A 48,296-nucleotide genomic window follows, 5' to 3' on the forward strand; every position below is an offset into this window, starting at 1 on the left:
GTTGACGATGCTGCCGGGGAGCAGGTCGTGCAGGTCGTACAGCTCGGTGACGGTGCCGGACTGGCCGAACTCGTCCACGCCGAGGGGCACCGCCGGCGCGCCGACGGCGGAGCCGAGCCAGGCCATGGCGTGCGAGGCGGCGTCGTGCACGGTGACCACCGGCACCCGGTCGGCGAAGGCCGACCGCAGCGCGCCGGGCACGCTGGGCACGGTGGCGGTGCGTACGCCCTGACGCAGGGTGCGCTGCCAGGCCCGGTACAGGCGGTCCAGGCTGGTGACGTCGACCACGTGGGCGGCGACGCCCTCGTCGGCCAGTTCCGCCGCCGCGGCGAGCACCTCGGGCAGCACCGCGCCGGAGGCGGCCAGTTGCACCGTCGGAGCGTCGGCCAGGTGCGGGTACGCCTGGTGGGCGTCGACCAGCCGGTACGCCCCGGCGAGCACCTGCCGGCGCAGCACCGCGTCGCCGAGCCGGGCGCGGGCGGCCTCGAACGGCGCCTGGTCGACCGGTCGGGTGCTGAGCCGGAAGTAGTAGGCGCCGTCCTCGGCCGGTGCGGCGGTCGGCGTCGGCTGCGGTGCGCCGGCGATGTGCCCGAACGCGTCGCAGAGCAGCCAGTCCAGGCTGGTCGCGTACGCCGGCTCGACGAAGGTCACCCCGGGCAGTTCCAGGCCCACGCTGGCGGTGATGGTCGACTGGTGGGCGCCGCCCTCCGGGGCGAGAGTGATGCCGGACGGGGTGCCAGCCACCACGAACCGGGAGCCGGAGTAGGTGCCGTAGAGGAAGGCGTCCAGGCCGCGCAGCACGAACGGGTCGTACACGGTGCCGACCGGCAGCAACGGCTGCCCGGACAGGTCCCAGGACAGGCCGAGCTGACCGAGCAGCAGGAACAGGTTCATCTCGGAGATGCCCAGCTCGATGTGCTGCCCGTCGGGGCTCTCCGTCCAGCGCAGCATCCGGTCCTCCGACCAGGCCCGCTGGGCGGTCGGGGCGAACACGCCGGTCTTGTTGATGAACCCGGCCAGGTTGGTCGAGGTCGCCACGTCCGGCGCGGTGGTGACGAGGTACTTCCCGACCTGCGGGTCGCGGGCCAGGTCAACCAGCACCCGGCCGAACACCTCCTGGGTGGAGATCGGCTTGTTCGTGCGTACCCTCGTGGTCTGCGGGACGGTGACCCCGAGCGCCCGCTCACGCGGCGGTCGGGACAACGCCTCCCGGCGCTGCCCGGCCCGGATCCCGGCCGGCGACGCCGGGTCGAGGCGGTCCCACTCGGTGTCGCGGGTCAGCCCGTGCGCGGCCCGCAGCGCGGCGACCTGCTCGCCGGTGAGCAGCGCCGAGTGGTTACGCGGATTGCCGGCGATCGGCAAACCCCAACCCTTGACGGTGTACGCGAACACCACGCTCGGCCGGTCGGTCACCGCGTCGCACTGGGCGAACGCGTCGAGCAGCGCCGTGAGGTCGTGCCCGCCCAGGTCGGTGACCAGCGGGCCCAGCTCCTCGTCGGCGATGTCGGCGACGAACGCGGCCACCTCGGCCGGCGCCCCGTCCAGGAACTGCTTGCGCTGCGCCGGCCCGGTCAACCCGAACAGCGACTGGTACTGCTCGTTCGGCATCGCGTCGATCCAGTCGCGCAGCGCCTCACCGCCCGGCCGGGCGTACGCCTCGGCGAGCCGGCGGCCGTACTTCACCTCGACCACGTGCCAGCCGGCGGCCTCGAACTGGCCGCGCCACTGGTCGATCCGTACGCCGGGCACGACCCGGTCCAGCGACTGCCGGTTGAAGTCGACCACCCACATCACGTTGCCGAGCCCGGTGGTGGCCGGGTCGGCGACCGCCTCCCAGATGTTCCCCTCGTCCAACTCGGCGTCACCGATCAGCGCGACGAACCGGGAGTGCGGCCGGGCGCCGAAGTGGGCGTCGACGTAGCGGCGGGTCACCGCGGCGAACAGCGGCGCGGCGGCACCCAGGCCGACCGACCCGGTGGAGAAGTCGACCCCGTCCGGGTCCTTGGTCCGCGACGGGTACGACTGCAGACCGCCCCGCGCCCGCAGCCGGGTCAGGTACGACCGGTCCAGGTTGCCGAGCAGGTACTGGATGGCGTGGAACACCGGCGAGGCGTGCGGCTTCACCGCTACCCGGTCCTCGGCGTCCAGGTGGGCGAACCACAGTGCGGTCATCGCGGTGACCAGGGAGGCGCTGGACGCCTGGTGCCCGCCGACCTTGACCCCGTCGCCGGTGCTGCGGTCATGGTTGGCCGCGTCCACGATCCGGGTGGCGAGCCACAGCACCCGCCGCTGGATCTCGTCGAGGACATCGAGGTCGTGCTGGCTCACGGTGGACTCCATCCGGGCGTCGCCGTTGACGCCCTCACGAGGGGTGGTGCGGGTCGTGCCTGCTGCGCGCTGGCTGCCTCGGCTGTTAAGAAGGGGCCCTTCCTCTACTCCAGGCGTTTAAGAAGGGCCCTTCCTTGCACCTCAGGCGCCGAGGCGCGCCAGGATCAGCTCGCGGACCGTCTTGGCGTCGGCCTGGCCGCGGGTGGTCTTCATGACCGCGCCGACCAGCGCGCCCGCCGCGGCCACCTTGCCGCTGCGGATCTTGTCGGCGATCTCCGGGTTGGCGGCGATCGCCTCGTCGACGGCGGCGGTCAGCGCGCCGGTGTCGGAGACCACCTCCAGCCCCCGGTTGGTCATGATCTCGGTCGGCGAACCCTCGCCGGCGACCACGCCCTCCAGCACGGTGCGGGCCAGCTTGTCGTTGAGCTTGCCGGCGTCCACCAGGCTCTGCAGCTCGGCGACCTGCGTCGGGGTGGCCCCGATGTCGGCCAGCTCCACGCCCGTCTCGTTGGCCCGCCGGGACAGCTCGCCCAACCACCACTTGCGGGCGGCGGCCGGCGAGGTGCCGGCGGCGATCGTCTGCTCGATCAGCTCGACCGCACCGGCGTTGAGCACCGACTGCATGTCGAGATCGGACAGCCCCCACGCCTCCTGGAGACGCCGCCGGTGCAGCCGGGGCAGCTCCGGCAGGACGGCCTTCAGCTCGGCCACCCAGACCGGATCCGGCGCGAGGGGCACCAGGTCCGGCTCGGGGAAGTAGCGGTAGTCGGTGGCGGTCTCCTTGGACCGGCCCGGGGTGGTGTCCCCGGTGTCCTCGTGGAAGTGCCGGGTCTCCTGGGTGATCCGCCCACCCGCGTCGAGCACGGCGGCCTGGCGCAGCATCTCCGAGCGGACCGCCCGCTCGACCGACCGCAGCGAGTTGACGTTCTTGGTCTCGGTGCGGGTGCCCCACTCCTCGCCCGGCAGGTTCAGCGAGGTGTTGACGTCGCAGCGCAGCGAGCCCTCCTCCATGCGTACGTCGGAGACGCCGAGCGAGCGGAGCACGTCGCGCAGCTCGGTGACGTACGCGCGGGCCACCTCGGGGGCGAGCGCACCGATGCCGGGGATCGGCTTGGTGACGATCTCGACCAGCGGGATGCCGGCCCGGTTGTAGTCGACCAGCGACTCGGTGGCCCCGTGGATCCGGCCGGTGGCGCCGCCGACGTGCAGCGTCTTGCCGGTGTCCTCCTCCAGGTGCACCCGCTCGATGCCGATCCGCACCATCTCGCCGTTCACCTCGACGTCCAGGTAGCCGTCGACGCAGAGCGGCTCGTCGTACTGGCTGATCTGGAAGTTCTTCGGCATGTCCGGGTAGAAGTAGTTCTTCCGGGCGAACCGGCACCACTCCGCGATGGAGCAGTTCAGCGCGAGACCGATCCGGATGGTCGCCTCGATGGCCGCCTTGTTGGCCACCGGCAGCGAGCCGGGCAGGCCCAGGCAGACCGGGCAGACCCGGGTGTTCGGCTCGCCGCCGAAGTCGGTCGGGCAGCCGCAGAACATCTTCGTGTTCGTGCCCAGCTCGACGTGGGTCTCCAGGCCGATCACCGGCTCGTAGCGCGCGACGACCTCGTCGTACGCGGGCAGCGTCGTGGTCATGAGAACTCCAGCTTTCGGGCGGTAGCCGACCCACGGTGGTATCCGGACACAACGTCGCCAAGCCTAGCCGCTCGGCCTGCCCCGCCTCGGCCGGGCGTCACTCGGGTGTGGTGAACCGCCGACGGCGTTCGTAGGCCATCACGAACAGGATTCCGCCGACGCAGAACGCCACCACGGCCAGCAGCATCAGCACCAGGGTCGAGTTCGATCCGGTGACCGGCAGCCACGCCCCAGTCGTCTTCGAGGGCGACGGGGACGCCGGGGCCGGCGTGGTCGGCGTCGGCTCCGCCGAGTCCGTCGGCGTCGGCGCCGGATCGGTCGGCGTCACGGTCGGAGTCGGGGTCGGCTGGGTGGGCGTCGGCGACGGGGAGGACGGTGCGGCGCCCACGACCAGCGACACCTCGTCCGTGGCGCTGGTCGCCGTGCCGGCCGCCGTCACCGTGAAGGCGAAGGTGCCCGCGGTGCCGGGGGTGCCGCTGAGCTGGCCGTCCGGGGCGAGGGTCAGCCCCGGGGGCAGGTCCCCGGCGGTCACGCTGAACTTGATCTCGGAGTCGCCCTCGGCGGTGAACCGGAACGAGTACGCCTTGCCGACCGTGCCACGGGGCGGCTCGCCCGACGTGATGACGGTGGCCGGTGCGGCGATGACCACGGTGACGTCCTGGTCGACGTGGAAGCCGTTCTTGTCGCTCAGCCGGATGCCGAAGCTGTAGCTGCCCGGGGTGGTCGGCGTACCCGAGAAGGTCCCCGACGACGACAACGCCATGCCCACCGGCAACGAGCCCGACCGGAGCGAAAGGCTGTACGGAGCGGTGCCACCCGAGGCCGTGAACTTGTGCGTCGGGTACGGCTGCCCGGTGTACCAGGGCGAGGTCGGGGCGTCCGAGGTGACGGTGATGGTCGGCGCGACCACCACCACGGTGACGCTCTGATCGGCGAACTCCCCGCCCGCGTCCGTCATCCGGATGCCGAAGGTGTAGCTGCCCGGGGTGGTCGGCGTGCCCGAGAAGGTCCCCGACGACGACAACGCCATGCCCACCGGCAACGAGCCCGACCGGAGCGAAAGGCTGTACGGGGCGGTGCCACCCGAGGCGGTGAAGGTGTGCGTCGGGTACGACTCGTACGCGGTGACCGGCGAGTCCGGCGGACCGGAGGTGACGGTGACGGTGGCGGCAGCCGCCGGCTGTGCGCTGCCGAGTAGCAGCACCATGAGCACTGAGACAATCACGACCGGCCGCAGCGTCTTCATCGCACTTCCAGGACTGTGGTGGGGAGAACCGTCACTCGCATTCGCCAGCGGAATGAGACTTTATCCAACCAGGACCAGTGACGACGCGTAATGGCCCGATCGGTGACCGCGTGTCGTCGTACGGGAAACGGCGGTGACGGTGGCCCACTCCTGGGTTGGCCGAGAGACCCGTCGCGGGGCGGCTGAGGAGCCGCCCCGCGGACCGGTCACAGGGCCGGTGGGGTGAACGTGCCGACGGCGCTCTCCAGCGCGGCGGCGACCCGGTACATCCGGTCGTCGGCCATCGTCGGAGCCATCACCTGCAGGCCGACCGGCAGCCCGTCGGAGAGCCCGCACGGCACCGAGATGCCCGGCCCGCCGTACAGGTTGGTCGGGATGGTGAACAGGTCGGCCAGGTACATCTGGTACGGGTCGGAGGTGCGCGCGCCCAGCGGGAAGGCCACGAACGGGGTGGTCGGCGAGATCAGCGCGTCGACCCGTTCGAACGCGGCGGTGAAGTCGCGGGTGATCAGCGTACGGACCTTCTGCGCCTGCCCGTAGTACGCGTCGTAGTAGCCCGACGACAGCGCGTACGTGCCGATCATGATGCGCCGCTTGACCTCGGCACCGAACCCGGCCTCCCGGGTCAGCGACATGACCTCCTCCAGCGACCGGTTGCCGTCGTCGCCGACCCGTAGCCCGAACCGGACACCGTCGAACCGCGCCAGGTTGGAGGAGCACTCGCTCGGTGCGATCAGGTAGTACGCCGGCAGCGCGTACTTGAAGTGCGGGCAGGACACCTCGACGATTTCCGCACCCAGCTTGGTGAGCGTGTCGACGGCCTCGTTGAAGGCGGCCAGCACGCCCGGTTCGGCGCCCTCGCCAGCGAACTCGGTGACCACGCCGAGCCGCACCCCGGTCAGGTCGCCGGTGGCGCCGAGCTTCGCTGCGGCCACCACGTCCGGCACCGGGGCCGGGATGGAGGTGGAGTCGCGCGGGTCGTGCCCGCCGATCGCCTCGTGCAGCAGCGCGGCGTCGAGCACCGTACGCGCACACGGGCCGGGCGTGTCCAGCGAGGAGGAGAAGGCCACCAGGCCGTACCGGGAGGTGCCGCCGTACGTCGGCTTGGCGCCGACGGTGCCGGTGACCGCGCCCGGCTGGCGGATCGAACCGCCGGTGTCCGAGCCGATCGCCAGCGGCGCCTCGTAGGCGGCGAGCGCGGCGGCGCTGCCCCCGCCGGAGCCACCCGGGATCCGGTCGGTGTCCCACGGGTTGCGGGTCGGCCCGTACGCCGAATACTCCGTGGAGGAGCCCATCGCGAACTCGTCCATGTTGGTCTTGCCGAGCATCACCGTGCCGGCGGCGCGCAGCCGCTGCACGATCGTCGAGTCGTACGGCGGGCGCCAGCCCTCCAGGATCTTCGACCCGACGGTGGTCGGCACACCCTTGGTGGTCAGCACGTCCTTGACCGCGATCGGCACGCCGGCCAGCGGGCCCAGTGCCTCCCCGGCGGCCCGGCGGGCGTCGACCTGCTGGGCGGCGGCCAGCGCACCCTCGGTGTCGACGTGCAGGAACGCGTTGACCCGGTCGTCGACGGCGGCGATCCGGTCCAGGTGCGCCTGGGTGACCTCGACGGCAGAGGTCTCCCCGGCGGCGACCAGTCCGGCAATCTGGGTCGCGGTCATTCTGGTCAGGTCGGTCATGAGGCCACATCCTCGTCCAGGATCCGCGGTACGCGGAACCGCTGCTCCTCCGCGTCGGGCGCGCCCGACAGCGCTTCCTCGGGGGTCAGGCACGGCGTCACGACGTCGTCCCGGAGCACGTTGGTCAGCGGCACCGAGTGCGAGGTCGGCGGGATGTCCGCGGCGGTGACCTCGCCCACCTGGGCGACCGCCTGGAGGATCACGTCGAGCTGGCCGGCGAAGGTGTCCAACTCCTCCTCCGTCACGGCGAGCCGCGACAGTCGCGCCAGGTGCGCGACCTCCTCGCGGGAGATGGCGGCCATCGGTGCCCCCTTCGTGGCTGTCCTGCGTCTGCGTACCCCACCCGGGTCGGCGGAGCGCGACCCGCGGTGACGGCAGCGAGTCTATTGTTCCGCACCCGACCGGCCGCTCCCGGCTCCCCGGGCGCCGGGACCACCGGCCAGAGCGGCCGGCCGGATCACCGGCCGGGCCGGCGGGGGGTGTCCGCGTCGTCGTGGCCGCCGAGCGGGCGCAACGGGCGGTACCGAGCCAGCCAGGCGACCAGTTCCTCCGCCGGCATCGGCCGGGCGTAGAACCAGCCCTGGGCGACGTCGCAGCCGGCCGCGTGCAGCATCCGCCAGGTGCGCTCGTCCTCCACGCCCTCGGCCACCACCCGCAGCCCCAGCGCCTTGGACAGCTCGATCGTGGACCGGACGATCGCCGCGTCGTCGGTGTCGTCGGTCATGCCGAGGACGAACGACCGGTCGACCTTCACCTCCGACAGCGGCAGCCGGCGCAGGTGCTGCAGGGATGAGTACCCGGTGCCGAAGTCGTCCAGCGCGATGCCCACGCCGATCCGGTGCAGCCGGGTGATGGTGGTCAGCACCCGACGCGGGTCGGCCATCAACGCGCCCTCGGTGATCTCCAGTTGCAGCCGTTCCGGGGCCACGCCGTAGCGGGTGAGCCGGTCGGCGATCTGGTCGGCGATCTCGCCGGTGTGCAGGTCCCGCACGCTGACGTTGACCGCGGCGCGCAGGCTCAGGCCCGCCGCCGACCACTTGGCGAGCTGCTCCACCACGTCGTCGACGACCCGGCGGGTGAGCAGCCGCATCACCGCGCTCTGCTCGGCGACCCGGATCAGCTCCTCCGGGTCGACCATCCCCCGGCGCGGGTGCCGCCAGCGCAGCAGCGCCTCCACGCCGACCATCTCGCCGGTGGCGATGGCGATCTGCGGTTGGTAATACATCATGATCTCGCCCGCGTCCCCGGCCGGCTCGGCACCGCGCTCGGGGTCGGCGTCCGACGGCACCGGATCCGGCTGGCCGTCGAGCCGGGCCGGATCCGGCGGGCCGTCGAGCCGGGCCGGATCCGGCTGGACGGCGGCCCGGGCCGGGTCGGCCCACGGCTCGCCGGTGGGTGCCGCCGACGGGGCGGACCGGGCGGCGCGGCGCAGGATCGGGTCCGCGCCGGTGACGATCCGGGCGATCAGCTCGTCGTCGTGCGCCACCAGCGGGGGGCGGTGTCGCCGTCGACTCCACCACCGCGGGCCGGGGCGCTCGTCCACCGGTGGGGACGCGGGCAGCACCGCGCCGTCCCCGCCCCGCACCACGGGCGCGTCGACCGGCGCGTCACCGTCGACCGCCCGGCCCGTCGAGCCCACCTCCAGGACCCGGCGCAGGTCGGCCAGCAGGCCCAGCCGCTCGGCGGAGTTGTGGTCGGACTCGGCGGTGTAGACGGCGACCGTGTCGTTGCGATGCTTCGCGTCGTACATCGCCACGTCGGCGTGGCGCATCAGGGTGGCGAAGTCCTCGCCGTGCTCCGGGTACAGCGCGATGCCGATGGAGCCGCCGACGTCCAGCGGCAGCCCGTCCAGCGGGACCGGCTCGGCCAGCGCCCGCACCACCTGGTCGGCCAGCGCCCGAGCCTCGGTGACGTCGGTCAGCCCGGTCATCACGATCGCGAACTCGTCGCCGCCGAGCCGGGCGACCAGGTCCGGCGGCTCGACCACGTCGGTCAGCCGGGCGCTCACCTCGACCAGCAGCCGGTCGCCGACCGCGTGCCCGAGCGCGTCGTTGACGTTCTTGAACCGGTCCAGGTCGATCAGCAGCAGGGCCAGGCGGGCGTCCGGCTCGCCCCGCGCGCCCCGCGCGGCGTGCCGGTGCACCTGCTCGTTGACCTCGGCCAGCAGCGCCTTGCGGTTGGCCAGCCCGGTGAGCGGGTCGAGCGAGGCGAGTTGGTGCTGCTCGACGGTGAGCCGGGCCATCCGGTACACCGCGAACAGCGGCACCAGCACCAGCGGAACCAGGGCCGCGCTGGCCCGTGCGGCGGTGACGAGTACCGGCGCGAGCAGCAGCAGGGACCCGGTGGAGAGCAACTCGAACGGCAGGCCGTGCCACGCGTTGGGCCACCAGCGCTCGCCGAAACGCAGCCGTACGGCGGCCGTGACCAGGCCGTAGTTGACCAGGAACCAGGCGACCCCGGCGCCGCCGATCGCCGCGATGTCGGTCCACCCGAGTAGGCCGCCGGCGAAGAGGTCGCCGGGCCCCAGCCGGGTGACCGCGTACGCGGCGGCCAGCGAGCAGGCGTACTGGCCGGCGTTGAAAGCCGTCCGCCACGGGGCGTGCCGCATCCGGACCCCGGACACCAGCACGGCGACCGCCTGCACGGCGACCGCGGGGCCGAGCCCCCAGCCGAGCAGGATCGCGAAGGTGAAGCAGGTCGACGGGAATACCGCCGACGAGGACTGCCGCCGACCGGGCGGGAGGAACGGGCGCGCGTCGCAGGCCACGGCGAGCACCGCCATCGTCCAGAACGCCACCGGCAACTCGGGCAGCGTCGTGGCGAGCGACACTAGCGCGGGGGCCGAGACCAGCACGGCCACGGCCAGCACGCTGGCCACGAAGGCGGAGAACTGCGCCGTCCGTCCGGGCGGGACCAGGTTGCGCGGGTCGGGCGGCTCCATCACACCTCCCGGTACGGGGCCCGGCGCGTGGGTCCACGCACCGTGCCCCAATCAAACGCCCCTGGCCCCGGGTTTCCCGCCGCGACAGTCACGAATCGGTCGTAGTCGTAATTAAGTTGGTATCCGGACGAGTGCCCTCAAGATCGACAGGTCGGGGCTCACTCCTCGACGCGGGCCACCTCGCGGGCCGCGTCCGGCCCGGCGTCGAGCAGCAGCCGGAAACCGGCCTCGTCGAGCACCGGCACCTTCAGAGTGGCTGCCTTGTCCGCCTTGGAGCCGGGGTTGTCGCCGACCACCACGAAGCCGGTCTTCTTCGACACCGAGCCGCTGACCTTGCCGCCCCGGGACTGGATCGCCTCGGCGGCCTGGTCCCGCGAAAACCCGGCCAGGGTGCCGGTGACCACCACGCTGACCCCCTCCAGCGGACGCGGCCCCTCCTCCACCGCCTCCTCGGCCATCCGGACGCCCGCCTCGGCCCACTTGCGCACCACCTCGCGGTGCCAGTCGACGGCGAACCACTCCCCGATGCTGGCGGCGATGGTCGGCCCGACGCCGTCGACGGAGGAGAGTTCCTCCTCGGTGGCCCCCTCGATCGCCTCGATCGAACGGAAGTGCCGGGCGAGGGCCTGCGCGGCGGTCGGCCCGACGTGCCGGATGGACAGCGCCACCAGCACCCGCCACAGGTCACGCTCCTTGGCCACGGCGAGGTTGTCGAGCAGCTTGACGGCGTTGCTGCCGAGGCTGCCGTCCTTGTTGACGAAGAACGGCGAGCCGGCCAACTGCTCCGCGTCGAGCGCGAACAGGTCGCCCTCGTCGGTGATGATCTGCGCGTCGAGCAGCGCGGCGGCGCTCTTGTAGCCGAGTGCCTCGATGTCGAACACGTTGCGCCCGGCCAGGTGGAACACCCGCTCCCGCAGCTGCGCCGGGCAGCTGCGCGAGTTGGGGCAGCGGATGTCGACGTCGCCCTCCTTGGCCGGGGCCAGCGGCGTGCCGCAGGCCGGGCAGGTGGTGGGCATGACGAACGGCCGGGCGTCCGGCGGGCGCAGGTCGACCACCGGGCCGAGCACCTCGGGGATCACGTCACCGGCCTTGCGGATCACCACCGTGTCGCCGATCAGCACCCCCTTGCGCTCGACCTCGCGGGCGTTGTGCAGGGTCGCGTACGTGACGGTGGAGCCGGCCACCTTCACCGGCTGGAGCACGGCCCGCGGGGTGACCCGCCCGGTGCGCCCGACCTCGACCTCGATGTCGAGCAGCTTGGTGTTGACCTCCTCCGGCGGATATTTGAAGGCGATCGCCCAGCGCGGCGCCCGACTGGTCGAGCCGAGCCGGCCCTGGATGGGCACCGGGTCGACCTTCACCACCACACCGTCGATCTCGTGTTCGACGTCGTGCCGGTGGGTGGCGTAGTGCGCGACGAATTCCCGGACGCCGGTCAGGTCGGGCACCACCCGCCAGCGGTCGCTGGTGGGCAGCCCCCACGCCTTCAGCGCGCTGTACGACTCGGACTGGGTGGCCGGCTGGTAGCCGCGCCGCGCGCCGATGCCGTGCACCACCAGGCGCAGCGGCCGGGACGCGGTGATCCGCGGATCCTTCTGCCGCAGGCTGCCCGCGGCGGCGTTGCGCGGGTTGGCGAACGGCGCCTTGCCCTGCTCGACCAGGCCGGCGTTGAGGTCGGCGAAGCCCGCGACCGGGAAGTAGATCTCCCCGCGCACCTCGATGAACTCGGGGACCGGACCGAACTCCGCCGAGTCGGTGAGCCGGCTGGGCACGTCCCGGATGCTGCGCACGTTGGCGGTGACGTCCTCGCCGGTGCGGCCGTCGCCCCGGGTCGCCGCCCGGACCAGCCGGCCCCCCTCGTAGGTGAGGTTGATCGCCAGCCCGTCGACCTTCAGCTCGCACAGGTAGGACACCGGGCCGCCGGCGTCACGCTCGACCCGCTCGGCCCAGGCCGCCAGCTCCTCGTCGGCGAAGGCATTGTCCAGCGACATCATCCGCTCGGCGTGGGCGACCGGGGTGAAGTCGGTGGAGAAGGTGCCGCCGACCCGTTGGGTCGGCGAATCGGGGGTGCGCAGCGCCGGGAACTCCGCCTCCAGCGCCTCCAGCTCGCGCAGCTGCCGGTCGAAATCGGCATCGGAGACGGTCGGTGCGTCGAGCACGTAGTAGCGATACTGGTGCTCGGTCAGCTCCTGGCTCAGCGTGGCGTGCCGCTCCCGCGCCTGCGGCGTCGGCTCGGCGCCGGCCGCCGCCTCCTGCGCCGCACTGACCTGCTGGGGAATCGCTTCCTCGGACACCCTGCCGCCTTCGGACACCGCTTCGGACCTCCCGTGATCGTGCTACCCCCGCACGGTAGCTCCCGGGTGGGACATCCGTGCCGTCACCCGGCCCGACCAGGCCCGCTGACGAGTCACGGTGGGCGGATCGCTCGGAAGCCCGGTCAGTCGTGCCGCGCGGACAGGGCGGCGAGCTGGTCGGCGTACTCGATTCGGCCGGCCCACTCCGCGGGCCAGGCGGCCATGCCGTGGGCCGCACCGACGAAGGCGCCGGCGAGCGCGGCGATGGAGTCGGAGTCGCCGGCGGTGGCGGCGCCCCGGGCCAGCGCCCCGACCGGGTCGTCGGCGTGCCGGACGGCGCAGTAGAGGGCGGTGACCAGGGCTTCCTCGGCGATCCAACCCTCACCGGTGAGCCGGCACGGGTCACCCCCGTCGTCGGGGCCGGCCAGGGCCGCGTCCAGCCGGCGCAGTGCGCGCAGACACTCGTCCCAGCCCCGGGCGATGAACTCCTCCGGCGCCCGCTCGTCAGCCCGCTGCCACAGGTCACCCAGCCAGTCGGCCCGGTAGACGGTGCGCTGCTCGTGGGCCCGCCCGGTGAGCAGGCCGGGCAGCTCGGCCAGGGCGGCGCCGTCGCACAGCAGCCGGACGGCGTACGCGGTCAGCTCGCTGGCCGCCAGGCCGGTCGGGTGGCCGTGGGTCAGGCCGGCCTGGAGTTGGGCCAGCCCGGCGAGAATGTCCAGGTCGACGTCGAGCAGCCCGACCGGGGTGACCCGCATGTTCGCGCCGCAGCCCTTCGAGCCGGCCTGGGTGGCCTGTTGCCAGGGCAGCCCACGGGACAGCTCGGCGCAGGCGCGCAGGCAGGTCATCCCCGGTGCGCGGTTGTTGTCCGGGCTGGCCGCCCAGTCGAGGAAGCGCTGCCGCAGCAGCGGCTCGACCACCTCCGCCGTGTAGCCGGGCGCGTCGTGCAGCGCCCAGCCCACCGCGAGGGCCATCTGGGTGTCGTCGGTGACCAGCGCCGGGTCGCCCACCAGTTGCCGAGGACCGGCGGGACCGTACCGCCGCTCGATCTCGGCGACGCTGAGAAACTCGGTGGGTTTGCCCAGGGCGTCACCGTAGGCGAGACCGAAGAGCGAGCCGGCGGCTCGCTGGAGCGTGGGGCTGATCATGAAGGTGATGATGCCCACCGCCCGCAAGCCCGCCCGCGATCAGTCCCAGCAGAGGCAGAACGGGTGGCCGGCCGGGTCGGCGTAGACCCGCCAGCCCTCGCCCTCACCGGGCAGCCGGCGGGCACCCAGGGCCAGCACCGCCTTCTCGGCGGTCTCGACGTCGTCGACCGTCACGTCGAGATGGAACTGTTGCGGCCGCTCCGGATCGGGCCAGACCGGCGCACGCAGGTCGAGCGCCTGCTGGAAGGCGAGCCGCGGCCGGTGCCCCGGCGGGCCACCGAGCACCACCCACTCGTCGTCGGAGTCCTCCTCGATAACGGGCAGACCGAGCAGCTCCGAGTAGAAGCCGGCCAGCGCGCGAGGATCGGGGCAGTCGATCACCGTGGAACGCAGCTGTCCAATCATGCGGTTCATGCTGCCCTCCGGGTACGACAGGAAAACCCTCAGTCCTCGGCGAGCCGGCGGCCGGCGTCCCGGCAGGCGGCGAGGACCGCCCGGACGTAGGCCGGGGTGGCCCCGGCCAGGCCACAGGCGGGGGTGACCACCACCTGCTCGGCGAGCTGGCGGCGCGGGAAGCCGAGGCGGTCCCAGAGTCCGCGTACCCGGTCGGCGACCTGGGCTGAGGTCGGCGCGCGACCGGCCGGCGGGGTGGTCGGCGCGGCGCCGGCCAGCAGACCGAGCCCGGCGTCGATCGTCTCGCCCAGCGGGTCGAGGTCGGTGACCAGGCTCAGGTCGAGTGCCACGCCCGCCGCGCCGGTGGACCGGATCAGCTCCAGCGGCACGTCCGGGGCGCAGCAGTGCACCACGGTCGGCACCCCGGCCGCCTCGATCACGCCGCGCAGTACTGCCCTGGCAACCTCTGAATCCACCGCCCGGTAGGTGCCGAAGCCGCTCTCGGTGGGTACCCGGCCGGCGAGCACCGCGGGCAGCGACGGCTCGTCGAGCTGGAGCAGCACCGACGCGCGGGGCACCCGGCGGGCCACCGCCTCGACGTGGCCGCGCAGCCCTTCGGCGAGCGAGCCGGCCAGGTCCCGCACCGCGCCGGAGTCGCGCAGCATCCGGCCGCCGATCGGCAGTTCCACCGAGGCGGCCAGGGTGAACGGGCCGGCCGCCTGGATCTTCAACGGGCCGGCGTACTCCTCGGCCTGCTCGGCGAGCTGGTCGAGGTCCCGCTCCATCAGGTCACGCGCCCGGCGCAGGTCCTTGCCGGGACGCGGGGCGACCCGCCACCGAGCGGCGTACAGCTCCACCGGCAGCTCGATCAACAGCCCGGCGCTCCGCCCGATGAGGTCGGCACCCGGCCCACGGTCCGGCAGCTCCGGCAGGTGCGGCAGCGCCGGAAGCTCCCCGAGCACCACCCGCTGCGCCTCGGCGATGTCAGTGCCGGGCAACGACCCGATCCCGGTAGCCGCTCCAGCCGCCCACGGCCACGCTTGATCAGTCACCGCCGAAGGGTACCCGCCACCCGGCCCGCAATTCGTTGATCAAGAGTTCGCGTCGCCGGCGGACCGGAACGAGCCGCAGGATGGTGGGTCAGTCGGTGATGGTGGCGGAGCCCAGGACGATGTCACCGGCGGGGTCGGGGCGGTAGGTCACGATGGCCTGGCCGGCGGCGACGCCGCGGACCGGGCGGCGCAGGTCGGCGTGGAGGGTGTCGCCGGTGACGGTGACGGTGGCAGGCACGACGACGCCGTGCGCGCGGAGCTGGACCTCGCACTCGATCGGGCCGTCGGGGCGCGGGCCGCCGGTCCAGACGGGGCGGCTGGCGCGCACCGTGGAGACCTCCAGCGCCTCGGCCGGGCCGACGGTCACCGTGTTGGTCTTGGGCGTGATGGAGAGCACGTAGCGGGGGCGGCCGTCCGGGGCGGGACGGTCGAGGTGCAGGCCACGCCGCTGGCCGACGGTGTACGCGTACGCACCGGCGTGGCGGCCCACCACCGCGCCGGTGGCGTCGACCACGTCGCCGGGCGTCTCGCCGAGCCGCTGGGCCAGGAAGCCACGGGTGTCGCCGTCGGCGATGAAGCAGATGTCGTGCGAGTCCGGCTTGTCGGCGACCGCCAGGCCCCGGTCGGCGGCCTCCTGCCGGACCTGCGCCTTGGTCGAGTCGCCGAGCGGGAAGATCGAGCGGTCCAGCTGCTCCCGGGTGAGCACGGCCAGCACGTACGACTGGTCCTTGGCCTCGTCGACGCTGCGGCGCAGCAGACCGTCGGGACCGAGTCGGGCGTGGTGGCCGGTGACCACGGCGTCGAAGCCCAGAGCCACCGCCCGGTCCAGCACCGCGGCAAACTTGATCTTCTCGTTGCAACGCAGGCACGGGTTCGGGGTACGCCCGGCCGCGTACTCGGCGACGAAGTCGTCGACCACGTCGGCGTGGAAGCGGTCGGCCATGTCCCAGACGTAGAACGGGATGCCGAGCACGTCGGCCGCGCGCCGGGCGTCGCGGGAATCCTCCAGGGTGCAGCAGCCCCGCGCCCCGGTGCGGTAGGTCTGCGGGTTGCGGGCCAGGGCCAGGTGCACGCCGGTGACGTCGTGGCCGGCCTCCACCGCCCGCGCCGCCGCGACGGCGGAATCCACGCCGCCGGACATCGCCGCCAACACCCTCACCCGGACCACTCTCCCTTCGAAGTCGAGCCTATCTCCGCCCCGGCGCACGCCGGTCTCCCCCGCCCGCTCCGCCGGGCCGGGCGGGTCAGCGCGGGGTACGCAGCGCCGCCGCGCGCCGGGCGCGGTCGACGGCCGCCGGCAGGGCGGCGATGAGCGCGTCGACGTCTGCGGCGGTGCTGGTGTGGCCCAGCGAGAAACGCAGCGAGGAGCGGGCCCGGTCGTCGTCGGCGCCCATCGCCAGCAGCACGTGTGCGGGCTGGGCCACCCCGGCCGAGCAGGCCGAACCGGTCGAGCAGGCGATGCCCTGGGCGTCCAGCAGGAGCAGCAGGGCGTCGCCCTCGCAGCCGGGGAAGGAGAAGTGCGCGTTGCCGGGCAGCCGGTCGGTCGGGTCGCCGTTGAAGACCACCTCGGGCACCGCCTGCCGGACCCGCTCGACCAGGTCGTCGCGGAGCGCGGCGACCCGGGCGGCGTACTCCTGCTGGCCCTTCACCGCCGCCTCGACGGAGACCGCGAAGGCGACGACGCCGGCGGCGTCCAGGGTGCCGGAGCGCACGTCGCGCTCCTGGCCGCCCCCGTGCAGCAACGGCACCGCGGCCACGTCCCGGGCCAGCACCAGCGCGCCGACCCCGACCGGGCCGCCGAGCTTGTGCCCGGTCACGGTGAGCGCGGCGACGCCGCTGGCGGCGAAGTCGACCGGCACCTGACCGACCGCCTGGATCGCGTCGGTGTGGAACGGTACGCCGTGCTCCGCGGCGACCGCGGCCAGCTCGCCGATCCGCTGGACCGTGCCGACCTCGTTGTTCGCCCACATGGCGGTGACCAGCGCGACCCGGTCGGCGTGCTCGGTCAGCTCGGCGCGCAGCGCGTCCGGGTGCAGCCGTCCGGTGCCGTCAACCGGCAACCAGCCCACCTCGGCCTGCTCGTGCTGGCCCAGCCAGTCCACCGCGTCGAGCACGGCGTGGTGCTCGACCGCGCTGGAGACCACCCGGGTGCGCCGCGCGTCGGCGCCCCGACGGGCCCAGAAGATGCCCTTGACCGCGAGGTTGTCGCTTTCCGTACCGCCACCGGTGAAGATCACCTCGGACGGCCGGGCACCCAGCGCGGCGGCCACCCGTTCCCGCGACTCCTCCACCCGCCGTCGGGCACGCCGACCCGACGCGTGCAGGGAGGACGCGTTGCCGACCTCGCGGGCGGTCGCGACGTACGCTTCCAGTGCCTCGGCGAGCATTGGAGTCGTCGCGGCATGATCCAGGTAAGCCATCACGGTTCAGCCTAACGACCAGTCCGACCTCGACCGCAGGCCGGAGTGCCGGGTGTGGGAGGGCAGCCAACTGCTGTCCGTTTAGTGCGCGTTGGTAGCGCAAGTGAGCCTCAGTGATAGGGTCGGTGCCGCCGGGCGGGCGATAACCAAACCCGCCCGGTTAGTGAGACTCCTGCGGCGGCAGGCTAAACACGTCAGCTTGATCGGTACCGGGAGTGCCTCGGGAACCAGCCCCATGAGGCTCGAACGGACGTGGAGACCAGGTTAAGACCAGGGCTTATCCTGGCACAGGTCGTCGAAGCGTCAACCTCGCACCGCGTCAGCGGGTCAGACGAGGAGCGTCCGCTGGCAACGGCGGACTGCGATTTGGTGTGCTCACCAAAGCACACTCGCTCGCAACGGATGGGGGCACACGCCGAGCCCGGACTTGCCATACTCGTAGTTGACGTCCCCGGCCGAGCAGGACGACAGACGGCCCCTCCGGCGACAGTACGCCGCAGGGCCCCTGAACGGGCTGATCGGCGGGCCGGTTCAGCTCCCCGGCCCGCCGATCAGCTCCCTCACCTACGTACGCTGCCGCTACTTGCGCTTGCGGATCTCGTCGGCGGCCTGCGGGACGACCTTGAACAGGTCGCCCACCACGCCGAAGTCGGCCAGCTCGAAGATGGGCGCCTCGCCGTCCTTGTTGACCGCGACGATCGTCTTCGAGGTCTGCATGCCGGCCCGGTGCTGGATCGCGCCGGAGATGCCCAGCGCGATGTAGAGCTGCGGGGAGACGGTCTTGCCGGTCTGACCGACCTGGAACTGGTGCGGGTAGAAACCGGAGTCGACCGCGGCGCGGGACGCGCCGACGGCGCCGCCGAGCAGGTCGGCCAGCTCCTCGACCAGCTTGAAGTTGTCCGCGTTGCCGACCCCACGGCCGCCGGAGACGACCACGCCGGCCTCGGTGAGCTCGGGGCGGGAGCCCTTCTGCTCGGCCACCCGGTCGACGACCTTGGCCAGCTTGTCGGTGTCGGTGACGGCGACGGTCAGCTGCTCGACCGCCGGGGTCGCCGCGGCCGCGGTCGGGGTGACCGAGTTCGGCCGGACGGTGACCAGCGGCAGACCACGGGTGACCTTGGACTTGACGATGGTCGAGCCGGCGAAGGCGACCTGGGTGGCGGTGCCGTCGGCGGTCAGGGCGACCACGTCGGTCAGGATGCCGTTGTCCAGCTTCACCGCCAGCCGGGCCGCGATCTCCTTGCCCTCCTGCGAGGAGGCGAGCAGCACGGCGGCCGGCTGCACCCGCTTGACCAGGTCGGCGACCACGGTGGCCTTGGGTGCCACCAGGTAGCCGTCGATCTCGTCACCCTCGGCCGCGTAGATCTTCTCCGCGCCGTACTCGCCCAGCTTCCCGGCCAGCGCCTCGGCGGCGCCGGTGCCGCCGAGCACCACGGCCGACGGGGTGCCCAGCTCGCGGGCGAGGGTGAGCATCTCCAGGGTGACCTTCTTGACGCCGAACTCCCGAGTGGCTTCGACGACGACGAGAACCTCAGACATGTCCCACACCCCTCACACGAACTTCTCGGTGGCGAGGAACTCGACCAGCTGCGCGCCGCCGGAGCCCTCGTCGGTGACCTTCACGCCACCGGAGCGCGGCGGACGCTTGCTGTGCTCCACGACCGCGCTGGTCGCGCCGTCGAGGCCCACCTCGGCCGCGGCCACTCCCAGGTCGGCCAGCGACAGCGTCTGCACCGGCTTCTTCTTCGCCGCCATGATTCCCTTGAACGACGGGTAGCGCGGCTCGTTGATGGTGTCCCACACCGAGACGATGGCCGGGGTCGAGGCGGTGACCACCTCGTAGCCCTCCTCGGTCTGCCGCTCCACGGTCAACGTGGCCCCGTCGACGGTGAGCTTGCGGGCGCCGGTCAGCGCCGCCACGCCCAGCCGCTCGGCGAGCATGTGCGGCAGCACCTGCACCCGACCGTCGGTCGACTCGGAGCCGCAGAGCACCAGGTCCGCGTTCAGCTGACCGAGCGCGGCGGCGAGCACCTTCGAGGTGGCCACCGCACACGAGCCGTGCAGGGCGTCGTCCACCACGTGCACCGCCTTGTCCGGCCCCATCGACAGCGCCTTGCGGATCGACTCGGTGGCCCGGTCCGGACCCATGGTCAGGATCGTCACCTCGCCGCCGTGCGCCTCCTTGATCTTCAACGCCTCCTCGATGGCGTACTCGTCCATCTCGTTGATGACGTTGTTCGCCGAACCGCGGTCGACAGTGTTGTCGTCAGTTCGCAGGTTGCGGTCCGCGCCCGAATCAGGCACCTGCTTGACGAGTACGACGATATTCATCGCGCTTCGACGACCCTCCTGCTGTGGTGGTGTGATCAATCGCCCGGTCTGGGGCGCAGCCTCGCGCGTACCTTAACGTTCGGTCAACTGTGGGCCGTTGTGCCGTTGCCCACGGCGCCAATGTTACCTGCCAGTAGCATCAGCGTTCGGCGCGGCCGGAGTGACACAGCTCACCGACATCGCCCGTCGGCGCGAGCACTCAGCCCGCCGCGTCCAGGACACCCTTGATCCGCTCGATGACATCGGCCTCGGCCGGGCTGACGCCGTGGTGGGCCTGCGCCGTGCGGTCGGCGGCGGCCAGCACCACCGCGCGGTAGATCGGCACGTCCTGCGGGGCCTTCTCGGTCAGGATCTCGATCGCCCGACCCAGTGCCGGCAGCACCACCGACTCCACCTCCAGTGCCGAGTCCCGCGGCAGCTTCGGCAGCGGCCCGCTGGTCAGCGCCTCCTTCACCACGCCACTGGCGTCGGCCAACGCCCCGGAGGCCGCGAAGCTCTCCCGGAACACGGCGAGCACTCCCGGTTCGGCGTTGGAGACCATGAACACCGCGCCGAAGGCACCCGTCTTGAGGGTCAGCTTCTCCTCGTCGGTCAGCCGCTGCATCATGATCACGGAGTGTAGACGTACGGCGTGGTGGTGGTGACCTGGACGAGGCCGAGCCGTTCCAGCAGCGGTCGGCTCTCGTCTGACGCGTCGACCTGCAACAGGGTCCGGCCGCGCTGCCCGGCGAGCCGGGCCCGGTGGGTGACCAGCGCCCGGTAGATCCCCTGACGCCGCCACTCGGGCCGGGTCGACCCGCCCCACAGGGTGGCGAAGGTGCTGCCCGACGGGTAGCGCACCCAGCCGGCGCTCACCACCGTCTCGCCCGCCTCGGCCACCACGACCGTGATCGCCTGCGGGTCGGTGGCGATCTCCCGGGCCAGCCCGCCGGCCAGGCCGGACAGGTCGTGACCCCACAACTGCGTCTCCATCGCCGCGATCCGGTCCAGGTCCGCGCGGCTGGTCACCTCCCGCAGGCGTACGCCGTCCGGCGGCACGGGCAGCGCGGAGGCCAGCGGCGCGACCGGGCCGACCACGACGGACTCCTGGTCCTCCGGCACGAAGCCGGCCGCATCCAGCCGCTGCGGCAGGTCGGCAGGCTCGTCGTGGCCGTGCAGCTTCCACTCCACCGACTCGCCCCGGTCGCGGAACACCGCCGCCTGCCGGGCGATCAGTGCGTCGAGGTCGGCGCCGCCCAGGCCGCCGAGGTCGCGGTAGGTCACCAGGCCCCGGTGGTCGAGCCCGAGCACCCGGAACAACGGACCGTCGGACTCCACCGCGACGCCGTCGGGGACCGGGTCGGGCAGGCCCGGCCGCAGCTGGGCGTCGTACGCCGCGCGCAGGGCGGTCGCGTCAAGATCCGTCATGTCCCCAGAATGCCCCCGAGAGCAACCGGATAATCGCAACTGTGTGGCAGAGGATCAGGAACTGGTTCGACCCGCGGGAGTTGCGGTCGGTGGGCAATACCCCCGACTACCGCTTCTCGCTGGCCAACGAGCGCACCTTCCTGGCCTGGCTCCGCACCGGGCTCGCCCTGGTCGCCGGCGGGCTCGCCGCCGCACAGTTCCTGCCCAACCTGTCGCTGGTCCACCTGCGGGAGGCGATCGCCGTGGCGTTGCTGCTGCTCGGTGGCGCGGTCGCCATCCGCGCGGTGGACCACTGGGCACGGATCGAACGGGCCATCCGGCTCGGTGAGGAGCTGCCCGCGTCCCGCTTCCCGGCCGTGCTCGCCCTCGTCGTCGGCCTCGGCGCGCTGCTGCTGGTGCTGGCGGTGCTGGCCGGCGCGATCAACGGATGAACGGGGCCGGGGCGCCGGCCCGCGACCCGGGGCTGCAACCCGAGCGGACCCGTCTCGCCTGGCGGCGCACCGCACTGACGGTGACCGTGGTGGCGATGCTCACCGTCCGGCTCGCGCTGGCCGGCGGCCGGGCCGGGGCGGCGCTGGCGGTGCTGGCCGTCCTCGGCTGGGGCGTCACCGTCACGCTCTGCTGGCGGCGGGCCACCGGCAGCGGGGTACCCGGCACCGGCGGGCGCACCCTCGCCCTGGTCAGCCTGTGCGCCATCGGATTCGCATTGATCGGCATCCTGCTGGTGTTGCGCGGGGTGTGACCGCTGTGCCGGGTAGGCCATGATGGGTACATGGCCCGGCTGTACATACTTCTCTTCGTGGTGCAGGTCGTCCTCGCCGTCTGCGCCCTGATCAGCTGCCTCTCCGCAGAGGAAGACGACATCCGTCACCTGCCCCGGATCGCCTGGGTGCTGATCATCCTGTTCTTCCCGCTGGTCGGCTCGATCGCCTGGTTCCTCGCCGGGCGCGAGCGCAAGACCGCCGGCACCTGGGCGACGGGCCCTCGGCCCGCCGAACGCCGGCCGGCCCAGCCGGTCGCCCCGGACGACGATCCCGAGTTCCTCCGCTCGATCGAGGAACGGTCCCGCAAGGAGGACCAGGAACTCTTCCGTCGCTGGGAGGAGGACCTGCGTAAGCGCGAGGACGACCTGCGTAAGCGCGAGGGCGACCCGCCGCGCGAGGGACCCCGCCCCGAGGTGTGACGGCCGGGGCGGGGCCGCGGCTCAGGCCAGGTTCGAGGAACGGGGGTACGCGTCGGCCGGGTCGGTGATCACGTTGACCAGGTACGGCACCCCGGCGTCGAACGCCCGGTGCAGGGCCGGCCCCAGGTCGGCCGCCTTGGCCACCGTCTCGCCCGCCCCGCCGAGCGCGCTGACCACCTGGTCGTAGCGCAGCGCGGGCTGGAGGTCAGCGGCGACGTCGTAGCCGTACATGGCCTGCATCGGGTGCTTCTCCAGCCCCCAGATGCCGTTGTTGCCGACCACGATGACCACCGGCAACTTCTGCCGGGCCAGGGACTCCACGTCCATCAGCGAGAACCCGGCCGCGCCGTCGCCCATCAGCACACAGACCTGCCGGTCGGGGTGGGTGACCCGGGCACCCATCGCGTAGCCCATGCCGGTGCCGAGGCAGCCGTACGGGCCGGGGTCGAGCCAGGTGCCGGGCTGGGCCGGCTCCAGGTAGCGCCCGGCGTACGAGACGAAGTCGCCGCCGTCGCCGATGGTGACGGCGTCGCGGGCGAGGACCTTGCGCAGCTCGCCGTAGACGCGGGCGGGGCGGATCGGGTCCGTCTCGGCGGCCATCTCCTCGGCGTCGCGGGCCTTCGCGGCGTCCTCGGCGGTACGCAGCTGCGCGACCCAGTCGCCGTGGTCGGCCCGGTCGCCGGAGTACCCGGCCAGGGTGGTGAGGATGCCGCGCAGGTCGCCGGCGGGAGCGGCGGCGGGCTGGACGTGGCCGGCGCGCTGGCTGGGCGCGTCGACGATGTGCACCACCTTGGCGTCGCCGAAGTCGCCGAAGGAGAGCCGGAAGTCCAGCGGGGTGCCGACCACCACGACCACGTCGGCGCCCTTGAGAGCCACCCGGCGGGCCTTGGCGAAGGCCAGCGGGTGCTCCGGCGGCAGCGCGCCCCGGCCCATGCCGTTGGTGAAGACCGGCACGGTGAGCGCCTCGGCGGCGGCCCGCAGCGCGTCCACGGCGTCGCCGCTGTAGACGTCGGAGCCGGCGATGACGACCGGGCGTGCCGCGCCCGCGATCAGGCGGGCGGCGGTGGCCACCTCGTCGGGGTCGGCCTCGATCGGGGCGATCTCCGGGCCGGCCGGCCGCTCGGCGTCACCCACCGAGAAGATCGCTTCCAGCGGGAAGTCGAGGAAGACCGGGCCGCGGTGCGGGGTGAGCGCGGTGGTCAGCGCGGCGGCGACCGCCCGGGGGATGTCGTCGGCGCTGAACACCGTCTCGGCGTGCTTGGTGACCGGGGCGACCAGCGGCAGATGGTCCATCTCCTGGAGGCTGCCCGAGCCCCAGCGGAACTGCGGGGCCCGCCCACCCAGCACCAGCACCGGCGAGGCGTTGAAGTACGCGCTGGTCAGCCCGGAGATGCCGTTGGTGACGCCGGGGCCGGCGGTGAGCACGGCGAGACCGGGGCGGCGCTGGAGCTTGGCCACCGCCTCCGCGGCGAAGACGGCGGACTGCTCGTGCCGCACGTCGTAGATCGGGAAGTCGGTCTTGTGCGCGGCGTCGTAGAGCGGGAAGACGTGCCCGCCGGAGAGGGTGAACATCTCCCGCACCCCGTACGCGCGCAACGCCGCGAGGGCGAGCTCCCCGCCGTGGCCTTCGATCCGCTCCGTCATCGCCGCTCCCTCTCGTCGCCGTCGTCGCCTGACCGGAGTCACACGTTACTGGCCGGTAGGAGGAAAGTGAACCGCCCTCGCGCTCAGCGGCCGGTGAAGTCCGGCTTGCGCTTCGCCACGAACGCCGCCATCCCCTCGCGCCGGTCGTCGGTGGCGAACAGCGCCGCGAAGAGCTGGCTCTCCCAGGCCAGACCGGAGTTCAGGTCCATGTCCAGGCCACCGTCGACGGCGAGCTTCGCCGCGCGCAGCGCCTGCACCGGCCCGTTGAGGTACGGCCGCACCAGGGCCACCGCGGTGTCGTAGACCTCGGCGGCCGGGGCGACCCGGTCGGCCAGGCCGATCCGCAGCGCCTCCTGCGCGTCGACCATCCGGCCGGACATGATCAGGTCCTTGGCGCGGGCCGGGCCGACCAGCCGGGCCAGCCGCTGGGTGCCGCCGGCGCCGGGGATGATGCCGAGCTTGATCTCGGGCTGCCCGAGCTTGGCGTCCTCGGCCACCACCCGCCAGTCGCAGGCCAGTGCCAGCTCGCAGCCGCCACCGAGGGCGTAGCCGGTGATCGCGGCGACCACCGGCTTGGGGATCCGGGCGATCGCGCCGAGCGCGCTGGACAGGTCGGCGGCCCGCTCGGCCATGTCCACATAGGACATGTCGGCCATCTCCTTGATGTCCGCGCCGGCCGCGAAGACCTTCTCCCCGCCGTACACGATGACCGCGCGGACCTCCGGGTCGGCGGTGGCGGCCGTCGCGGCGGCCCGCAACTCCTCCTGCACCTGGGTGTTGAGGGCGTTCATCGGCGGCCGCTCCAGCCGGATGGTCCCGATGCCGTCCTTGGTCTCCAGCCGCACGAACTCGCCCACGCTGACCCTCACTTCCTCGTCGAAGTCGCGTCCAACCTTACGACCCACCTTGTTCGGCACGTAGTCTGGCTGCCAGTCCCGCCACCCGGAGTACCCCGCGATGGTCACGTACTACGACGACAGATCCATACAGGTCACCTCCAGCGCCGTCACCGTCAACGGCGACGCCTACCCGCTGGCCGAGATCACCGAGGTCTGGCACCACCGGGGCAGCCGGTCGTGGCGGGTGCTGGCCGGTCGGGGCGCGCTCGGCGCGGCGATGGTCGGCCCGCTGGTGGCGGCCGTCATCGGCATCGCGATCGGCGTCTGGATCGACGGATCGGCGACCGTCACCGTCGCCGTCATCGGTGGCTCCGTGCTGATCGGGCTGGCCGCCGGGCCGGTCGCCGACCAGCTCTTCGAGTACTTCGACCGCTCGTACGCCCGGGGCAGCCGCCAGCGGGAGGTCTGGATCCGTTGGCGTGGTCACCCGGTACGGCTGCTGCGTACGCCGGACGCACTGCGCTTCGGGCAGATCTACCGCGCCGTGCAACGGGCCATGGAGGCCCACCACCCCTCGCCCAGGTGAAAGGAAGGGCACCTTATTAACGCTTGCGGTATAGGAAGGGCCCCTTGTTAACCGCCGCCCGGGTGACAGACACGGGTTGCCCGGAGGTGGTTAGGCTTAGTGATGGCGCTCTATTACCGGGACGACGCGGTGCAGGTGACCTCGGAGTCGATCCGGGCCGCCGGGCACGTCATCCCGATCCGCGAGGTCACGTACGTCTGGCACGCGAAAGGGCGCACGACGCTGGCCGTACGGAGCCGCGTGCTGGGCCGGGGCGTACTGGTCCTGCTGCTCTCCCTGCCGCCGCTGGTCGGGCTGATCTGCATACTCTCGCTGGCCTGGTCGGCCCAGGACCGGGGCGAATGGGTGCCGGCGCTGGTCGTGCTGACCGCCTGCGTGGTCATCGCGCTGGCGCTGGTGCCGTTCCTGGAGATCCCGCTCGGCTGGCTGGACCGCTCGTACGAGCGCGGCAACCGGGTGCACGAGCTGTGGGTGCAGTACCAGCGGCAGGAGGTGCTGGTGCTGCGCACCCCGGACGCGCTGCGCTTCGGGCAGATCTACCGGGCGGTGCAGCGGGCCGTGGAACAGCAGGGCGACCACTGGTGACCGGCCGCCCGGCGGGCCGAGCCCGCCCGACGCACACTTGATTCCATGCCAATCCCCCTGCCCCGGCCGGCTGCGGTCGTCGACCTCACCCGTTCCGCCTTCGACCAGGCCACCTCCTTCGCCGCGATCCCGGCCCGCGCGTTCGCCGTGCTGGACGGGGTGGAGGCGCTACTGGCCCGGATCAACGGGGTGGTGGACCGGGTCGAGCAGACCCTCGACCGCACCGACCGGATGCTCACCGACGCCGAGGGCGCGGTCCGCGAGGTCGCGGTGATCAGCGCCGCCGCCACCGCCGCCGTGGACAACGCCACCGAGGTCGCCGCGGCGGCGGCCGTGGTCATCGACACGGCGGAGTCGGTGGCCGGCCGGGCGGCCGGCGCGGTGGGCGTGGCGGCCGAGGCGGCGGCCACCGCCGCCGAACTGCTGGCCGCGTACGAGCCGGCGCTGCGGCGGGCCGCCCCGATGGCCAACCACTTTGTCGAGCAGCTCAGCCACGAGGAGGTGGTCGCCGCGGTCCGGCTGATCGACGAGTTGCCGAAGCTCCGGTCCCACCTGACCTCGGACATCCTGCCGATCCTGGCCACGCTGGACCGGGTCGGCCCGGACCTGCACGACCTGCTCGACGTGACCCGGGATCTCAAGCTCGCCGTCGCCGGCATTCCCGGCCTGGCGATGCTGCGTCGGCGCGGCGAGAAGCTCAGCGACGACGCCGGCTGACACCGCCGGCAGGTGCGGCGGGCCACCCGCTGTTTCAGCAGTCGCAGCCGGCGGCCCGGCGGGGCGCGGGTCAGCTCGTCCACCGGACGGTGGCTCAGGCCCGTCCCGGTGACCACCGGAAGGCCCTCTCGGACCCAGTACTCGTAGCCGGCGCCGGGCCGACGGCCCCCGACCTGCGGCGCCCGCTGGTTGAGCGGTCAGGTCGCCGGCGCGTACAGCTGGTCGATCTCGACGCGACGCGGCAGTGACACGCTCGCGCCGAGCCGGCGGACGCAGGCCGCGCCGGCCGCCGCGGCCCAGCGCACCGAGTCGACCAGGTCCCGGCCCTCACCCCAGGCCACGGCGAGCGCGCCGGTGAACGCGTCCCCGGCGGCGGTCGAGTCGACCGTGTCCACCTTGACCGCGGGGACGTGCACGGCGGTGCCGTCCCGGTCGCCGTACCAGGCGCCCTGCGCGCCGAGGGTCAGCACCGCCCGGGGCACCAGGTCGAGCAGGGCGTGCGGGTCCTCCCGGCCCCGACCGGTGTACGCCTGCGCCTCGTTCTCGTTGACCACCAGCAGGTCCACGGCGGCGAACAGCTCCGGCGGGACCGGGATGGCCGGTGCCGCGTTGAGCACCACCCGGGTGCCGCCGGCCCGGGCGGCCATCGCTGCCTCGGTCACCGTCTCCACCGGGATCTCCAGCTGCGCGACCATGACGTCGGCGTCGCGTACGACCGCCAGTTCGGTCCCGGTGAGCGCGGTCAGCGAGGCGTTCGCGCCCGGGGTCACCAGGATCGCGTTCTCACCCTCGGCGTTGACCATCACCAGCGCCACACCCGAGTCGCCGTAGGTGGTGCGCAACTGGCTGGTGTCGACGCCGGCGGCGGTGATCCGGGCCCGCAGGGTCACGCCGAACGAGTCCGAGCCGATCGCGCCGAGGAAGGCGCAGGCGGCACCCGCCCGGGCCGCGGCGATGGCCTGGTTGGCCCCCTTGCCGCCGGGCACGGTGACGAAGTCGGTGCCGAGCATCGTCTCCCCCGGCCGGGGGAGCGCCGGGGCGGTGGCCACCAGGTCCATGTTCGCGCTGCCCACCACGACGACCCGGGTCTGTCGCACGGGAGCCTCCTACCTCAGGCGGCGCGGGCGGTGTAGCGCTCGCCGTTGCGTTCGACCAGCAGCGGCAGACCGAAGGTCTTGGTGAGGTTGTCGGCGGTGAGCGTGTCGCGCAGCAGACCCTGCGCCATCACCGCGCCGTCGCGCAACAGCAACGCGTGGGTGAAGCCGGGCGGGATCTCCTCGACGTGGTGGGTGACCAGTACGAGCGCCGGGGCGTCCGGGTCCTGGGCCAGCTCGGCGAGGCGGGCCACCAGCTCCTCCCGGCCGCCCAGGTCCAGCCCGGCCGCCGGCTCGTCGAGCAGCAGCAGCTCCGGGTCGGTCATCAGCGCGCGGGCGATCTGCACTCGCTTGCGCTCGCCCTCCGACAGGGTGCCGTACGTCCGGTCGGCCAGCGGGCCGACGCCGAGCTGGTCGAGCAGCGCCCGGGCCCGGGCCTCGTCGGCGGGGTCGTAGCTCTCCCGCCAGCGCCCGACCACCGACCAGGCTGCGGTCATCACCACGTCGCGGACCCGCTCCTCGGCGGGCAGCCGCTCGGCGAGCGCGGCGGTGGACAGGCCGATGCGGGTACGCAACTCCGTGACGTCGGTGCGACCGATCCGTTCCCCGAGCACGTGTGCGGTGCCGGTGGTCGGGTGCAGCCGCCCGGCCGCGAGGTTGAGCAGGGTGGTCTTGCCGGCGCCGTTGGGCCCCAGCACCACCCAGCGCTCGTCCAGCTCCACCCGCCAGCCCACGTCGTGCAGCAGGGCGGTGCCAGACCGGCGTACGCCGACGCCGTCGAGGCTGACCACCAGATCCGCGTCCACGGGCGAGGGGGCGGGTTCGGCGCTACCTGCGCCGGGGATCAGGTCACCAGTCACCCGCCCATCCAACCACGCAGTGCCGTGCCGCCCCCACGGGCGGGCGCTGCGGCCGTAGGGTGAGGCGCCGTGTCATTGCTCACCCCATCCGGAGGACGCCCTGTGACCGGGGTTATCGAGATCGAGGGTCTCCGCAAGACCTTCCACAGCGTGCGCCGGGGTCGGCGGGTCGCCGTCGACGGGTTCGACCTGCTGGTCGAGGCCGGTCAGGTGCACGGGTTCCTGGGGCCGAACGGGTCGGGCAAGACGACCACGCTGCGGGCGCTGCTCGGGCTGGTACGCGCCGACGACGGGCGGATGACGGTGCTCGGTGCCAGCGCGCCGGAGCGGCTGCCGCAGGTCGCCGGTCGGGTCGGGGCGATCGTGGAGAGCCCGCAGTTCTTCGGCAACTTCACCGCGTACCGCACGCTGCGGCTGCTCGCCCTGGCCGGTGGCGTGCCGGTCAGCCGGGTCGACGAGGTGCTGGCGCAGGTCGGGCTGCACGATCGGGGCCACGAGCGGGTCAAGGGCTACTCGCTGGGCATGAAGCAGCGCCTGGCGGTGGCCTCGGCCCTGCTCAAGCGCCCCGAGTTGCTGATCCTGGACGAGCCGGCCAACGGGCTGGACCCGGCCGGCATCCGGGAGATGCGGGACCTGATGCGGTCGCTCGCGGCCAACGGGGTGACGGTGCTGGTGTCCAGCCACATTCTGGCCGAGATCCAGCTGATCTGCGACCACGTCACGATCATTTCGCGGGGCCGGCGGGTGGCGGCCGGCCGGGTGGACGAGGTGCTGGCCGGTTTCGACCGCGACGAGTGCCTGGTCCGCGTCGACGACCTTCCCCGGGCCGAGGAGCTGCTGCTGGCCGCTGGGTTGACGGTCACCGGGCACGCCGACCACCTGGTGGTGAGTGGCGTACCGGATCCGGCCACGGTCAGCCGGACGCTGGGCGAGCAGGGTGTCTGGGTACGCGAGCTGACCCCGCTGCGGCCGGACCTGGAGAGCGTCTTCCTGGAGCTGACCAACGCTCCGGCGCAGCCGGGGGTGCCCCGGCAGGTGGACGGCTCGGCGCCGCACCACGAACCGGGCACCGGCCGGATGATCGACCTCGACACCCGGGGAGTGGACGCGTGAACCTGATCCGTGCCGAGTTGGAGCGGCTGGGCGCCCGCCGCTTCGTGCAGCTCATGGTCGTACTGCTGGTGCTGGCGTTCGGGGTGACGGCGGCGACCACGCTGGCCAGTTCGCACACGCCCACCGCCGTGGAGCTGGCCGAGGCCCAGCGACAGGTCGCCTCCGACCGGCGCGCCATGGAGTTGGAGCACGACCGGTGCCTGGCCCGGGATCGGGGCGATGTACCAAGGACCGCCGACGACTTCAGCTACCTGCCGGACGACTGCAGCCAGCTGGATCCGGCGTTGCGGGAGTACCAGCCGGTGACCGCCGACTACCTGAGCGGGGTGTTCACCTTCACCCGGCAGGCCATGCCGCTGCTGTACTTCCTGGTGGCGTTCCTGATGCTGTTCGGCTTCCTGGTCGGGGCGTCCTACATCGGCGCCGACCTGAACTCGGGCGGGGTGGTCAACCTGCTGTTGTGGCGACCGCGCCGGCTGACCGTGCTGGGCGCCAAGCTCGGCACCCTGCTCGGGGCGGTGCTGGGCTTGTCGCTGCTCGCCTCGGCCGCCTACCTCGTCACCTTCTGGGTCATCGCCCAGATCGCTGGTTATCCCGGCCCGACGAACGCGGCGTTCTGGGCGTCGCTGGGCGCCGTCTGGGGCCGTGGCCTGGTGCTGGTGCTCCTGGTCACGGCGGGCGGCTTCGCCATCGCCACGATTGGCCGGCACACCTCGGCGGCGCTCGGCGCGGTGGCCGCGTACCTGGTGCTGTGGGAGCTGGGTGGCCGGATCGTGCTGCAGATCCTGGAGGTGGCCCGACACGACCAGCTGATGCTCGTCAGCTACATCGGTGCGTGGCTGGCCGGGGAGATGAGCTTCTGGGACAACACTCCCTGCCCACCCTACGGCTCCTGCACCGGCAACTACACGCTGACCTGGGGGCCGGCGCTCACCGTCCTGCTGCTGCTCACCTCCGGGCTCACCGCTGCGGCCTTCGCCATGTTCCGGCGCCGCGACCTGACCTGATCCCGGCCGATCTGACCCTGGCACGCGCCCTGGGGCGCGGCAAAGGCTTGCCGCATCCCAGGGCGGTGGTGAAGAATTTCTTCACATGGACGGCGACGCAGCCGGACGGGGCACGGCGGCCGGGCCGCAGGTGCGGAGCGGCTCAGCCGACCGTGGAGCCGAAGACCTCGTCCCGGACGGCGTCCAGCGCGGTACGCAGCGCCCCGCGCAGGATCGGCTCCTCGGTCAGACCGGTGGGCACCACCCGGGGCCGCACCAGCGTGATCGCGGCGACCTCGTGCTGCACCCGCTCGGCCAGCGCCGCCCCGCCGGCCTGGCCCACCTCGCCGGCGAGGACCACCAGCGGGGGGTCCAGCACCACACAGGTGCTCGCCACGCCGAGGGCGAGCCGGCGGGCCACCTCGTCGAGCATCGGCCCGCCGGCGGTGCCGTCGGCGATCGCGGCCCGCACCGCGTCGGCGGCGACGCCGTCCGGGTAGCCGTGCTCGCGGGCCAGGACCCGGATCGCGTCCGCGCCGGCGAGTTGCTGGAAGGCCGGCTTGGCCCGGCGGGAGACGTCGCGCGGGATGGTCGCGCCGGGGACCGGCAGGTAGCCGATCTCGCCGGCGGCGCCGCTGCTGCCGTGGTGCAGCCGCCCGCCCAGCACGATGGCCAGGCCGACACCGGCGCCGACCCAGACCAGCACGAAGTCGGACAGCCCCTGGGCCGCGCCGGACTGCGCCTCGGCCACCGCGGCGAGGTTGACGTCGTTCTCGAAGACCACCGGGGTGTCCAGGTCGTCGCGGAGCGCGGCGAGCAGGCCCCGGTGCCAGCGGGGCAGGTTGAACGCGAAGGTGATGTCGCCGGTGCCCGGGTCGACCAGGCCGGGGGTGCCCAGCACGATCCGGCGTACGCTCGACAGGTGGGCCCCGGCGCTGCTGGCCGCCTGGACGACGGCGTTGTGCACCACGCCCACCGGGTCGTCGGTGTCCCGGGTGGACTGCTCCACCCGACCGACCACGGCGCCGGTGATGTCGGCGCAGGCGGCCACCACCCGCTCCGGGCCGACGTCCACCCCGACCACGTACGCGCTGCCCGGCCGCACCGCGTAGAGCTGTGCGTTCGGTCCCCGCCCACCGGCCTGCTCACCGACCCGGGTGACCAGCCCACGCTCCTCCAGCCGTTCCACCAGCTGCGAGGCGGTGACCTTGGACAGGCCGGTCAACTCGCCGATCCGGGCGCGGGTCAACGGCCCCTGCTCCAGCAGCAACTCCAGTGCCGCGCGGTCGTTGAGGGCCCGCAACAGCCGTGGGGTGCCGGGGAGCCGGGTCGCACTCATGCAATGTCCTCGTTTTAGTAAACTTTGCTAACTGTAAACCGACCTGCGAACGGGTAGCCGTAGCGTATCGGCCGGGTGAGAGCGCGGCTCTCCGCCGACCCGGTACGACCTCCGCGCCGGCCGGCACCGAGAGGAGAGATCACGTGGGGCTGGATCCAGGACTGCGCCGGCTCGCGCTGGGCACACTGCTGGCCGCGTACCCGGGACCGGTCCCGCCCGACTGGGCGGTCGACCTGGTCGCCGACGGGCTGGCCGGGCACACCCTGTTCGGCACGAACATCCACGATCCGGCGCAGGTTGCGGCCAGTACGGCCGCGCTGCGCGCCGGCCGGGCCGACGTCCTGATCGCCATCGACGAGGAGGGCGGCGACGTGACCCGGCTGGCGCACGCCACCGGCAGCCCGTACCCGGGCAACGCCGCGCTCGGCGCGATCGGCGACGTGGCGCTCACCCGCCGGGTCTACCAGGCCATCGGCGCGGAACTGGCCGCGCTCGGCATCAGCGTCAACCTGGCACCCACCGTCGACGTCAACAGCGCCGACGACAACCCGGTCATCGGCACCCGGTCGTTCGGCGCCGAGCCGGTCAGGGTCGCCGCGCACTCCGCCGCCGCCACCGCCGGCCTCCAGGCCGCCGGGGTGGCCGCCTGCGCCAAGCACTTCCCCGGCCACGGCGCCACGGTAGCCGACTCGCATTACGAACTGCCCACCGTGGACGTTTCACCCGACGTGCTGCGCCAGCGCGACCTGCCGCCGTTCGCCGCGGTGATCGCCGCCGGAGCGAAGGCGGTGATGACCGCGCACATCCGGGTGCCGGCGCTGACCGGCGACGGGCCGGCCACGTTCAGCCGCACCGTGCTGGTGGACCTGCTGCGCGACGAGTACGGCTTCACCGGCGCCGTGGTCACCGACGCGCTGGAGATGAAGGGCGCCGCGCTCGCCGCCGGCGGAATCGCACCCGGTGCCGTGCGGGCCCTGGCCGCCGGTGCGGACCTGCTCTGCATCGGCGCGAAGGTCGACGCCGGCCTGGTCGAGCGGGTGGCCGCCGAGATCGTGGCCGCGCTCGGCGACGGCCGGCTGGCCCGGGCCCGCGTCGAGCAGGCGGCCGGCCGCGCCGCCGAACTCGCCGCCTGGACCCGGGCCGCCGGCACGACCACCGGCACCCCCACCGACCTGGGGTACGCGGCGGCCCGCCGCGCCGTACGGGTGGAGGGCGTGCTGGCCGGCCTGGACCACCCCCTGGTGGTGCAGTTGCACGCCGCGTCCACCATCGCCGAGGGTCGGGTGCCGTGGGGCCTCGGGCCACACCTGAACGGCACCGAGGAGATCCGGGTGGTGGCCGCCGAGGCCGACCCGGACGCGCTGCGCCGACACGCCGGCACCCGCCCGATCGTGCTGGTCGGCCGGCACCTGCACCGCCTGCCCGGCGGCCCCGAGCTGGCCGCCACGCTGGCCGCCACGCACCCGGTGATCGTGGTGGAGATGGGCTGGCCGGCCAACTGGCGGCCGGTCGACGCACGGGCCTTCGTCACCACGTACGGCGCGAGCCACGCCAACGGCCGGGCCGCCGCCGAGGCGCTGGGCCTGACCGGCTGAGCCGGATCCCACGCTGCGTGACCTCGGACGGCCGACGCACCGGCGAGCATCGTTCCAGCTCAAGTCCACAATTCGACACCACAGAGCGCGCGGTGGCGACTTGCCGACCGACTGTCGAATACGTAGCGTGATCGGCATCGAGCCTCACACGGGCCTGGGGGGAGGCTGCGGACCGTGGATCCGGCCCGGGATCCACGGTCCGCGCCCTGCCGTCAGCGCTCAGCTGGGGTAGACCCCGTACGATCGCCAGCCCCGGTCCGGGAAGCCGGCCGCCTCGGCCACCCGGGCGGAGGCGGCGTTGCCCCGGTCGTGCAGGTAGGTCGGTATGGCGCCGTCGTCGAGCACCCGGCGGGCGGCCTGGGCGACCAGCCGCCGGGCCAGTCCCCGCCCCCGGGCGGCGGGCACCGTACCCACCGCCAGCTCGTGCCCGTGCCGGTCGTGGCGCTTGATCCCGACACCCGCCAGGTAGCGGCCCCGGTCGTCCCGGGCCACCAGCACGTCCTGGTCGAACAGGCGCAGCCAGGACGGCAGCCCGACGGTGCTGGGTGCAATCCACTCGCCGACGTCCGGCAGGGGCGCCGGCGCGACGCTCCACCGGAACACGTCGTCGTGGATCACCCAGTCGGGATGGCCGACCGCCGCCGGCAGGGCACGCAGCAGCTGGTCCGGCCGCCGGAGCAGGTCACGCACCGCCGCGACCCGGTCCGGGGGCACGGACAACACGGTGCTCGCCCCCGCGGTGACCGCGATCGCCGGGCGCAGCCGACCGTCCCAGGCCGGTCGGGCGCGCCGCGCCGACCCCACGACGTGCCGACCCGGGCCGGCCGGCCACTGCCCCAGCCAGGTCGCCAGGTGCAGGTGAAGCCGCCGGTCGAGCATCACCCACCTCCTGCGCCGTCGCTGCCGCCTCGACGCCGCTCACGGTACGGGGGGCGGGTCGGCAGGGCGAACCGATCCGGCGATGACCGCCCCGGGCGGGAACCCTATCCATCGATCAACCGTCATACCTAATTCCATACATGGACAAATTTCTTTGCAACGGTGGGGGTCATGCCGAATCAGCCGAACGACCGTTACCAGCAGGACATCGAGCGGATATGGCACGGTCGTACGGCCGCCGGACGCTTCCCGGCCCAGCCGCCGTACCGCGGCCACCGCACCGACGTCGGCGCCCTTTCCTGGCACGCGCTGAACGAACTGCCGGCGGGCACCTTCGCCCGGAGCCACCTCAACACCCTCTGACGCACGGCGAGCCAGCGCGGTCTTTCGCACACCTGTCGGGTAACGTCTTCTGGTCCTTTGACCGGGTTACGACAGGAGCTGCTGCGCACATGGGCAAGAAGACGATCCACGTCTCCGACTTCACCGGCACGGTGCTGCGACCCGACGACGAGGCCGTCCGCATCGTCGTCCTGGAGCACCCTGACCTGGTGGCCGGGCCCGTGCAGCTGGACGCGACACCGGTCGAGGTGGAGAGCATCGACGACGCCGCGCTGGACGTGGCGGTGGTCGAGATCCACGACCGGCACGGCCACGGCGAACCGCGTCGGGTGGTGCTGACCGCGAGCGAGTTCGACGCCATGGCCACCGACGTGCCGATGGCGCAACTGCTGAAGACCGCTGAGCGGGTACGCCCGCCGAAGACGCGCCGCAGTGCCGAGAAGATCGACTACGGCACTGTCGAGCACGCGGGCAAGCCGCACCGGGGTCGGGTCACCGAGGAGGAGGCCCAGTTGGTGCGCGAGCGGCTCGACGAGGTCAACAAGCGCCTCGCCGACGCCGGGCTGCGCCAGATCGACCCGGCCGACCCGGAGCACGCCGCCCGGTACGACTTCCCCACCGCGTCCTGACCACCGAGAGACCGTCGATCACCGTCCGATCGGCGGTCTCTCTCCTACTCCGTCGGGAAGGCCTGGATCCGGGCGAGGGTCGCCACGATGTTCGCCTCGGTGGCGGCCTTGTCGACGCCGAGGCCGGTGAGCACGCCCTCGCCGTCCTCCTGCTCCAGCAGCGCCAGCAGGATGTGCTCGGTGCCGATGTAGTTGTGCCCCAGCCGCAGCGCCTCGCGGAAGGTCAACTCCAGCGCCTTCTTGCCCGCCGCGTCGTACGGGATGAGCTCGGGCGCCTCACCCGACGACGCCGGCAGCGCGGCGGTGGCCGCCTCGCGCACCGCCTCCACCGACACGCCGCCGGCGGCCAGCGCCTTCACGGCCAGCGCCTCCGGCTCAGCGAGCAGGCCGAGCACCAGGTGAACCGGGCCGATCTCGGCGTTGCCGGCGGCCCGGGCCTCGTTCTGCGACGCCATCACGACGTTACGGGCCCGCGGGGTGAAGCGGCTGAACCCCTGTTGCGGGTCCAGCGGTGCGGCGTCGGCCCGGGGCACGAAACGCTTCTGCGCGGCCTGCTTGCTCACTCCCATGCTGCGGCCGATCTCGGTCCACGAGGCCCCGGATCGCCGGGCCTGGTCGACGAAGTGGCCGATCAGGTGGTCGGCGATCTCGCCGATGTGGTCGGCCACCATGACCGCGTCGGTGAGCTGGTCGAGGGCGTCGGAGTGGGCCTTCTTGATGGCCTCGATCAGTTCGTCGAGGCGGACCGGATTGCTCATCTGGACAGGATTCGTCATGCGTCAACTCTAGGTTGACGGCACGTCACCGTCAACCTCCGGTTGACGGTCACCGGAGGTCGAACGAGCGCCGCCGCTGCGCTCGCCACCGCGCCTCGGCCGCGTCGGCGAGCGCCCGGACCCGGTCATTCTCGGCGGCCAGGCCCGGACGGTGCACGACCCGACCCGATTCGCGCCAGGCGAAGAAGACCAGCGCGACCACCCCGGCCACCGCGAACGACCACCCCGCGACGACGGGCGGATCGAGGAGCGCCCAGCCAACCAGGGCGAGCAGCGCCAGCCCGAAGCCGCCGCAACCGAGCAGGCCGAAGAACGCCGCGTACGGCGAGCGGGCCGCAGGCAGCCGGCGCACCCGCCGGCGATGGTTCACCGGCACCGGATCCCAGAGCACCATCCCGTACGCCGCAAGGAACTCCGGCGCGAGCGGCCGGTCGGCGAGGCCACCCGGCTCGGGGCCGCCGGCCGGCACGCCACCCGGCCACCCCCACTGGCGGTAGCCGGCGACGTCGGCGACGGTCACCCGACGCCGACCTTGCGCCTTGGCCGCCCGTCGGTGCCGGCCGAACCGGTCCACCTCCGCCAACCACACGGCCCGGCTGGCCTCCAGCGCGGACACGGCGGCCGCGAGCGCCGCCGGGTCGTCGAACGAGCCGAACCGCGCCCGCAGGTGATCCAGGGTCTGCCGGAGCCCGTAGGGCGCATACCGGCCCAGGCACCGCCGCCAGGCCAGCACCCGCTGCTGCCGCGGCAGCGTCTGGTCGCGTACGTCCCGCGCGTCTTTGGCGAAGCCCACGGTCCAGCACCGTACCGACGACCGGCCCAGGGGCAACCCAAATGATCGTTGTTAACAACCTTGACTAAAGCTCAACAAATCGACAGACTGCGATAAAGAGAGCGCTCTCCCGCCTCGCCGGGGCGCTGCCTCATCCGTCCACCCCAAGGAGATCACCGTGTCCGCCATCTCCCGCAGGCTCCGACGGGGAGCCGCCGTCCTCGCCGCGGCCGTCGTCGCCAGCGTGCTCGTCGTACCCGTGAACACCGCGCCGGCCGCCGCTGCCATCGGCGGCCTCACCTGGCAGGACGAGTTCAACGCGCCGGCCGGCACGCCGGTCGACCAGTCCCGGTGGCGCTTCGACATCGGCGGCGGCGGCTGGGGCAACAACGAGCGGCAGTACTACACCAACAGCACCAGCAACGCGGTGCACGACGGGCAGGGCAACCTGGTCATCACCGCCCGCCGGGAGAACCCGGCCAACTACCAGTGCCACTACGGCCGGTGTGAGTACACCTCGGCCCGGCTGCTGACCGCCGCCACCTTCACCCAGGCGTACGGCCGGTTCGAGGCGCGCATCAAGATCCCACGTGGCCAGGGCATCTGGCCGGCCTTCTGGATGCTCGGCAACAACATGGGCAGCGTCGGCTGGCCCGCCGCCGGCGAGATCGACATCATGGAGAACATCGGCCGGGAGCCCAACACCGTCCACGGCACCATCCACGGGCCGGGCTACTCCGGCGGCGGCGGGATCGGCGGCAGCCGCACCATCGGTCAGCCGCTGGCCGACACGTTCCACACCTACCGGGTGGACTGGGAACCGAACATCATCCGCTGGTACCTCGACGGCCAGGAGTTCTTCCGGGTCGACCCGAGCCGGCTCGGCGGCAACCGCTGGGTGTTCGACCACCCGTTCTTCATGATCCTCAACGTCGCGGTCGGCGGTAACTGGCCCGGCTACCCCGACGGCTCCACCCAGTTCCCGCAGCAGATGCTGGTCGACTACGTCCGGGTCTACAGCTACGTCCCGGACGGCAACTCCGGCACCACCCGGATCCGGGGCCAGCAGAGCGGCCGGTGCATCGACATCCCCAGCGCCAACCCGTACGACGGCGCACCGTTGCAGGTCTGGGACTGCAACACCACCGCCGCGCAGGCGTGGACCTTCGCCGCCGACGGCACCATCCGCGCCATGGGCAAGTGCATGGACCCGGCCTGGGCCGGCACCGCCAACGGCACCGAGGTCAACCTCGTCACCTGCAACGGCAACCCGGCCCAACGCTTCACCCTCAACGGCAACGGAGACCTGGTCAACCTCAACGCGAACCGGTGCGTCGACGTACGGGACAACAACCCGAACAACGGCGGCCGGCTCCAACTCTGGGACTGCGCCGGCACCCCCAACCAGAAGTGGTCCCGGGCCTGACCGCACCGCCGTCCGACGTTCGTGGGCTCACCGCCGTCCGGCGGTGAGCCCACGCGGCCTTCCCGCCCGTACGAGTCGGTGACGGGCACGGATGGGTAGTAGCCCGTGCGGTCACGAGGTGCGGGAGGCAACGTGGACGACGCTCGCTCAGCCGCCCGCCGTGGAACCCGCCGCCGAACCCACCGGGGAATCGGTGCCGACGACGAACCTGGCGATCTCCTGACGTGATCGACAACCGAGCTTCATCAGGATGTGGGACATATGAGTCTGCACGGTGTTGCGGGACAGGTACAGCTCGGCCGCGATCGCCGGGTTGGATCGGCCAGCCGCTGCGAGCTTCGCCACCGTGACCTCGGACCGGGTCAACGCTTCCCAACCGGTACTTGCCCTCAACCGGGCTCCCCGAGCGCTGCGCCGTACGCCGAACCTCCGCACGCGCGCCTGAGCTCGACGGATGTCCCGGTGGGCGTCGAGATTCGCGTAGATGTCGAGCGCATCGGAGAGGGCGGCCCGGGCCCCGACGAGATCCCGGGCGCGTGCGAGTGCCTCGGCCGCGTCCTCGAGTGCCTCCCCCCGCGAGTGGGCACGCCCGGCCCGGGCGTACTCGTCGGCCGCGGCCATCAGGTGTGTCGCGTCCTGGTTGACCAGCCCTCGGCAGTGGCTCGCCGCCGCCAGCTTCGAGGGTTCCGGCCGCTGGGTTGCCTCGGTGATACACGCCGACGCGGCAACCTCGGCGATGTCCCGGCGACCGAGGTCGATCGCGAGCCGGACAACGGCCGTGATCAGCACGCACCGATGGGAGGTCAGATTTGGGAACGTATCGGATCCATCTGGATCGAGCAGGGCGAGGAACAGCGCAAGGGCCTCGTCCGGGCGCCCTTCCCGCTCCTCGATCAACGCCCGAGCAGCGCGCAGATTCTCCGAGAACCCTGCCGTGTCGACGGCCAACTCCGTGCCTGCGGCCAGGTATCTCTCGAGTAGTGCGTCGTCGCCACGGTGCACCGCGATCAACGCGCCGATGCCGGCGAGCATCACCCGAGTCGCGTTCCGCGGCCCGACAGTGTCGAGTACGGCATCGAGCTCGGGAAGGGCGTCATCCCACCGTCCGCCGAGGAAGTTGAACTCGGCCGCCTGCGTCCGTAGCCCGGCGAGGCGCATCGGACTGCCCATCCGCTCGGCCAAGGCCAGTGCCTGTCCCAGTGCCCGCATGGCTTCGTCCAGACGACCGAGGTTCCACAATGCGCTGGCCTGAGTCGAGCCGAACAACAGCCGCACCTCGGTCGATGCCGGATCGTCACCGACAATCGCCATACCCCGCTCGGCCACCTCCAGTGCGGCGACCGAGTCGTCCTTGGCGATGCCCGTGGCGCGGGCCAAGGACCACAGGGCCCAGCCGACGGCAAGCCGGTCAGCCGCCTGCTCGCCCTCGCTCTCGGCCTGCCGAGCCATCGCGAGGGACTCGTCGAACCGGCCCAGGACCGTGAGGCTTGCGGCGTTCAGGGCGAGCGTTCGGGCTCGCCAGTTGGCCGGCAACCGCGCCCCGGCAAGTGCCGTCTGACCGAGCTCCAGTGCGTCCTGGTGTAGACCATTGAGCATGAACGCGTAGACGCGCAACCAGGTCATCCGCCCGATCACCTGGGGATCGGCCACGTCAATCAGCAGCGGGACCGCGACCCGGTGGAACTCCGCGTAGTCGGCCATGTTGAAGAGTCCGTCGGCCAGATGCGACTCGATCACGAGCCGGCGTGGGTCACGTTGATCGGCCTGCGCAAGGACCCGGTGCAGCAGTTCGACGGCAACCTGCGGCGCACGCATCGTCATCGAGGGCGCCACCCGGATGAGCCAGTCCAGCACCCAGTGGTCGACCGGACCTGGTGCCGACTGGATGTGAGTGACCACATTCTCCGCCGGCTCACCGCCGTCAGCCAGCGTTCGAGCCGCCTGCCGGTGCAGCGCGTGCCGCGTGGCGGCCGGAGTGGATTGGTACAGGGCGTGGTGGATCAGCACGTGCCGAAACCCGGTGGCCTCGTCCATGTCGGCCAGCACACCCGCCGAGATCGCCTCCTCGATCACCTCGGCCAGGGCCATCGTCGACTCGGCCGTCAGGGCGCTGAGCTGCTCCAGCCGGAACTCCACACCCAACACGGCTGCCGCCCGCAGCACGCGGGTGGTGGGCCCGGCCAGGTAGCCCAGCCCGGCCGTGATCGCGGCGGTCAGCGACTTGGGCGCCGAGGCGTCCCCGTCGGTAAGCTCGAGCGTCTGATCGTCGGCGAGCCGGACCCGCTCGCCTTTCATGAGCGCGCCGAGCAGTTCCCGCACGTACAAGGGATTGCCGGCTGCCCTCCGGACGAGTGCCCGAAGTCCCGCTCCCGGAGGGGCCGACGCGATCTGGCGGACGAGCCGGTCGACCTGCTCGTCGTCGAGCGGTTCGAGGGAAATGCAGACGCCTCCGGCAGCGGATACCTGACGGCGGAGCCGGTCGATCTCCTCCCGCCTGGGGATGCGGCGGGCCGCCGCCACCAGCAGCAACGGCATCTGCTGCGTAGCCTCGGCGAGCCTGCCCCACACCGCCAGGGTGGCATCGTCCGCCCATTGCATGTCGTCGATCGCCAGGACAACCGGTCCTGACGCGCACATGCGATCCACGAGGAGGATCAGCATTTCTGCGGCGGCTGTCACGGCGTTGCCGGAGCTGTCCGGGCCCGCTCCGCGGCCCCACAGCCGGTCGGCGATGTCGGCCCGGTCGGAGTCGGTCACCGTCGGATAAATGCGCAGAGCATCGAGGAACGCACGCAACGGGAAGAAGTCGACGGTGTCCGTGTTGCGGGCCTCGAACAGGCGACTGCCCACGATGTCAATCCTGCTGAGCGCTTCGGCCAGAAACACCGTCTTTCCGATGCCGGGCTCACCTTCCACCCAGACTGGTCGGCCTCGACCGCGAGCGAGGTCCTTGACGACCGCGTCGAAGACCGCGAGCGGCGCCTCGCGGCCGATCAGAATGACCGGCGCCGTTGGCCGGGACCGCGCCACAGGCCGATCCGACGTCAGCCGGTCGTCCATGCTGCCCGCGAAACGGTCCGGCACAGTCGCCTCCTCGCCAATCTCGGCGAGTCATTCTAATACTCCAGCCGCTGGGTGCCCGGTCAGCCGCGTACCGCATCCCGTTCACGATCCCGCGTACCTCGACGCCGCCGTCGGCCCGGTCGGTCACCGTCACCGCGAGGTGCCCGCCGGCCGGTGCCAGTCTCCCGTTCGATCGCCCCGAGTCTGGCTGTCTGTCGACCCGTACTCCGGTTGAGAGCCCCGGACGGTTCGATCGCTCGGCGAATCTCCCCGGACCGGATACGGTACGTCGGCGGATTGGACCATCCGGTCGGCCACCCGGCGGTCACGGACTGCGGTAGCCGGCCGTCACGGACTGCGGTAGGAGGAGCGGCGGAAATGCACCTGCACGTCGGGTGTGCGATGTGGACGCACCGGTCGTGGCAGGGCCGGCTGTTGGCGCATCCCCTGCCGGCGCACGAGCGGCTGCGGCACTACGCCGGCTGGTGCGACGCGGTCGAGGGCAACACCACCTTCTACGCCACACCCGCCCGGGACACGGTGGCCGGCTGGGCGCAGCAGACCGACCCCGACTTCCGGTTCGTGGTCAAGCTGCCGAAAGTGGTGACGCACGAACGTCGCCTCACCGAGGTCACCGAGCCGATGCGGGTCTTCCTGGACGCGATCGAGCCGCTCGGCCCGCGCGCCCACGCCCTATGGGTCCAGCTGCCCGGCTCGTTCGGGCCGGACGACGTACCCACGCTGGCCCGTTTCCTGCGCCGGCTGCCCGCCGCCCACCGGTCCGCCGTGGAGGTCCGCCATCCGGCGTTCTTCACCGACCCGCGTTCGACACGGCAGTTGGAATCTACGCTCGCCGACGCGGACGCGGAGTGGATCCCGTTCGACACCACCGCATTCTTCGCCAACCCACCGACCAGCGACGCCGAACGGGACGCGTGGACCAAGAAACCCCGGATGCCGTTGCGCACGGCGGCGCTGACCGACCGGCCGATCGTCCGGTACCTCGGGCGTGACGACCCGGACCGGACCGTCGAGGGCTGGGGCCGCTGGCTCGACATCACCGCCGGCTGGCTGCGCGAGGGCCGCTCCCCGACCGTGTTCATCCACACCCCGGACAATGCCGACGCGCCCACCCTCGCCCGCCGCTTCCACGACGAGGTAAGCACCCGGGTACCCGGGCTGGCGCCGCTGCCCGAGCCGATCCCGGTCGAGCCCACCACCCTCTTCTGATCGCCCCTGCCGCGCGCCGGCCGCCGGCGACGGCGATCACCGCTGCCGGGGGTGGGCAGCGAAGAACTTCCAGATCAGCTCGGTGGCCGTCACCCCGGCGTCGGGTGCCGCCATCGCGCCGCCGGACGCACCGGGCCAGGAGTGCCCCATGCTCTCGATCACGTACACCTCGACGTCGCTGCCGTCGGCGCAGCGCGCCCGAGTGAGCGTGCTGTCGGCGGCCGGCGGAGTCGGCGCCGGCGTGACCAGGGTGCAGCGCAACCGGTCCTGCCACACGCCGACCCCGGTCCGGAACTGCTCGGCGTACCGGTCCTGACCCCCGATGAAGGTAATCACCGAGACCGGTTGCCTCGACACGTAGTCGGTGGCGGCGGCCCGCTCGCCGATGAATCCGCCACTGACCACACCGATCGCCGCGAACGTGCCGCTCGCCTCGACCGCCGCGCGGAAACTCAGGTCACCGCCGTTGGAGATGCCGGTCAGGTACACCCGGTGCGGGTCGACCCGACCGGTGCCGACCAGGTGCTCGGCAAGCGCGACGAGGAACCCGACATCGTCCGCGGAGCCGCAGCAGACCAGGGCGTTGAACCCGCCGCCGATGCCATCGGGGTAGGCGACCAGGAAGTTCTCCCGGGCGGCCACCTCGTCCAGGCCGATCAGCCGGCTCATCTCCACCCCGCTGCTCGGGTACGGATGCAGCGCGATCACCAGCGGCACCGGTGTGGCCGGGTCGTACCCGGCCGGCACGTGCAGCCGGTACTCGCGGTTGGCCCCGCCATGGTCCAGCGTCAGTTCGTGCTGCCCCGGCCCCGTCGACACGTCGGCGGGGCCGGACGACACCGGCCTGGACGCCGACGGCGTGGACAACGGCCCCACGTCGCCGCCACACGCCGCCACCCCCGCCAGCAAACTGATCGTCACGCACCAACCGGCTACCCGACGCAACAGCCAACCCTCCCCGTACTGGTCCGGCCACCATCGCCAGCGCGTCAGCACGGGGTCAACCCTTTCGGCGTACGCCGAAATGCTGGCAACCTTGACCTGTGATCAGCCTGCGGCTCGGCGCGGTGGACCTGGCCCGGATCCGGTTCAGCGACCGCCCGCACCCGGTCGGCACCGCGATCCTGGCCTACCAGGCGCTGCGCGATCCGGCCCAGGCGGCGCTGATGCCCGATCTGGCCGCCCGCGCCGGAGCGGTCACGGCGACCACCGGCCCGCTGCGACACCTGTTGCCGGCCCGCGGCCTGCTGCCCGACTTCCTCACCCCCTATGGGGGAATCGAGTCGGTGGCCGCCGGCATCGAGTCGATCCGGGCCACACCACGGCGTCGGATCACCACCGAACTCACCGACACGTACGCGAACCTGCCGCCCAGCCCATGGCGACGGCGCCTGGTCGCCGCCGATCCGCAGGTGCTCGACCTGCTGACCACGGCCCTGCACCGCTACTTCGACGCGGTCCTCGCGCCGACCTGGTCACACCTGACGCTCAGCCACCAGGACCAGGTCACCCGCTCCGCGCAGACGTACGCCCGATCCGGGGTGGACGGACTGCTCGCCGGCCTGCACCCGGCGATCCGGTGGCGGCCGCCCGTACTGGAGATCGACAGTTGGTGGAGCGCGGAGCTGCCCGGCACCGGCGAGGGGATCCTCCTTGTACCCAGTCCGCTGACCGGCCTGCGCCCACGCGTCCTGGTCCAGCCGGGACGGCCGGTGCTGCTCGTCTACCCGGCCCCGGCACCCGTCGGGTCGCCCCCGCGCGGGCCCGACCCGCTCGCCCGGCTCCTCGGGCACACCCGCGCGGCGGTGCTCCGCTGGCTCGCCGAGCCCGGTCGACACACCACGACCACCCTGGGTCGGCAGGCGGGGATCAGCATCTCGTCCGCCTCCGAGCACACCGCCGCGCTGCGCGCCGCCGGGTTGGTCCACAGCGACCGGGCCGGCGGCGCCATGGTCCACCGGCTCACCCCGCTCGGCCTCCACCTGCTCGCCCAGAACGCGCGGTAGCCGCCCCGCCCCCTGCGCGAGGGACGCGTCCAGGCCCCGGAGGCGCTAAATGGTGTCGTCCGGGCCGGTGTCGCGGTTCTCCTGCATCGTCCGGGTGACCTGGTCCAGCAACTGCTTGGGATCGGTCCGGCCGGTCACCTGCACCTCCACCTCCGCCTCGCCGATCCGCATGCGGACGGTGGCACCGCTGGGCTGCTGACTGATCCAGGTCTGGAGCAGGGCGAAGAGGCCGGGCAACAGACTCTGCGCCACCACCGCGATGATGACCGCCTCGCTGAAGCCGGCCCGCCCGCCGCCGGCACGTCCGCCCAGGTCCCGCACCCCGGTACGGAACTCGGGGCGGCGATGGATCCAGTCGATGAGCGAGACCTGGGCCGGCTGCCGGAGATCTGTGATCATCTGTAGCCGTACGGGCTGCCTCGCGGGCGAGTACGCGTCGGTCATCGGCTGCTCCTGTTCAATCGTCGATGCCAGGCTGGAACGAGAGCTGCTCCCCAGCGACGGTGACGAACCCGGTGACGCCGTACGAGTAGTTCTCGGTGAACGGAGTCGCTCCGAAGTAGGACTGGTAGGTCCCGCTCACCTGGACCCGGCCTCGCGCCTCGTAGGGCGTCGTGACCTGCGCGCCGGCCGGGCCGAGCACATCGATCTGCACCGAGGGGTACTGACTGATCGTCCACTTGATCTTTTCGGCATCCTGATAGCCGTTGAGCCGGAAGGGGCAGCCCTGCGGCGCGGCTACGGCCTGCTGAGCGCAGTCGTCGAGATACTTCTTCACCTGCTCGTCGATGCTGCTCCGGGCCGTGGACTTCAGCGCTGGGACGACTTGGACCGGAGTCTCGTAGTCGGAGCCGGGAAGCACGGTCACGGTCTGCGGTGCCGTCTCGCTGAGCGGGTTGGACGCCACGCTGACAACGTGGACACCCGGCACGGAGAGCACCGACTGCACCTGCGGGCTCTCGCCCGCCGGCACCGCAACTGGCACCGGCACCCCGTCGATCAGAAGGCCCTGCTGACCTACGTCGACGGAGATGGCGGAGATCCCGTCGGCGATGTGCCAGCCCTTGAAGACACCGAGCGTCGACTCGCGGTCGCGGCGGAGCATCAGCTCAGCCTCCGTCCGGTTGCCGCCGATCACGAACGAGACCTTGGCGGTCGCTTCGTCGTCCTTCCGGTCGATCGCCTCGATCTCGATGTCGGTCGGCGGCTGGTAGTCGGCCGACTTGATTCTCTCGACGAAGAGGTCGTCGTTCGACACCGCCGCCTTGGACTCCGAACTCAGCCACCCGGCAAGGTCGTCCACGTCACGGTCCGCCAGGGCCGAGAAGTACCCCTTGACGGCAGCCTCCGGCCGGAAGAATCCCCACTGCACGACACCGAGCAGGCTGGAGAGCAGGCAGACGGACAGCAGAGCGGCACCACCGATGATGGCCGGGCGCCGCATATCGATCGGGTCGTCTCCGCCGAAGAGTTCCGCGGTGCCGACCACCCGCCTCGGCGGCGTGCCCGGTCCGGCGGCGTCACCCTCCGCCTGCAACCTCTCCAGCCGATCCAGGCGCAATTCGTTCGGCGGGTGCTCGGCGCAGACAGCTTCGTCCCAGCCACTGCGCCCGCTCTCGAACGACTTGCGGCGCTCAAGGATGGCCCGCAGACCCTCGGCGTGCCCGGCTACCACCGCACCCATGTCCGCCCGGTACTCCGCCGCTCGGACATCCGCTCGATGCAGCGGCTGCACCAGGTACTTCATGGTCAGCAGGACCGGCCAGAAGACGATGAAGACGAACAGGTTCGTGGCCGGGTGGGGAAACCTCCGCATCAGCCAGGTCGGCACGGCATGCACAAGGACGAGCGGCAGCCCGACCCCCCGGACGAAGGCCGAGGTGATCTCATCACCGGTACGCCAGTGCACCAACTCATGGCTGAGCAGCGCGGCGATCTCCTCCCGCGGATCGGTGAGCAGACCGGTGCTGACGACGATGTGCCGGGCATAGGTGCGCGCATTCGTGCTGACCAGGTCGTCCTCGACCAGCAGCCGCGGCACACCTGGCAGGCCGAGCCGTTGCGCACAGTCGTGCAGGATCGGCATGATCAGTTCCGCCTCGCGGCGGCTGAGATCGCGCGCGCCCGACACCCGCAGCAGCCGATGTTCCAGCAGCACCCGGTACAGGGTGTAGAGCAACCCCACCAGAATGGCCGCAGCCGCTATTCCGGCCAGCTCGGCGAGCAGGGACACGCCGTTGTCCACTTCCCTGAACCGGAGGACCGGCACGAGCAGCAGGCCGGCCAGGAACGCGAGCGCGGCACCGACGAAACCGCCGATCGCACCACCCGACTGCTGGAGGAAGGAACTGATCAAGCCCCCGACGATCGGGGCGTCCCGAACCACCTCTGGGATCTGATCCTCGAGGATTCCGCCGCCGGTGAACGAAAAGACAAGGCCGGTGACCACCGCGGACACCACCGCGGTGAACAACGCCACCGGCACGTAGAACCACGCGGCGACGAAGGAGCCGAGCACACCGCGCCAGTCACGCAGGATCCCGACGCGCAGCCAGACGAGCGCGTTCGGATAGCCGGGCGGACGGTTGGCCAACCGCCCACCTTCGTGTTCAGGGCGGGTGGCGTCGCCGCCGGCATCGGACGGCCGCGCCGATGGCAGGGAAGAACCATCGACCACCTGATTCCGCTGGTCGGCGGAAGGCGGCACCGCATCAGGATCGTGCTGCTGCACGCGAACTCCTTCATGAAGCCGAACAGGGCAAATGGCGACCCGGTTCGCTCGGAACTGATTTCCGCGAGCAGGTAGCGGGCCGCGTTTCGCTCGAAGAATCAATCCGCGGTAGGGGCAGACCCTACTCCGATCGATGTCTCCCCGCTATCCGGCAACGCAGCGATACTTCCTCAGCTGACCCGGACTTCCGGGCAGTTGGTACAGAGTGGACAGTCTCAGTCCGGCGAACAGCGAGTAGAAGGTCTGAAGCCGGCACGGATCGCCAGGGCAACCACATCAAGCCCACCCACGCGTTCACGGCACCGGCAGTTGGTGCGCGAACTGCCGACTGGCAGCGCCGGCTACGGCTGACGTTGGCAATCTTGGACAGTTTCCGTTAGCTGCTAACGGAAACTGTCCAAGAATGGCGCCTCCGGCGTCCCGCTCAAGCCGACACCGCCTCGTGGTGCCGGGTCGCGGTGCCGGGTCGCCCAAGGCGTTTTAGAAAGACGCACAATAAGCCATGGGCCGACGATCTTGTCACCCTGGCTGGCACCATCCGCGAATGCCGCTCGACAGCAGCCGGCAGGCCGAGCCCACGGGCCTTCGACCGGCTCTGGCGAGCTCGCTTACGTCTTTCTGGCCCCAGATGTGGCCCTCGGGCCATGGAGCTCCGATCGCTCCCGAGCACCCGCCGAGCGACCAGCCACCACCGGCGTACGCGAAAAAGGCCCCTACTGGCAGAGAACTACCAGGTAAGGGCCTTGCTCGTTGGTGCGCCGCCAGGGACTCGAACCCCGAACCCGCGGATTAAGAGTCCGCTGCTCTGCCAGTTGAGCTAGCGGCGCTCGTTGGCAACGGGGAGAACCCTAGCACGCCCTCTGAGCCGGGTTCCAATCCGATACCCGGGTCCTCCCTTCGGCTGAGCTTCTCGGACATTTGGCGAGAACGGGGCACAAGGCTTGGGATGGGCTGATGCCAGACGGCGACCATGCGGCACGATGTCCGCCAGGTGCGTGAGACAGGGGTGGGGATGGGCAGGTTCGCG

At 72.2% G+C, this 48,296-nt stretch carries 42 protein-coding genes and 1 tRNA gene; 14 read left to right on the forward strand and 29 right to left on the reverse strand.

Annotation, left to right across the window (positions count from 1 at the left end; genetic code table 11):
- The 16 genes from C1I95_RS04415 to C1I95_RS04490 all read right to left on the reverse strand — a co-directional run.
- On the reverse strand, positions 1 to 2,328 hold a 2,328-nt coding region (locus C1I95_RS04415), incomplete at its 3' end, for a thiamine pyrophosphate-binding protein (protein WP_111212507.1).
- Positions 2,329 to 2,469: 141 nt separating this feature from the next.
- Positions 2,470 to 3,963 carry an Asp-tRNA(Asn)/Glu-tRNA(Gln) amidotransferase subunit GatB gene (gene gatB / locus C1I95_RS04420; protein ID WP_111212471.1) on the reverse strand — a complete coding sequence of 498 codons (1,494 nt, stop codon included), beginning with the start codon at positions 3,961 to 3,963 and terminating at the stop codon, positions 2,470 to 2,472.
- Between the two features lie 97 nt (positions 3,964 to 4,060).
- Positions 4,061 to 5,188: an Ig domain-containing protein gene (locus C1I95_RS04425; protein ID WP_233513361.1), complete on the reverse strand. Its 1,128-nt coding sequence runs from the start codon at positions 5,186 to 5,188 to the stop codon at positions 4,061 to 4,063.
- A 227-nt stretch (positions 5,189 to 5,415) separates the two neighbouring features.
- Positions 5,416 to 6,891: an Asp-tRNA(Asn)/Glu-tRNA(Gln) amidotransferase subunit GatA gene (gene gatA / locus C1I95_RS04430; RefSeq protein ID WP_111212473.1), complete on the reverse strand. Its 1,476-nt coding sequence runs from the start codon at positions 6,889 to 6,891 to the stop codon at positions 5,416 to 5,418.
- Positions 6,888 to 7,193, reverse strand: a complete 306-nt coding sequence (gene gatC, locus C1I95_RS04435) for an Asp-tRNA(Asn)/Glu-tRNA(Gln) amidotransferase subunit GatC (protein ID WP_111212474.1) — start codon at positions 7,191 to 7,193, stop codon at positions 6,888 to 6,890. The genes gatA and gatC overlap by 4 nt, the downstream gene beginning before the upstream one ends.
- 155 nt (positions 7,194 to 7,348) lie before the next feature.
- Positions 7,349 to 9,832, reverse strand: a complete 2,484-nt coding sequence (locus C1I95_RS04440; protein ID WP_111212475.1) for a putative bifunctional diguanylate cyclase/phosphodiesterase — start codon at positions 9,830 to 9,832, stop codon at positions 7,349 to 7,351.
- Between the two features lie 158 nt (positions 9,833 to 9,990).
- Positions 9,991 to 12,126, reverse strand: coding sequence for an NAD-dependent DNA ligase LigA (gene ligA / locus C1I95_RS04445; protein ID WP_111212476.1), 2,136 nt, complete (start codon positions 12,124 to 12,126; stop codon positions 9,991 to 9,993).
- 143 nt (positions 12,127 to 12,269) lie between these two features.
- Entirely contained in the window at positions 12,270 to 13,271 is a 1,002-nt protein-coding gene (locus C1I95_RS04450) for an ADP-ribosylglycohydrolase family protein (RefSeq protein WP_111212508.1), read from the reverse strand.
- A 39-nt stretch (positions 13,272 to 13,310) separates the two neighbouring features.
- On the reverse strand, positions 13,311 to 13,676 hold the full coding sequence (locus C1I95_RS04455; protein ID WP_199523605.1) for a VOC family protein: 366 nt from the start codon (positions 13,674 to 13,676) through the stop codon (positions 13,311 to 13,313).
- Positions 13,677 to 13,714: 38 nt separating this feature from the next.
- On the reverse strand, positions 13,715 to 14,716 hold the full coding sequence (locus C1I95_RS04460; protein WP_111212478.1) for a uroporphyrinogen decarboxylase/cobalamine-independent methonine synthase family protein: 1,002 nt from the start codon (positions 14,714 to 14,716) through the stop codon (positions 13,715 to 13,717).
- Positions 14,717 to 14,804: 88 nt separating this feature from the next.
- Positions 14,805 to 15,875: a tRNA 2-thiouridine(34) synthase MnmA gene (mnmA, locus tag C1I95_RS04465; RefSeq protein WP_111212509.1), complete on the reverse strand. Its 1,071-nt coding sequence runs from the start codon at positions 15,873 to 15,875 to the stop codon at positions 14,805 to 14,807.
- An 85-nt stretch (positions 15,876 to 15,960) separates the two neighbouring features.
- Positions 15,961 to 17,136, reverse strand: coding sequence for a cysteine desulfurase family protein (locus tag C1I95_RS04470; protein WP_111212479.1), 1,176 nt, complete (start codon positions 17,134 to 17,136; stop codon positions 15,961 to 15,963).
- A gap of 579 nt (positions 17,137 to 17,715) precedes the next feature.
- Complete coding sequence (locus tag C1I95_RS04475) at positions 17,716 to 18,675, reverse strand: electron transfer flavoprotein subunit alpha/FixB family protein (protein ID WP_111212480.1); 960 nt, start codon at positions 18,673 to 18,675, stop codon at positions 17,716 to 17,718.
- A 12-nt stretch (positions 18,676 to 18,687) separates the two neighbouring features.
- Positions 18,688 to 19,467, reverse strand: coding sequence for an electron transfer flavoprotein subunit beta/FixA family protein (locus C1I95_RS04480; protein WP_111212481.1), 780 nt, complete (start codon positions 19,465 to 19,467; stop codon positions 18,688 to 18,690).
- Positions 19,468 to 19,666: 199 nt separating this feature from the next.
- A complete protein-coding gene (locus tag C1I95_RS04485; RefSeq protein WP_199523604.1) occupies positions 19,667 to 20,080 on the reverse strand; it encodes a hypothetical protein in 414 nt (137 codons plus the stop codon).
- A complete protein-coding gene (locus C1I95_RS04490; RefSeq protein WP_111212482.1) occupies positions 20,077 to 20,874 on the reverse strand; it encodes a GNAT family N-acetyltransferase in 798 nt (265 codons plus the stop codon). Before C1I95_RS04490 ends, C1I95_RS04485 begins: the two co-directional genes overlap by 4 nt.
- 41 nt (positions 20,875 to 20,915) lie before the next feature.
- Here C1I95_RS04490 and C1I95_RS04495 point away from each other — a divergent pair, with 41 nt between their 5' ends.
- Genes C1I95_RS04495 through C1I95_RS04505 form a run of 3 tightly spaced genes read left to right on the forward strand, consistent with a single transcriptional unit; the run spans position 20,916 to position 22,057 of the window.
- Positions 20,916 to 21,305, forward strand: coding sequence for a YidH family protein (locus C1I95_RS04495; RefSeq protein ID WP_111212483.1), 390 nt, complete (start codon positions 20,916 to 20,918; stop codon positions 21,303 to 21,305).
- Complete coding sequence (locus C1I95_RS04500) at positions 21,302 to 21,616, forward strand: DUF202 domain-containing protein (protein ID WP_111212484.1); 315 nt, start codon at positions 21,302 to 21,304, stop codon at positions 21,614 to 21,616. Before C1I95_RS04495 ends, C1I95_RS04500 begins: the two co-directional genes overlap by 4 nt.
- Positions 21,617 to 21,646: 30 nt before the next feature.
- Complete coding sequence (locus C1I95_RS04505; protein ID WP_111212485.1) at positions 21,647 to 22,057, forward strand: PLD nuclease N-terminal domain-containing protein; 411 nt, start codon at positions 21,647 to 21,649, stop codon at positions 22,055 to 22,057.
- Between the two features lie 21 nt (positions 22,058 to 22,078).
- Here C1I95_RS04505 and C1I95_RS04510 read toward each other — a convergent pair whose 3' ends face one another.
- Positions 22,079 to 23,701 carry an acetolactate synthase gene (locus C1I95_RS04510; RefSeq protein WP_111212486.1) on the reverse strand — a complete coding sequence of 541 codons (1,623 nt, stop codon included), beginning with the start codon at positions 23,699 to 23,701 and terminating at the stop codon, positions 22,079 to 22,081.
- Between the two features lie 83 nt (positions 23,702 to 23,784).
- Entirely contained in the window at positions 23,785 to 24,558 is a 774-nt protein-coding gene (locus C1I95_RS04515) for an enoyl-CoA hydratase/isomerase family protein (protein ID WP_111212511.1), read from the reverse strand.
- A gap of 100 nt (positions 24,559 to 24,658) precedes the next feature.
- Here C1I95_RS04515 and C1I95_RS04520 point away from each other — a divergent pair, with 100 nt between their 5' ends.
- From C1I95_RS04520 to C1I95_RS04530, 3 genes are all read left to right on the forward strand, one after another.
- Positions 24,659 to 25,126, forward strand: coding sequence for a DUF6232 family protein (locus C1I95_RS04520; protein WP_111212487.1), 468 nt, complete (start codon positions 24,659 to 24,661; stop codon positions 25,124 to 25,126).
- Positions 25,127 to 25,228: 102 nt separating this feature from the next.
- On the forward strand, positions 25,229 to 25,711 hold the full coding sequence (locus C1I95_RS04525; RefSeq protein WP_111212488.1) for a DUF6232 family protein: 483 nt from the start codon (positions 25,229 to 25,231) through the stop codon (positions 25,709 to 25,711).
- A 45-nt stretch (positions 25,712 to 25,756) separates the two neighbouring features.
- Positions 25,757 to 26,428, forward strand: a complete 672-nt coding sequence (locus C1I95_RS04530) for a hypothetical protein (RefSeq protein ID WP_111212489.1) — start codon at positions 25,757 to 25,759, stop codon at positions 26,426 to 26,428.
- A 197-nt stretch (positions 26,429 to 26,625) separates the two neighbouring features.
- On the opposite strand, the gene C1I95_RS04535 is transcribed toward C1I95_RS04530, so the two are convergent.
- The gene (locus tag C1I95_RS04535) at positions 26,626 to 27,525 is read right to left on the reverse strand and encodes a ribokinase (RefSeq protein WP_111212490.1); all 900 of its coding nucleotides are present in this window, start codon (positions 27,523 to 27,525) and stop codon (positions 26,626 to 26,628) included.
- A gap of 14 nt (positions 27,526 to 27,539) precedes the next feature.
- Positions 27,540 to 28,382 carry an ABC transporter ATP-binding protein gene (locus C1I95_RS04540; RefSeq protein ID WP_111212491.1) on the reverse strand — a complete coding sequence of 281 codons (843 nt, stop codon included), beginning with the start codon at positions 28,380 to 28,382 and terminating at the stop codon, positions 27,540 to 27,542.
- A 102-nt stretch (positions 28,383 to 28,484) separates the two neighbouring features.
- On the opposite strand from C1I95_RS04540, the gene C1I95_RS04545 reads away from it, so the two are divergent.
- Both C1I95_RS04545 and C1I95_RS04550 read left to right on the forward strand, forming a co-directional pair.
- The gene (locus tag C1I95_RS04545; RefSeq protein ID WP_111212492.1) at positions 28,485 to 29,495 is read left to right on the forward strand and encodes an ABC transporter ATP-binding protein; all 1,011 of its coding nucleotides are present in this window, start codon (positions 28,485 to 28,487) and stop codon (positions 29,493 to 29,495) included.
- Positions 29,492 to 30,502 (forward strand): ABC transporter permease subunit, encoded by a 1,011-nt coding sequence (locus C1I95_RS04550; protein ID WP_111212493.1) that lies wholly within the window; start codon positions 29,492 to 29,494, stop codon positions 30,500 to 30,502. The genes C1I95_RS04545 and C1I95_RS04550 overlap by 4 nt, the downstream gene beginning before the upstream one ends.
- 142 nt (positions 30,503 to 30,644) lie before the next feature.
- On the opposite strand, the gene C1I95_RS04555 is transcribed toward C1I95_RS04550, so the two are convergent.
- Positions 30,645 to 31,820 (reverse strand): ROK family transcriptional regulator, encoded by a 1,176-nt coding sequence (locus C1I95_RS04555; RefSeq protein ID WP_111212494.1) that lies wholly within the window; start codon positions 31,818 to 31,820, stop codon positions 30,645 to 30,647.
- A gap of 143 nt (positions 31,821 to 31,963) precedes the next feature.
- Between C1I95_RS04555 and C1I95_RS04560 the strand changes: the two genes are divergently transcribed.
- Positions 31,964 to 33,415, forward strand: coding sequence for a glycoside hydrolase family 3 N-terminal domain-containing protein (locus C1I95_RS04560; protein ID WP_111212495.1), 1,452 nt, complete (start codon positions 31,964 to 31,966; stop codon positions 33,413 to 33,415).
- A 219-nt stretch (positions 33,416 to 33,634) separates the two neighbouring features.
- Here the strand turns inward: C1I95_RS04560 and C1I95_RS04565 are convergent, their stop codons facing one another.
- Positions 33,635 to 34,294, reverse strand: a complete 660-nt coding sequence (locus tag C1I95_RS04565; protein ID WP_111212496.1) for a GNAT family N-acetyltransferase — start codon at positions 34,292 to 34,294, stop codon at positions 33,635 to 33,637.
- A gap of 171 nt (positions 34,295 to 34,465) precedes the next feature.
- Between C1I95_RS04565 and C1I95_RS04570 the strand changes: the two genes are divergently transcribed.
- Both C1I95_RS04570 and C1I95_RS04575 read left to right on the forward strand, forming a co-directional pair.
- Positions 34,466 to 34,657 carry a DNA repair protein gene (locus C1I95_RS04570; protein ID WP_111212497.1) on the forward strand — a complete coding sequence of 64 codons (192 nt, stop codon included), beginning with the start codon at positions 34,466 to 34,468 and terminating at the stop codon, positions 34,655 to 34,657.
- An 89-nt stretch (positions 34,658 to 34,746) separates the two neighbouring features.
- Positions 34,747 to 35,265, forward strand: a complete 519-nt coding sequence (locus C1I95_RS04575) for a hypothetical protein (RefSeq protein WP_111212498.1) — start codon at positions 34,747 to 34,749, stop codon at positions 35,263 to 35,265.
- Positions 35,266 to 35,309: 44 nt separating this feature from the next.
- On the opposite strand, the gene C1I95_RS04580 is transcribed toward C1I95_RS04575, so the two are convergent.
- Both C1I95_RS04580 and C1I95_RS04585 read right to left on the reverse strand, forming a co-directional pair.
- Entirely contained in the window at positions 35,310 to 36,041 is a 732-nt protein-coding gene (locus C1I95_RS04580; RefSeq protein WP_111212499.1) for a Clp protease N-terminal domain-containing protein, read from the reverse strand.
- 49 nt (positions 36,042 to 36,090) lie between these two features.
- Positions 36,091 to 36,834: a hypothetical protein gene (locus tag C1I95_RS04585; protein ID WP_111212500.1), complete on the reverse strand. Its 744-nt coding sequence runs from the start codon at positions 36,832 to 36,834 to the stop codon at positions 36,091 to 36,093.
- A gap of 157 nt (positions 36,835 to 36,991) precedes the next feature.
- Between C1I95_RS04585 and C1I95_RS04590 the strand changes: the two genes are divergently transcribed.
- On the forward strand, positions 36,992 to 38,239 hold the full coding sequence (locus tag C1I95_RS04590; RefSeq protein ID WP_111212501.1) for a glycoside hydrolase family 16 protein: 1,248 nt from the start codon (positions 36,992 to 36,994) through the stop codon (positions 38,237 to 38,239).
- Positions 38,240 to 38,386: 147 nt separating this feature from the next.
- On the opposite strand, the gene C1I95_RS04595 is transcribed toward C1I95_RS04590, so the two are convergent.
- On the reverse strand, positions 38,387 to 41,323 hold the full coding sequence (locus C1I95_RS04595; RefSeq protein ID WP_111212502.1) for a helix-turn-helix transcriptional regulator: 2,937 nt from the start codon (positions 41,321 to 41,323) through the stop codon (positions 38,387 to 38,389).
- A 357-nt stretch (positions 41,324 to 41,680) separates the two neighbouring features.
- Between C1I95_RS04595 and C1I95_RS04600 the strand changes: the two genes are divergently transcribed.
- Positions 41,681 to 42,532, forward strand: coding sequence for a DUF72 domain-containing protein (locus tag C1I95_RS04600; protein ID WP_111212503.1), 852 nt, complete (start codon positions 41,681 to 41,683; stop codon positions 42,530 to 42,532).
- Positions 42,533 to 42,568: 36 nt separating this feature from the next.
- Here C1I95_RS04600 and C1I95_RS04605 read toward each other — a convergent pair whose 3' ends face one another.
- Entirely contained in the window at positions 42,569 to 43,453 is an 885-nt protein-coding gene (locus C1I95_RS04605) for a CE1 family esterase (protein WP_233513362.1), read from the reverse strand.
- Between the two features lie 122 nt (positions 43,454 to 43,575).
- Here C1I95_RS04605 and C1I95_RS04610 point away from each other — a divergent pair, with 122 nt between their 5' ends.
- Positions 43,576 to 44,538, forward strand: a complete 963-nt coding sequence (locus tag C1I95_RS04610; RefSeq protein ID WP_111212504.1) for an ArsR/SmtB family transcription factor — start codon at positions 43,576 to 43,578, stop codon at positions 44,536 to 44,538.
- Between the two features lie 45 nt (positions 44,539 to 44,583).
- Here C1I95_RS04610 and C1I95_RS04615 read toward each other — a convergent pair whose 3' ends face one another.
- The 3 genes from C1I95_RS04615 to C1I95_RS04625 all read right to left on the reverse strand — a co-directional run bounded on the left by C1I95_RS04615 (position 44,584) and on the right by C1I95_RS04625 (position 48,096).
- The gene (locus tag C1I95_RS04615) at positions 44,584 to 44,982 is read right to left on the reverse strand and encodes an effector-associated constant component EACC1 (RefSeq protein WP_111212505.1); all 399 of its coding nucleotides are present in this window, start codon (positions 44,980 to 44,982) and stop codon (positions 44,584 to 44,586) included.
- Between the two features lie 13 nt (positions 44,983 to 44,995).
- Positions 44,996 to 47,131 (reverse strand): M48 family metalloprotease, encoded by a 2,136-nt coding sequence (locus tag C1I95_RS04620; protein WP_111212506.1) that lies wholly within the window; start codon positions 47,129 to 47,131, stop codon positions 44,996 to 44,998.
- Positions 47,132 to 48,020: 889 nt separating this feature from the next.
- A tRNA-Lys gene (locus C1I95_RS04625) sits at positions 48,021 to 48,096 on the reverse strand.
- Positions 48,097 to 48,296: the final 200 nt, after the last annotated feature.

Origin of the sequence: Micromonospora craterilacus, from assembly GCF_003236315.1 — a bacterium.
Lineage (GTDB): Bacteria > Actinomycetota > Actinomycetes > Mycobacteriales > Micromonosporaceae > Micromonospora > Micromonospora craterilacus.

What these genes read in the sequence shown, in the direction of transcription:
- C1I95_RS04505 (WP_111212485.1), top strand. Translation starts at nt 21,647, where the DNA reads ATGGCCCGGCTGTACATACTTCTCTTCGTGGTGCAGGTCGTCCTCGCC.
- C1I95_RS04500 (WP_111212484.1), top strand. Translation starts at nt 21,302, where the DNA reads ATGAACGGGGCCGGGGCGCCGGCCCGCGACCCGGGGCTGCAACCCGAG.
- gatC (WP_111212474.1), bottom strand. Translation starts at nt 7,193, where the DNA reads ATGGCCGCCATCTCCCGCGAGGAGGTCGCGCACCTGGCGCGACTGTCG.
- C1I95_RS04555 (WP_111212494.1), bottom strand. Translation starts at nt 31,820, where the DNA reads ATGAGTGCGACCCGGCTCCCCGGCACCCCACGGCTGTTGCGGGCCCTC.
- C1I95_RS04470 (WP_111212479.1), bottom strand. Translation starts at nt 17,136, where the DNA reads ATGGCTTACCTGGATCATGCCGCGACGACTCCAATGCTCGCCGAGGCA.
- C1I95_RS04510 (WP_111212486.1), bottom strand. Translation starts at nt 23,701, where the DNA reads ATGACGGAGCGGATCGAAGGCCACGGCGGGGAGCTCGCCCTCGCGGCG.
- C1I95_RS04570 (WP_111212497.1), top strand. Translation starts at nt 34,466, where the DNA reads ATGCCGAATCAGCCGAACGACCGTTACCAGCAGGACATCGAGCGGATA.
- C1I95_RS04480 (WP_111212481.1), bottom strand. Translation starts at nt 19,467, where the DNA reads ATGAATATCGTCGTACTCGTCAAGCAGGTGCCTGATTCGGGCGCGGAC.
- gatA (WP_111212473.1), bottom strand. Translation starts at nt 6,891, where the DNA reads ATGACCGACCTGACCAGAATGACCGCGACCCAGATTGCCGGACTGGTC.
- C1I95_RS04450 (WP_111212508.1), bottom strand. Translation starts at nt 13,271, where the DNA reads ATGATCAGCCCCACGCTCCAGCGAGCCGCCGGCTCGCTCTTCGGTCTC.
- C1I95_RS04490 (WP_111212482.1), bottom strand. Translation starts at nt 20,874, where the DNA reads ATGACGGATCTTGACGCGACCGCCCTGCGCGCGGCGTACGACGCCCAG.
- C1I95_RS04530 (WP_111212489.1), top strand. Translation starts at nt 25,757, where the DNA reads ATGCCAATCCCCCTGCCCCGGCCGGCTGCGGTCGTCGACCTCACCCGT.
- C1I95_RS04520 (WP_111212487.1), top strand. Translation starts at nt 24,659, where the DNA reads ATGGTCACGTACTACGACGACAGATCCATACAGGTCACCTCCAGCGCC.
- gatB (WP_111212471.1), bottom strand. Translation starts at nt 3,963, where the DNA reads ATGACCACGACGCTGCCCGCGTACGACGAGGTCGTCGCGCGCTACGAG.
- C1I95_RS04455 (WP_199523605.1), bottom strand. Translation starts at nt 13,676, where the DNA reads ATGATTGGACAGCTGCGTTCCACGGTGATCGACTGCCCCGATCCTCGC.
- C1I95_RS04575 (WP_111212498.1), top strand. Translation starts at nt 34,747, where the DNA reads ATGGGCAAGAAGACGATCCACGTCTCCGACTTCACCGGCACGGTGCTG.
- C1I95_RS04580 (WP_111212499.1), bottom strand. Translation starts at nt 36,041, where the DNA reads ATGACGAATCCTGTCCAGATGAGCAATCCGGTCCGCCTCGACGAACTG.
- C1I95_RS04615 (WP_111212505.1), bottom strand. Translation starts at nt 44,982, where the DNA reads ATGACCGACGCGTACTCGCCCGCGAGGCAGCCCGTACGGCTACAGATG.
- C1I95_RS04525 (WP_111212488.1), top strand. Translation starts at nt 25,229, where the DNA reads ATGGCGCTCTATTACCGGGACGACGCGGTGCAGGTGACCTCGGAGTCG.
- C1I95_RS04565 (WP_111212496.1), bottom strand. Translation starts at nt 34,294, where the DNA reads ATGCTCGACCGGCGGCTTCACCTGCACCTGGCGACCTGGCTGGGGCAG.
- C1I95_RS04475 (WP_111212480.1), bottom strand. Translation starts at nt 18,675, where the DNA reads ATGTCTGAGGTTCTCGTCGTCGTCGAAGCCACTCGGGAGTTCGGCGTC.
- C1I95_RS04600 (WP_111212503.1), top strand. Translation starts at nt 41,681, where the DNA reads ATGCACCTGCACGTCGGGTGTGCGATGTGGACGCACCGGTCGTGGCAG.
- C1I95_RS04440 (WP_111212475.1), bottom strand. Translation starts at nt 9,832, where the DNA reads ATGGAGCCGCCCGACCCGCGCAACCTGGTCCCGCCCGGACGGACGGCG.